The sequence below is a fragment of the Luteimonas sp. AC640a genome (assembly GCF_979256585.1).
Genome location: NZ_CEEDOV010000007.1, coordinates 716928 through 771406, shown reverse-complemented (window position 1 = coordinate 771406; position 54479 = coordinate 716928). Strand labels below are relative to the sequence as shown.

At 67.1% G+C, this 54479-nt stretch carries 56 protein-coding genes and 1 tRNA gene (2 of these 57 cut by a window edge); 26 read left to right on the top strand and 31 right to left on the bottom strand.

The window, feature by feature from the left end; translation table 11 throughout:
• A protein-coding gene (locus tag ACZ9YD_RS07775) for an MBL fold metallo-hydrolase (protein ID WP_465074550.1) crosses the window boundary here: on the bottom strand, positions 1–899 show its 5' portion. Its footprint begins 106 nt before the window's first position; the window shows 899 of its 1005 coding nt (coding positions 1–899); the start codon lies at positions 897–899; its stop codon lies beyond the left edge, outside the window.
• Positions 900–1188: 289 nt separating this feature from the next.
• On the opposite strand from ACZ9YD_RS07775, the gene ACZ9YD_RS07770 reads away from it, so the two are divergent.
• On the top strand, positions 1189–2256 hold the full coding sequence (locus tag ACZ9YD_RS07770) for a D-hexose-6-phosphate mutarotase (RefSeq protein ID WP_465074549.1): 1068 nt from the start codon (positions 1189–1191) through the stop codon (positions 2254–2256).
• 180 nt (positions 2257–2436) lie between these two features.
• On the top strand, positions 2437–4566 hold the full coding sequence (locus ACZ9YD_RS07765; RefSeq protein ID WP_465074548.1) for a M13 family metallopeptidase: 2130 nt from the start codon (positions 2437–2439) through the stop codon (positions 4564–4566).
• A gap of 133 nt (positions 4567–4699) precedes the next feature.
• Here the strand turns inward: ACZ9YD_RS07765 and ACZ9YD_RS07760 are convergent, their stop codons facing one another.
• The 4 genes from ACZ9YD_RS07760 to ACZ9YD_RS07745 all read right to left on the bottom strand — a co-directional run bounded on the left by ACZ9YD_RS07760 (position 4700) and on the right by ACZ9YD_RS07745 (position 9550).
• Positions 4700–6301, bottom strand: coding sequence for an AbgT family transporter (locus ACZ9YD_RS07760; protein WP_465074547.1), 1602 nt, complete (start codon positions 6299–6301; stop codon positions 4700–4702).
• 99 nt (positions 6302–6400) lie between these two features.
• Positions 6401–8233 carry a DUF885 domain-containing protein gene (locus ACZ9YD_RS07755; protein ID WP_465074546.1) on the bottom strand — a complete coding sequence of 611 codons (1833 nt, stop codon included), beginning with the start codon at positions 8231–8233 and terminating at the stop codon, positions 6401–6403.
• Positions 8234–8305: 72 nt separating this feature from the next.
• Positions 8306–8905, bottom strand: coding sequence for a nitroreductase family protein (locus ACZ9YD_RS07750; RefSeq protein WP_465074545.1), 600 nt, complete (start codon positions 8903–8905; stop codon positions 8306–8308).
• Between the two features lie 138 nt (positions 8906–9043).
• Complete coding sequence (locus tag ACZ9YD_RS07745) at positions 9044–9550, bottom strand: M48 metallopeptidase family protein (protein ID WP_465074544.1); 507 nt, start codon at positions 9548–9550, stop codon at positions 9044–9046.
• A gap of 74 nt (positions 9551–9624) precedes the next feature.
• Between ACZ9YD_RS07745 and ACZ9YD_RS07740 the strand changes: the two genes are divergently transcribed.
• The gene (locus ACZ9YD_RS07740) at positions 9625–10161 is read left to right on the top strand and encodes a DUF2058 domain-containing protein (protein ID WP_465074543.1); all 537 of its coding nucleotides are present in this window, start codon (positions 9625–9627) and stop codon (positions 10159–10161) included.
• 76 nt (positions 10162–10237) lie between these two features.
• Here ACZ9YD_RS07740 and ACZ9YD_RS07735 read toward each other — a convergent pair whose 3' ends face one another.
• The 5 genes from ACZ9YD_RS07735 to ACZ9YD_RS07715 all read right to left on the bottom strand — a co-directional run bounded on the left by ACZ9YD_RS07735 (position 10238) and on the right by ACZ9YD_RS07715 (position 12831).
• The gene (locus tag ACZ9YD_RS07735) at positions 10238–10603 is read right to left on the bottom strand and encodes a glycine zipper 2TM domain-containing protein (RefSeq protein WP_465074542.1); all 366 of its coding nucleotides are present in this window, start codon (positions 10601–10603) and stop codon (positions 10238–10240) included.
• Positions 10604–10722: 119 nt separating this feature from the next.
• A complete protein-coding gene (locus ACZ9YD_RS07730; protein WP_465074541.1) occupies positions 10723–11523 on the bottom strand; it encodes an SDR family oxidoreductase in 801 nt (266 codons plus the stop codon).
• A gap of 81 nt (positions 11524–11604) precedes the next feature.
• Entirely contained in the window at positions 11605–11850 is a 246-nt protein-coding gene (locus tag ACZ9YD_RS07725) for a hypothetical protein (RefSeq protein ID WP_465074540.1), read from the bottom strand.
• A gap of 13 nt (positions 11851–11863) precedes the next feature.
• Positions 11864–12166 carry a YkgJ family cysteine cluster protein gene (locus tag ACZ9YD_RS07720; protein ID WP_465074539.1) on the bottom strand — a complete coding sequence of 101 codons (303 nt, stop codon included), beginning with the start codon at positions 12164–12166 and terminating at the stop codon, positions 11864–11866.
• Positions 12163–12831, bottom strand: coding sequence for a class I SAM-dependent methyltransferase (locus ACZ9YD_RS07715; RefSeq protein WP_465074538.1), 669 nt, complete (start codon positions 12829–12831; stop codon positions 12163–12165). The genes ACZ9YD_RS07720 and ACZ9YD_RS07715 overlap by 4 nt, the downstream gene beginning before the upstream one ends.
• A 477-nt stretch (positions 12832–13308) precedes the next feature.
• On the opposite strand from ACZ9YD_RS07715, the gene ACZ9YD_RS07710 reads away from it, so the two are divergent.
• The 4 genes from ACZ9YD_RS07710 to ACZ9YD_RS07695 all read left to right on the top strand — a co-directional run bounded on the left by ACZ9YD_RS07710 (position 13309) and on the right by ACZ9YD_RS07695 (position 15965).
• Positions 13309–13935 carry a DUF998 domain-containing protein gene (locus ACZ9YD_RS07710; protein WP_465074537.1) on the top strand — a complete coding sequence of 209 codons (627 nt, stop codon included), beginning with the start codon at positions 13309–13311 and terminating at the stop codon, positions 13933–13935.
• Between the two features lie 99 nt (positions 13936–14034).
• Positions 14035–14211 (top strand): DUF1328 domain-containing protein, encoded by a 177-nt coding sequence (locus tag ACZ9YD_RS07705; RefSeq protein ID WP_465074536.1) that lies wholly within the window; start codon positions 14035–14037, stop codon positions 14209–14211.
• A 141-nt stretch (positions 14212–14352) separates the two neighbouring features.
• Positions 14353–14598 (top strand): DUF2789 domain-containing protein, encoded by a 246-nt coding sequence (locus tag ACZ9YD_RS07700; protein ID WP_465074535.1) that lies wholly within the window; start codon positions 14353–14355, stop codon positions 14596–14598.
• Positions 14595–15965: an amidohydrolase family protein gene (locus ACZ9YD_RS07695; RefSeq protein WP_465074534.1), complete on the top strand. Its 1371-nt coding sequence runs from the start codon at positions 14595–14597 to the stop codon at positions 15963–15965. The genes ACZ9YD_RS07700 and ACZ9YD_RS07695 overlap by 4 nt, the downstream gene beginning before the upstream one ends.
• Before the next feature lie 48 nt (positions 15966–16013).
• Here ACZ9YD_RS07695 and ACZ9YD_RS07690 read toward each other — a convergent pair whose 3' ends face one another.
• The 5 genes from ACZ9YD_RS07690 to ACZ9YD_RS07670 form a co-directional block, all read right to left on the bottom strand.
• Complete coding sequence (locus tag ACZ9YD_RS07690; protein ID WP_465074533.1) at positions 16014–17318, bottom strand: short-chain fatty acid transporter; 1305 nt, start codon at positions 17316–17318, stop codon at positions 16014–16016.
• A 175-nt stretch (positions 17319–17493) separates the two neighbouring features.
• On the bottom strand, positions 17494–17907 hold the full coding sequence (locus ACZ9YD_RS07685) for an MliC family protein (RefSeq protein ID WP_465074532.1): 414 nt from the start codon (positions 17905–17907) through the stop codon (positions 17494–17496).
• Positions 17908–18011: 104 nt separating this feature from the next.
• Complete coding sequence (locus tag ACZ9YD_RS07680) at positions 18012–18362, bottom strand: MliC family protein (protein WP_465074531.1); 351 nt, start codon at positions 18360–18362, stop codon at positions 18012–18014.
• A gap of 510 nt (positions 18363–18872) precedes the next feature.
• Positions 18873–21215 carry a glucosylglycerol-phosphate synthase gene (ggpS, locus tag ACZ9YD_RS07675; protein WP_465074530.1) on the bottom strand — a complete coding sequence of 781 codons (2343 nt, stop codon included), beginning with the start codon at positions 21213–21215 and terminating at the stop codon, positions 18873–18875.
• Complete coding sequence (locus ACZ9YD_RS07670) at positions 21212–22480, bottom strand: MFS transporter (RefSeq protein WP_465074706.1); 1269 nt, start codon at positions 22478–22480, stop codon at positions 21212–21214. The genes ggpS and ACZ9YD_RS07670 overlap by 4 nt, the downstream gene beginning before the upstream one ends.
• 213 nt (positions 22481–22693) lie before the next feature.
• On the opposite strand from ACZ9YD_RS07670, the gene ACZ9YD_RS07665 reads away from it, so the two are divergent.
• Positions 22694–23452 (top strand): hypothetical protein, encoded by a 759-nt coding sequence (locus ACZ9YD_RS07665; protein ID WP_465074529.1) that lies wholly within the window; start codon positions 22694–22696, stop codon positions 23450–23452.
• Between the two features lie 62 nt (positions 23453–23514).
• Here ACZ9YD_RS07665 and ACZ9YD_RS07660 read toward each other — a convergent pair whose 3' ends face one another.
• Positions 23515–23802, bottom strand: a complete 288-nt coding sequence (locus tag ACZ9YD_RS07660) for a DUF3247 family protein (RefSeq protein ID WP_465074528.1) — start codon at positions 23800–23802, stop codon at positions 23515–23517.
• 108 nt (positions 23803–23910) lie between these two features.
• On the bottom strand, positions 23911–24633 hold the full coding sequence (locus ACZ9YD_RS07655) for a Crp/Fnr family transcriptional regulator (protein WP_465074527.1): 723 nt from the start codon (positions 24631–24633) through the stop codon (positions 23911–23913).
• 199 nt (positions 24634–24832) lie between these two features.
• On the opposite strand from ACZ9YD_RS07655, the gene ACZ9YD_RS07650 reads away from it, so the two are divergent.
• Complete coding sequence (locus ACZ9YD_RS07650; RefSeq protein ID WP_465074526.1) at positions 24833–25039, top strand: hypothetical protein; 207 nt, start codon at positions 24833–24835, stop codon at positions 25037–25039.
• Between the two features lie 7 nt (positions 25040–25046).
• Here ACZ9YD_RS07650 and ACZ9YD_RS07645 read toward each other — a convergent pair whose 3' ends face one another.
• Complete coding sequence (locus ACZ9YD_RS07645) at positions 25047–25226, bottom strand: CPXCG motif-containing cysteine-rich protein (RefSeq protein WP_159681730.1); 180 nt, start codon at positions 25224–25226, stop codon at positions 25047–25049.
• A 107-nt stretch (positions 25227–25333) separates the two neighbouring features.
• Here ACZ9YD_RS07645 and ACZ9YD_RS07640 point away from each other — a divergent pair, with 107 nt between their 5' ends.
• From ACZ9YD_RS07640 to ACZ9YD_RS07630, 3 genes are all read left to right on the top strand, one after another.
• A complete protein-coding gene (locus tag ACZ9YD_RS07640; RefSeq protein ID WP_465074525.1) occupies positions 25334–27664 on the top strand; it encodes an FdhF/YdeP family oxidoreductase in 2331 nt (776 codons plus the stop codon).
• Between the two features lie 119 nt (positions 27665–27783).
• Positions 27784–29013: an MFS transporter gene (locus ACZ9YD_RS07635; RefSeq protein ID WP_465074523.1), complete on the top strand. Its 1230-nt coding sequence runs from the start codon at positions 27784–27786 to the stop codon at positions 29011–29013.
• A 4-nt stretch (positions 29014–29017) separates the two neighbouring features.
• Positions 29018–29398, top strand: coding sequence for a VOC family protein (locus tag ACZ9YD_RS07630; RefSeq protein ID WP_465074522.1), 381 nt, complete (start codon positions 29018–29020; stop codon positions 29396–29398).
• A gap of 15 nt (positions 29399–29413) precedes the next feature.
• Here the strand turns inward: ACZ9YD_RS07630 and ACZ9YD_RS07625 are convergent, their stop codons facing one another.
• From ACZ9YD_RS07625 to ACZ9YD_RS07615, 3 genes are read right to left on the bottom strand one after another with little or no spacing between them, the layout of a single operon-like run.
• Positions 29414–30478: an ATP-grasp domain-containing protein gene (locus ACZ9YD_RS07625; RefSeq protein ID WP_465074521.1), complete on the bottom strand. Its 1065-nt coding sequence runs from the start codon at positions 30476–30478 to the stop codon at positions 29414–29416.
• Positions 30475–31689, bottom strand: coding sequence for a flavohemoglobin expression-modulating QEGLA motif protein (locus ACZ9YD_RS07620; protein WP_465074520.1), 1215 nt, complete (start codon positions 31687–31689; stop codon positions 30475–30477). The genes ACZ9YD_RS07625 and ACZ9YD_RS07620 overlap by 4 nt, the downstream gene beginning before the upstream one ends.
• Positions 31686–32534, bottom strand: coding sequence for an N-formylglutamate amidohydrolase (locus tag ACZ9YD_RS07615; protein ID WP_465074519.1), 849 nt, complete (start codon positions 32532–32534; stop codon positions 31686–31688). Before ACZ9YD_RS07615 ends, ACZ9YD_RS07620 begins: the two co-directional genes overlap by 4 nt.
• A 108-nt stretch (positions 32535–32642) precedes the next feature.
• Here ACZ9YD_RS07615 and ACZ9YD_RS07610 point away from each other — a divergent pair, with 108 nt between their 5' ends.
• From ACZ9YD_RS07610 to ACZ9YD_RS07595, 4 genes are all read left to right on the top strand, one after another.
• The gene (locus ACZ9YD_RS07610; protein ID WP_465074518.1) at positions 32643–33194 is read left to right on the top strand and encodes a YaeQ family protein; all 552 of its coding nucleotides are present in this window, start codon (positions 32643–32645) and stop codon (positions 33192–33194) included.
• Between the two features lie 322 nt (positions 33195–33516).
• On the top strand, positions 33517–35670 hold the full coding sequence (locus ACZ9YD_RS07605; protein ID WP_465074517.1) for a S46 family peptidase: 2154 nt from the start codon (positions 33517–33519) through the stop codon (positions 35668–35670).
• Between the two features lie 85 nt (positions 35671–35755).
• Entirely contained in the window at positions 35756–36613 is an 858-nt protein-coding gene (locus tag ACZ9YD_RS07600; protein ID WP_465074516.1) for a PA4780 family RIO1-like protein kinase, read from the top strand.
• Between the two features lie 15 nt (positions 36614–36628).
• Positions 36629–37528 (top strand): pseudouridine synthase, encoded by a 900-nt coding sequence (locus ACZ9YD_RS07595; RefSeq protein WP_465074515.1) that lies wholly within the window; start codon positions 36629–36631, stop codon positions 37526–37528.
• A 179-nt stretch (positions 37529–37707) separates the two neighbouring features.
• Here the strand turns inward: ACZ9YD_RS07595 and ACZ9YD_RS07590 are convergent, their stop codons facing one another.
• Positions 37708–38958, bottom strand: coding sequence for a TIGR03862 family flavoprotein (locus ACZ9YD_RS07590; protein ID WP_465074514.1), 1251 nt, complete (start codon positions 38956–38958; stop codon positions 37708–37710).
• 1 nt (position 38959) lies between these two features.
• Complete coding sequence (locus ACZ9YD_RS07585) at positions 38960–39298, bottom strand: VOC family protein (RefSeq protein ID WP_465074513.1); 339 nt, start codon at positions 39296–39298, stop codon at positions 38960–38962.
• 115 nt (positions 39299–39413) lie between these two features.
• Between ACZ9YD_RS07585 and ACZ9YD_RS07580 the strand changes: the two genes are divergently transcribed.
• From ACZ9YD_RS07580 to ACZ9YD_RS07570, 3 genes are all read left to right on the top strand, one after another.
• A complete protein-coding gene (locus tag ACZ9YD_RS07580) occupies positions 39414–39677 on the top strand; it encodes a DksA/TraR family C4-type zinc finger protein (protein WP_465074512.1) in 264 nt (87 codons plus the stop codon).
• A gap of 80 nt (positions 39678–39757) precedes the next feature.
• Complete coding sequence (locus tag ACZ9YD_RS07575; protein WP_465074511.1) at positions 39758–40798, top strand: AI-2E family transporter; 1041 nt, start codon at positions 39758–39760, stop codon at positions 40796–40798.
• A 73-nt stretch (positions 40799–40871) separates the two neighbouring features.
• Positions 40872–41219: a RidA family protein gene (locus tag ACZ9YD_RS07570; RefSeq protein ID WP_465074510.1), complete on the top strand. Its 348-nt coding sequence runs from the start codon at positions 40872–40874 to the stop codon at positions 41217–41219.
• A 158-nt stretch (positions 41220–41377) separates the two neighbouring features.
• On the opposite strand, the gene ACZ9YD_RS07565 is transcribed toward ACZ9YD_RS07570, so the two are convergent.
• Positions 41378–41986 carry a mechanosensitive ion channel domain-containing protein gene (locus ACZ9YD_RS07565; protein WP_465074509.1) on the bottom strand — a complete coding sequence of 203 codons (609 nt, stop codon included), beginning with the start codon at positions 41984–41986 and terminating at the stop codon, positions 41378–41380.
• 158 nt (positions 41987–42144) lie between these two features.
• Between ACZ9YD_RS07565 and ACZ9YD_RS07560 the strand changes: the two genes are divergently transcribed.
• Entirely contained in the window at positions 42145–42531 is a 387-nt protein-coding gene (locus ACZ9YD_RS07560; protein ID WP_465074508.1) for a DUF6165 family protein, read from the top strand.
• A gap of 72 nt (positions 42532–42603) precedes the next feature.
• Here ACZ9YD_RS07560 and ACZ9YD_RS07555 read toward each other — a convergent pair.
• Positions 42604–42679: transfer RNA gene (locus ACZ9YD_RS07555), tRNA-Ala, on the bottom strand.
• A 16-nt stretch (positions 42680–42695) separates the two neighbouring features.
• Positions 42696–43823: a ribonuclease D gene (gene rnd / locus ACZ9YD_RS07550; RefSeq protein ID WP_465074507.1), complete on the bottom strand. Its 1128-nt coding sequence runs from the start codon at positions 43821–43823 to the stop codon at positions 42696–42698.
• 109 nt (positions 43824–43932) lie between these two features.
• Here rnd and ACZ9YD_RS07545 point away from each other — a divergent pair, with 109 nt between their 5' ends.
• Positions 43933–45750 carry a formylglycine-generating enzyme family protein gene (locus ACZ9YD_RS07545; protein WP_465074506.1) on the top strand — a complete coding sequence of 606 codons (1818 nt, stop codon included), beginning with the start codon at positions 43933–43935 and terminating at the stop codon, positions 45748–45750.
• 34 nt (positions 45751–45784) lie between these two features.
• Positions 45785–46717 carry a M48 family metallopeptidase gene (locus ACZ9YD_RS07540; protein ID WP_465074504.1) on the top strand — a complete coding sequence of 311 codons (933 nt, stop codon included), beginning with the start codon at positions 45785–45787 and terminating at the stop codon, positions 46715–46717.
• On the opposite strand, the gene phbB (ACZ9YD_RS07535) is transcribed toward ACZ9YD_RS07540, so the two are convergent.
• The 4 genes from phbB (ACZ9YD_RS07535) to gluQRS all read right to left on the bottom strand — a co-directional run bounded on the left by phbB (ACZ9YD_RS07535) (position 46704) and on the right by gluQRS (position 49892).
• Positions 46704–47450: an acetoacetyl-CoA reductase gene (gene phbB / locus ACZ9YD_RS07535; protein WP_465074503.1), complete on the bottom strand. Its 747-nt coding sequence runs from the start codon at positions 47448–47450 to the stop codon at positions 46704–46706. The genes ACZ9YD_RS07540 and phbB (ACZ9YD_RS07535) overlap by 14 nt on opposite strands.
• Positions 47451–47517: 67 nt before the next feature.
• Positions 47518–48009, bottom strand: a complete 492-nt coding sequence (gene phaR, locus ACZ9YD_RS07530; protein ID WP_465074502.1) for a polyhydroxyalkanoate synthesis repressor PhaR — start codon at positions 48007–48009, stop codon at positions 47518–47520.
• Between the two features lie 155 nt (positions 48010–48164).
• Positions 48165–48905, bottom strand: coding sequence for an acetoacetyl-CoA reductase (gene phbB, locus ACZ9YD_RS07525; protein WP_465074501.1), 741 nt, complete (start codon positions 48903–48905; stop codon positions 48165–48167).
• Positions 48906–48956: 51 nt separating this feature from the next.
• Positions 48957–49892 carry a tRNA glutamyl-Q(34) synthetase GluQRS gene (gene gluQRS / locus ACZ9YD_RS07520; protein ID WP_465074500.1) on the bottom strand — a complete coding sequence of 312 codons (936 nt, stop codon included), beginning with the start codon at positions 49890–49892 and terminating at the stop codon, positions 48957–48959.
• Between the two features lie 119 nt (positions 49893–50011).
• Between gluQRS and htpX the strand changes: the two genes are divergently transcribed.
• A complete protein-coding gene (htpX, locus tag ACZ9YD_RS07515; protein ID WP_465074499.1) occupies positions 50012–50917 on the top strand; it encodes a protease HtpX in 906 nt (301 codons plus the stop codon).
• Between the two features lie 258 nt (positions 50918–51175).
• Here htpX and ACZ9YD_RS07510 read toward each other — a convergent pair whose 3' ends face one another.
• A complete protein-coding gene (locus ACZ9YD_RS07510) occupies positions 51176–51502 on the bottom strand; it encodes a DUF1244 domain-containing protein (RefSeq protein ID WP_465074498.1) in 327 nt (108 codons plus the stop codon).
• A 193-nt stretch (positions 51503–51695) separates the two neighbouring features.
• Here ACZ9YD_RS07510 and folD point away from each other — a divergent pair, with 193 nt between their 5' ends.
• From folD to guaB, 3 genes are all read left to right on the top strand, one after another.
• A complete protein-coding gene (gene folD / locus ACZ9YD_RS07505; RefSeq protein ID WP_465074497.1) occupies positions 51696–52571 on the top strand; it encodes a bifunctional methylenetetrahydrofolate dehydrogenase/methenyltetrahydrofolate cyclohydrolase FolD in 876 nt (291 codons plus the stop codon).
• 134 nt (positions 52572–52705) lie between these two features.
• Positions 52706–53326, top strand: coding sequence for a hypothetical protein (locus ACZ9YD_RS07500; protein WP_465074496.1), 621 nt, complete (start codon positions 52706–52708; stop codon positions 53324–53326).
• 119 nt (positions 53327–53445) lie between these two features.
• On the top strand, positions 53446–54479 hold the 5' portion of the coding sequence (gene guaB, locus ACZ9YD_RS07495; RefSeq protein ID WP_465074495.1) for an IMP dehydrogenase. Its footprint extends 424 nt past the window's final position; 1034 of the gene's 1458 nt are visible here — the first part of the coding sequence; the start codon lies at positions 53446–53448; its stop codon lies beyond the right edge, outside the window.

Genomic DNA, 54479 nt, shown 5'->3' with positions numbered 1-54479 from the left:
TCGGGACCCGTGGCGGTGTCGAGCACCAGCGTCGCGCCCAGGCCGGCATACAGATAGCGATCGCCATAGGCGCGCTGCAGGGCGGCGAACGTCGCCTCGCCGGTGCAGTGACCGGGTGCGATGAAGTCGATTTCATACGGCGCCAATGCCTCGATGACGCCGGCAATCGCCGCGTCATCGGCATTGACGTAGTGGAAGCCGCCGATGACGAGGTGGATGTCCGGATCGAGCTTCGCCGCTTCGGCGACGATCACCGGCAGCCCCGGATGCGAGCAGCCGACGACCAGCAACAGGCCTTCGGGCGTGCGCACGGCCAGCGACAGTTCGCGCAGTTCGCGCGTTCCGGGTACATCGGATACGGTCGCGATCGCCCAGACGCCCGGCGCGATTTCCGTGGTCTGCGCGACGGATTGCAGCTTGGCGCCGGACCAGGCACTGCCGAACTGCAGCGTTTCCGGCGGCGCGCCGTCGAAGTAGCGCATGCGCGCGGGCAGGGCGGCGTCCTTGCGATAGAAGCTCGATGGCAGCGAGGAGCCGTAGATGCCGAAACCTTCCTGCGGCGCATGGATCACGACATCGGGATTCGCTTCGAGCACCACCGACAGACCGGCCATGTGGTCGGCGTGGCGATGCGACATCACCACCATGTCGAGGTCGGCCAGATCCACGCGCTTCGCCGCGACGTTGCGGCGGAACGTCTCCGCATCGTTGCCGGTGTCGAACAGGATGCGCTGGCCGTCGACCTCGATCAGCGCGGCGAATCCCCAGTCCTTCTCGAGCGCAGGGTCATCGCCGAATGCGTCGTAGAGCACGGTGATCTTCGGCGCGTCGTCCTTCGCGAAGGCAGGCAGGGCGAGGAACAGCAGCAGGCTCAACAGCAGCACGGGGCGCAGTGTCATGACGGTGGCTCGACGGGACCGGACCTGCAGCTTAGAACCTATTCAATGTCCTGCTGCGCTTGCCAGCTGGCGCGCGTGCGGTGCTCGGAATGCTCACGTACCAGCCGTACGCTGCGCTTCCTGCGCTCCACCACGCGCCATCTGCCGGCGCTCGCGACGGACCTTGAACAGTTTCTGAGGTCGCGCACACGCCATTCCACGCATCGATTCCGGCACACCGTGTTGCCGCATCCGCGATGCTGGCCGCGCGTCGTGCGTTACCCTGCGCCGGTTTCCCATGAGCCCTGCCATGCACCGTGCCGTCCGCCTGCTGCTGCCCTGCCTGACTGCCGCGCTCGTAGGCTGTGCTGCGGGCCTGCCGAACACCACGCTTCCGAAGACCGATGCCATGACCGAATCCGCAGCCTTCACCGAAACCCGTTTCACCACACCCGCCCGCTACGAGGACGAGGTCACCGCTGCCGGCGCGCCGGTTGCAGCGACTGCTGCGCCGGACGTGGACGGCGTGAGGATCGGCATATTCGCCGGCTATCCGGCGGTGCTGGTCGAAACGGCCGATGCGCGTGCGGCGATCGCGCTGCACGGCGGGCATCTGCTGTCGTACGTACCGAGCGGCGGCGAGGACCTGCTGTGGCTGTCGCCGCGCCTGGCCGATGCGCCTGCGGCGATCCGCGGTGGCGTGCCGGTGGTGTGGCCATTCTTCGGCCGTCAGGGCCAGAGCAACGACGTGCCGTCGCACGGCTTCGTGCGCACGGTGCGCTGGCAGCTCGTCGAGGCCACGCGCGACGCCGACGGGAGCGTGTCGCTGACGCTCGCGCCGCCGCGTTACGGCGATCTTGGCCTTGACTTGCGCATGCATCTGCGCATCGGCAAGACGCTCGAGCAGACGCTCGAAACCACGAATACCGGTGACGCCCCGGTCGCGTTCACCCAGGCGCTGCACAGCTATTTCCACGTGTCCGATGTCGCCGACGTGCGCATCGAAGGTCTCGATGGGCTGCGTTTCCTCGACAAGAACGACGGCTACGCCGCGCATGCGCAGACCGGCGACTGGGTGCTGGACGATGCGCGCGATCCGGGCCGCAGCGATTACATCTACGCCGATGCCGGCGGGCGCTATCTGCTGGACGATCCCGCTCTCGACCGCCGCATCGAACTCGAGACCTCGGGGAGCCGCGCGCTCGTGGTGTGGAATCCGGGCGAGGCCGCCGCTGAGCGCAGCGGCGACATGAACGACGGCGCTTGGCGCGGGTTTCTCTGTCTGGAAGCCGCGAATGCGGGTCCGGACATCGTCCGTCTCGCACCCGGACAGACGCATGTCCTGACGCAGCGTGTCCGCGTGCTGCCGCGCGACTGAGTCACCGGTCATTCGCCTCGGCTTCCGGAATTCGCGCGTTTCTTCCGCGATTTCCAACACCGCGAGTGCCATTCGTTGGGTCCGGATCAGGACGGCGTGCACGCCCGGGCCGGTATGCTGGGTGACCGGTTTCGCGTGCAACCGCGAGGCCGGACCCGAACGAATTCCCGGAGATCGACTTTGAAGAAGACCCTGCTGTCCGCGGCCACGGCCGTCGCGCTGACGATGGCGGCCTCGTCCGCCATCGCCCACGACCACGAGCACGCCTGCCTCGACGACCTGTGCCAGCTGCAGTCGCTGTTCCAGGCCGACACCTCCGCCGCCGGCAGCGCCGAAGCGACGGTCGCCGCCAAGCGCATGGGCACCTGGGGCATCGACACCGCTGGCATGGACACCAGCGTGCGTCCGGGCGAAGACTTCTTCCGCTACGTCAGCGGCAACTGGGCCCAGAACACCGAGATCCCATCCGACAAGTCGAGCTACGGCGCGTTCCTCGTGCTGCGCGATCTGTCCGAAGCGCGCGTACGCCAGCTGGTCGAAGGCTATCCGACCGGCGATCCCGCCACCGACGGCGACCAGGCCAAGGTCGCCGCGCTGTATGCCGGCTTCATGGACGAGGCGGCGATCGAAGCGCTTGGCGCCAAGCCGCTCGAGCCGAAGCTGGCCGCGATCCGCGCCGCCGACAGCCGTGAGGCGCTCGCGACCCTGATGGGCGAGAGCCTGGGCGACTTCGGTCGCAGCTTCTTCGGTCTGGGCGTGTCCGACGACCAGCGCGATCCCGATCGCTACACCCTGTACATGAGCCAGTCGGGCCTGGGCCTCGGCGATCGCGAAATGTACCTGCGCGAGAACTTCGCACCGCAGCGCGAGCGCTACCAGGCCTACATCGCGCAGATGCTCGAGCTCGGCGGCTGGGACAACCCGCAGCAGAACGCCGAAGCCATCCTCGCGCTGGAAACGAAGATCGCCGAAGCGCACTGGACCCGCGCCGAGAGCCGCGACCGCGACAAGACCTACAACCCGGTCGAGCTGTCCGCGTTCGAGACCACCGCGCCGGGCTTCCCGTGGGCCACGTATTTCGCCGCAGCCGGCGTGCCGCAGGCGCCGCGCGCCGTCGTGCGCCAGAGCACCGCGATTCCGAAGCTGGCCGCGATCTTCGGTGAGACCGATATCGCCACGCTGCAGGCCTGGCAGGCCTTCGGCACGATCGACAGCGCGTCGACGCTGCTGTCGAAGGCGTTCTCCGATGCCCGCTTCGAATTCCGCAACAAGTTCCTGTCGGGCCAGCCCGAGGAACAGGAACGCTGGAAGCGCGGCGTGTCGTTCGCCGAGAACACGATGGGTGAAGCGATCGGCCGTGACTACGTGCAGCTGTATTTCCCGGCCGATTCCAAGGCCAAGATGGACGCGCTGGTCGCCAACGTGAAGGTGGCGATGGGCGCGCGTCTCGACCAGCTCGACTGGATGGGCGCGCAGACCAAGGCCGAGGCGCACAAGAAGCTGCAAGGATTCGGCCTGAAAATCGGTCACCCGGACACCTGGCGCGACTACAGCGGCCTGCAGGTCGCGCGCGGTGATGTGTTCGGCAATGCCGAGCGCTCGATGGCGTTCGAGTGGGATTACCGCCGCAACCGTCTTGGCCAGCAGGTCGACAAGGGCGAGTGGGGCATGACCCCGCAGACCGTCAACGCCTACTACAACTCGGTCAAGAACGAGATCGTATTCCCGGCCGCGATCCTGCAGCCGCCGTTCTTCGATCCCGATGCCGATCCGGCGGTCAATTACGGCGCCATCGGCGGCGTGATCGGCCACGAGATCATCCACGGTTTCGACGACCAGGGCCGCAAGTCCGACGGTGAAGGCGTGCTGCGCGACTGGTGGACGGCCGAGGACGCGGCGAAGTTCGAAGTCCAGGCGGCCAAGCTCGGCGCCCAGTACGAGGCCTATGAATTCCCGCAGCTGCCGGGCATGCACATCAACGGCAAGGTGGCGATGGGCGAGAACATCGGCGACCTCGGCGGCATCACGATTGCGCTGGAAGCCTATCGCCGTTCGCTCGACGGCAAGCCGGCGCCGGAAATCGACGGCTTCAGCGGCGAGCAGCGTCTGTTCATGGGCTGGGGGCAGGTGTGGCGCACGCTGTGGCGCGACGATGCGCTGCGTCAGCAGCTGGTCAACGGCACGCATTCGCCGGGCCACATCCGCGCGTTCGCGCCGCTGCGCAACGTCGACGCGTGGTACGACGCGTTCGACATCACCGCGCAGGACGCGCTGTGGATCGCACCGGAAGATCGCGTCCGCATCTGGTGATCCTCGCGGATCGCTGATCGACGAAAGGGCCGGGATTTCCCGGCCCTTTTTCGTTTCTCTGCGAAGGCCAATGCGAGGGCGCTCGCGATCACGCGTAGGCTCGCAGATGGCGGCGGTATATCGCCGCGCCGGATCAGCCTGGCGTGTAGTACGTCGGCGCGCCTGGCCCCACCGGCAGCCCCAGCGCGAACACCCACACGAAGAACAGCGCCGTCCAGCCGATGAAGAACACGATCGAGTAAGGCAGCATCATCGCGATCAGCGTGCCCACGCCGAGGTCGCGTTTGTAGCGCGCGGCGAACGCCATGATCAGACCGAAGTAACTCATCATCGGGGTGATCAGGTTGGTCACCGAATCCCCGATCCGGTACGCCGCCTGGATCACCTCCGGGCTGTAGCCGACCAGCATCAGCATCGGCACGAAGATCGGCGCGGTCACCGCCCACTGCGCGGACGCCGAGCCCAGCGACAGGTTGATCAGTCCGCACAGTGCGATGAAGGCCAGGAACACCAGCGGGCCCGTCAGCCCGATCGTCTGCAGCAGGTTCGAACCCAGTACCGCCATCACCTGGCCCAGCTGCGTCCAGTTGAAGAACGCGACAAACTGCGCGGCGAAGAACACCAGCACGACGTACAGGCTCAGCGTGCCCATCGATTTCGCCATCGCGTCGATGACATCGCGGTCGTTGCGGATCGATCCGGTTAACGCGCCGTAGACGATACCCGCCACGGCGAAGAACACCGCCACCAGCACCACGATGCCGATCAGGAATGGACGCAGGCTGCCCAGCGTGTCCTCGACACCCGGCAGGCGCAGCGCGCCATTCGACGGGACGACCAGCGCAGCGATAGCGCCCGCCACCAGCAGTGCGGCGATACCGGCCCACATCAGCGCGCGCCGTTCGCCGGCCGCCAGCGGATCCATGTTGACCGGCTCGGCATCCGGGTCGAGATCCCTTGGATCGAAAGCGCCCAGCTTGGGTTCGACGATATAGGTCGTGACGAACCAGCCCAGCGCGGTCACGACGAAGGTGCTGGCGATCATGAAGTACCAGTTGACCGCCGCGTGCACCTCGTAGGCAGGGTCGATCAGGCGCGCGGCTTCCTGGGTGATGCCGGCCAGCAGCGGGTCCACGGTGCCGATCAGCAGATTCGCGCTGTAGCCACCGGAGACGCCCGCGAACGCGGCGGCCAGTCCTGCAAGTGGATGGCGTCCCAGGGCATGGAAGATCGCCGCGGCGAGCGGAATCACCACCACATAGCCCATTTCCGATGCGGTGTTCGACAGGATCGCCGCGAACACGATGACCACGGTCACGAGATTCTTCGGCGCGCCGAGCACCAGCTGTTTGATCGCGGCCGTCAGCAGGCCGGATCGCTCGGCGATGCCGACGCCCAGCATCGCGACCAGCACCGTGCCCAGCGGCACGAAGTTCGTGAAGTTGGTGACCAGACCGGTGACGATGCGGCGCAGTCCTTCGGCATCGAGCAGGCTGATGACGCGAATGATGCCGTCTTCAGCACGCCCCGCCGAACCCGCCGGACGTGGATCCGGGACCGAGACACCATAGGCGCCGAGGATGCCCGACAGCAGCACGATCAGCAGCGCGAGCAATGCAAACAAGGTGACCGGATGCGGCAGCAGATTGCCGAGGAACTCGACGCCATTGAGCAGGCGCGTGATGGCGCCGCGTGGAGGAGGGGACGAGGGACCTGCCGCCTTGGATGGGGTCATCATGCCTGCCGTGTCGAGTGACCGGGCAGTCTAACAAGTGGCACGGACGCGTCTGCGCAACGCGCGGGACGCGTCCGTCCAGGATTCAATCCGCAGACCTCAACCCGCGCTGGCGGCCGCTGTCGCGATGAAATCATCCACCTCACGCTCCAGCAATTCGAGCGGCACCACGCCGGTCAGCAGCACGCGGTTATGGAAGGCGCGCGGATCGAAACGCTCGCCCAGCGCATCACGCGCCTTGTCGCGCAGGCGCACGATTTCGAGCTGGCCGATCATGTACGACGTCGCCTGCCCGGGCATGACGACATAGCGGTCCACTTCGGATGCCGGGATGCCGTAATCGATCGCCTGCTGGCGGGTCCAGCGCATCGCGTGCAGGCCGGTGTCGACGACCAGGCGGCGGGCGCGGAACAGTTCGGCATCGAGCTGACCCAGGCGGCCTTCCGGATCACCGTCATACCAACCCTCTTCCGCAGCGAGGCGCTCGGCGTACAGCGCCCAGCCTTCGCTGAAAGCGGAAATGCCACCGAGCGCGCGGGTCTGGCGGAACTTCGGCAGCGCGGCGTTCTCCACCGACAGCGCGACCTGGAAATGATGGCCGGGCACGGTCTCGTGGTAGACCAGCGTGCGCAGACCAAAGCGGGTCAGGCGGTCCTTGCGTAGGGGCATCTGGTAGACACCCGGGCGCGAGCCGTCGAGCGGCGGCGCGGTGTAGCTCGCCGCGGCGCTGTCCCAGCGGTATTCCGGATAGGGCTGCGCGATCACCGCCGAGCGCGGGCGGATGTCGAACAACGCATCGCTGCGGCGCTCGGCGTCGCGCATCATCGTGTCGATGTCGGCCATGATCGCGGCGCGACCGGCATCGTCATCCGGGTAGGCGAGATCGACACGCAGTTGCTTGAGTCGCGCTTCGACGCTGCCGTCGCCGCGGCCGATCGAACGCAGGATGGTGTCCATCTCGGTTTCGATACGCGCCACTTCGCGCAGGCCGATCGCGTGGATTTCCTCGGCGCTGAGCGAAGTCGAGGTGAAGCGACGCAGCTGGTAGGCATACGCATCAGCACCATCGTCGAAGCGCCACAGGCCCGCATCGGCGGTGGTGCGCGGCAGCTGGCGTTCGAGTTCCGCGATTGCGCGCGACCACGCCGGATAGACACCGCTGTCGACCAGCTGCGTCGCCTTGGCGACGAGCGCGGCACGCGTCGACGCATCGATCGAGTCCACGGTCTGCAGGCGCGTGTCGAACGTCGCCACCAGCGGATTGCGCGCAGGCGCATCGGCGATGAAGCGGCGCATCTGCGCGATCGTCGCCTCGACGATGAAGCGTGGCGGCAGCACGTCGCGCGCGGCGAGTTCGGATGCGCGCGAGGTGGACTCGTCCATGCGCGCTTCGAACTGCGACAGACGCGCGAGATAGCTGTCGGCGTCCGCAGCGGTGCGCAGTGGATGCACGACGGTCATGAGGTTCGGCAGATTGACGTTGGCGCCACTGAACTGCTGCAGCGGGAAGCTGTAGTCGTCATAGCGGTCGCCTTCGATAAGGCTGCGCAGTTGCCAGTCCATCAGCGCGGCGGACACGCGATCGGTGTCGCCCATTGACGCAGGGTCGAGTGCGGACAGTTCGGTCAGGCCGCGCTGTGCGAGCGCGATGGTCTCGCTGCGAAATGCCTGGGCCTGCGGTGTCAGTTCGCGATCCATGCGCGCCTGCTCGGCATCGCCGAAGTAGCGACTTGCGGTCGACGCCGACGGTTGGCGTCGCATCCAGTCATCGGTGAAACGCTCGAAGAAGATCGAGGCCTGCGTCGATGATTCGACGCTGGCGCGCGCGTCAGCCGGAGCCGGTTCGCCGCGCTGCATCGGCGCGCATGCGGTGAGCAGGCAGGCACCAGCGAGTGCAAGTGCGAGAGACGCGGGACGGATCGGCAGGCGCATCGGAACTCCAGACGAAGCAAGGCCCTGCGATTCTACGCAGGGCCTGCCGATGACCGGAATGCGCGGCGCGGATCAACCGTGAACGCGGAACCGGATCGCGTCGTCGATGAAGGTCTTCTCGCCGAAACCGGCTTCGTGCGAACCGAACGGCATCTGCGCGCGCAGGCGCCACGTCGACGGGAGATCCCACTCGGCCGCGGCGGCAGCGTCGGGCAGCGGGTTGTAGTGCTGCAGGCTCGCGCCGATGTCCGCTTCGGCCAGCGCGGTCCACACGGCGTACTGCGCAATGCCGCTCGCATGCTCGGACCACACCGGGAAGTTGTCGGCGTAGAGCGGGAACTTCTCCTGCAGCGCCTGCACCGTCGCGGTGTCCTCGTAGAACAGCACCGTGCCGGCGCCGGCAGCGAAACTGTCCAGCTTGGCCTTGGTGTCGGCGAAGCCATCGGCCGGCACGATCTTGCGCAGCGCGTCCTCGACGAAGCCCCAGAACTTCAGGCTCTGGTCGCCGAACAGGATCACGGCGCGCGAGCTCTGCGAGTTGAACGAGGAGGGCGCCTGGCGCACGGCTTCCTGGATCAACGCGGTGGTGTCAGCTTGCGAGAGCGGCAGGGACTTGCCCAGGGCGTACTGGCTGCGGCGGCGCGTGGCGGCGGCGATGAAGGTGTTGGACATGGTCGAGACTCGTGTTGGACGGATCGATGCCGCGTACCGCGGCCTGTTCACAAGTCTGGCGATGTATCACCAATAGAACGACCCGAAGGATCGGGAAGGATCGTTGCGTATGGCGCAACGATCGGCGTTGGCCACTGCTCAGCCCTGTGCGGCGCTCGATGTGTCCCGGTGCATCAGGTACAGCCGCAGGTCGAACTCCAACTGGTGGTAGTCCGGCGACATGTGGGTGCACAGGTTGTAGAAGGCGCGGTTGTGGTCGCTTTCCTTCAGATGCGCCAGTTCGTGCACGACGATCATCTCGAGGAACGCCGCCGGCGCCTCCCGGAAGACGCTGGCGATACGGATCTCGCGATTCGCCTTCAGCCGACCGCCCTGCACGCGGGACACCGTCGTATGCGTGCCGAGTGCCTGCTTGAGCACCTGCAGTTTGCCGTCGTAGATCGCCTTGTGCAGCGGCGTGGACTGGCGCAGATGCCGGTCCTTGAGCGCCTGCACGTAATCGTAAAGCTGGCGATCGTTGCGGACTGCATGCGGGTCGGGATAGCGCCGGGCGAGGTAGTCGCCCAGACGCCCGTCATCGCGCAGCGCACGTACACGCATCTGGACGTCGGCCGGATAGCCGGCGAGATAGGGCAGTGGATCCATCGCGGCACGATAGCGCCGGAGCGGTAATCGCGCAGCCGGTATCATCGACGTCCGAACACCGTGGACGATGTGGCATGCGCAATCCGCTGCAGGAACAGCTGTTGAAGGCCGGTCTGGTCAAGAAGGGCAAAGTGGCCGAAGTCGCGCGCGAGCAGACGAAAGCGCGTCATGGCAAGAAAGCGACGGTACCCACCGACGCCCAGCGCGAGACCGAACGCCTGCGTCATGAGAAGGCCGAGCGCGATCGCGCGCTCGCACAGACCCGCAACGAGGAAGCGCGCGAACGCGAGCGTCGTGGGCAGGCGCGACAATTGATCGCGGACCACCATGTCGAATCGAACGGCGAACGCGCCTACCGCTTTGATGCTGACGGTGGAATCCGCAGCGTCGTCGTGGATGACCTGCAGGCGCGACAGCTGGCCAGCGGCGCGCTGGTGATTGCACGCCTCGACAGCAGCTTCGTGCTGCTGCCGCGCGCGGCTGTCGCACGCGTCCAGGAACGCGATCCGCACGCCATCGTGCTGGACCATGGTATTGCGTCCGCTTCACAGGGCGCCGATGACGACTACGACGACCCGAAATACGCGGTGCCGGACGACCTAGTCTGGTAACGGCCCAATACGTGAACGGGTCGGCACTTGGCCGACCCGTCCGGATGATCGAGTTGTCAGAGCGGATATCGGGGTGTCAGCGACGCACGCGCTCGCACTGCGTCTCAACAACGCGATTGCCGTTTGCTTCCTGCCGGTTGCCCTGCACGTTGCGACCGATCGCGCCGCCAGCGACGGCGCCGCCCACGGTGGCCAGTTTTCGGCCGTTGCCGCTGCCGATCTGATTGCCGACCAAGCCACCGATGACAGCCCCCGCGGCAGTACCAGCCACGCGGTTCGGATCGGACGTATTGCGTTGCACTTCGACATCGTTGCAGACCACGCGGCTGCCGTCGTTGAAGCGGCGTCCTTCGTCCTGCGGACCATATGTCTGCGCGTGGACAACACTGGTGCCTGCCAGCGACAGCAGGCCAAGGGCGACGAGGGTACGGATCGGCTTCATGGGTGTTCTCCGTGCGGATGACAGGCCCGCATGCTCGCAGTCGTCTGAGCACTCGTAGGTGAAATCAGCGACTGTCGGCGATTGCGGTTCAGCGCCCGGGGTGCAGCGTGACGCCGGCGTCAGGCGTACTGCATCTTCCGCGTCATGCCCCCGTCGACGACGATGTTCTGGCCGGTGATGAATGTCGCCGCGTCAGACAGCAGATGCACTGCGAGCGCACCGATGTCGGCAGGCACGCCCGCACGTCCGGAAGGGTGCTGGGCATGGTCACGCTTCGACAGCTTCGGCGTGCGGCGCGCCGACGGCTTGCGCCAGTCGTCGGTGACGATCCAGCCCGGGCTGATCGCATTGACCCGGACCTGCGGCCCTTCACTGATCGCCAGCGCATGGGTGAATCCCACGACGCCGCCTTTGGCGGATGCATAGGCTTCAGTGTGCGGTTCGGACTGCAGCACCCGGCTGGACGCGATATTGACGATCGCGCCGCGGGCTTCGCGCAGCGCCGGCAATGCGTATTTACTGCACAGGAAGGTACCGGTCAGGTGCGCGTCGATGAAACGTCGCCAGTCGACCAGCGCGAGCGTCGATACGTCATCGATCACCGGATCCGCGGGCCCGGCATTGTTGACGAGACCGTCGATACGTCCAAAGGACGCCATTGCCTGCGCTGCGAATGCACGGACCGATGCTTCGCGTGAGACGTCGAGCGGCAGGAAACGTGCACGCTTGCCGACATCCCATTCCGCAAGGCAGGCCTTGCCCGCATCGCGGTCGAGATCGCCGATCACCACAGATCCACCTGCGCCCAGCACAGCCTGGGCAATGCCGCGCCCGATGCCCTGCGCGCCGCCGGTGACCAGCACCACACGGTCGAGCAGGGGCGTTGCATCAAACGGCTTGATCGGCGGCGTCAGCGGCATGCAGGTAGTACCTGGAGAGGACAGGCCCACACGATAGGGACACGCGAATCGAAGCGCCGTCGTCGAGCGACGGCGCCGGATTCAGCTCGCGCGACGCTTGCGCGGCGCGGCTTCGACCGGCGGCGGCGCCGCAGGTCCATCGATGCGGGTCAGGGTGCGCGTGTTGCCGAGCACTTCGATCTTGCCGCCCGACTTGCGGAACGATGCCAGATCGTCGGCGATGCGGTCGCTGGTCAGCGATGCGCCACGCTCATTGGGTTTGCGCGCACCTGCGAACAGGTGACGCGTGTCGGACTGCGGGGGACTCGGGGTTTTGGTACGGGACATCCGGTGGACTCCGTCAATACATCGCCAGCGGGATGCCGCGACTGCCGCGCTCGAAATAGTCGGCACGGATATCGCGGCAATAGGGACCATCCATGACGAAACGTCGGCAGACGTCAGGACGGCTTTCGTAAATCGAACAACACATGCGGGCGCTGTCGATGGCAACGCACCAGCCTTCTTCATCACGCGCCATGACCAGCAGCCCGGCGTCATTGACCTCGGTAAAACGTTCGGGCACGTCGTCGCCCGATTGCAGCACCACCGTCAGACGGCAGCAGACGGCATCGCAGCGTTCGCAGTCGGCACGCTCGCTCACTGCAACCGTCCCATGGCGCGCCGGTAATGCAGCACGCGACCGCGCGGCAGTGCAGCGGCGTCGCCATCGATGCAGTCGCGCGACTCATGCAACGAAAATCCCTGCGCGTCGAGCAGGCGGCTCAGCGCCGCGCTATTGCCACGGCCCGGGTCGCTGATCACGATCTCCGCACTCGGCTGCGCGTAACGCGCCACCACATCGGCCAGCAACGCGGCATGCGCACGCTCGTAGAGCACGTCCGAGGCGATGATCATGTCGAACCGGCCCAGGGTGGTCATCGCGACGTCCCAGCGCATCTGCCGGTAGTGCACCGCGTCCAACTCATTCAATGCCGCGTTGTAGGCGAGAAAACCTTCCGTGAGCGGATGCATGTCCGACGCGACCACGATCGCGCCGCGACGCTGCAACACCAGGCTTGACAGTCCGATCCCGCAGCCGGTCTCGAGAATGCGCTTGCCCGCCACGTCCGCCCGCTCCATCGTCTGCGCGAGCAGCCGACCCGACGGCCACACTTGGCCGAACAACGACCACTGCGCCGACGAGATCCCCAGATCCGCACCATGGCCATCGGGATCGGCATACTGCTGCAGATCGCCGAGCACGCGCAGGCGGTAGTCATGGCCACCGACCTGGACGGTCACGATACGTGTGGAGTAACCGGGCACGAAGCTTCCTGTGAGCGGAGCCCCGAACGGGGCGGTCACGCGGGAGAGAAAGCGAGGCGGGCGACGGCTCAGGTCGCGCGGAGCGCACGGATCGGGCGCGGCCCGAGGATCGAGCATAGCATCCGGGGGCTATGCTCGGCCCCGGACCTGCCCAAGCGCCCCGGGGCGGTTCAGGCGCGATGGTCGGCGTCGCCAGCGTTACCCGTGCCGGTCCGGAGCGTCCGCACGCCGATGCGTGCTGACGATCGCCCTTCACCGGGGTCTGCGACGCACTCCGGACGAGACGCCTCGTTCTGCAGCAGCAGCCGAGCCCGGCTGCCGACGCGGTCCAGACGCCGGCGCAGCGCGTCGGCCCGCCCGAAATCTCTGCGTCCGCCTCATCGGACAGCGTCGGGATTGTGGCGTGGTCTCTCGTGCGGATGGCGGAACCTGGAGGCTCGGGTAGCATGCGTCGCGATACTTCGACGCCTGTCTTCGATGTCCGCACATCTCCCCGTCGCGCGGTGCCCGGCGATCCGCCGCGCGCACCACATCGCTGCCGCAAGTCTCGTCGTGTTCGTCATGACGGCGATTGCGCTGCATGCGCTGCGTCCCGAGCTCGATCCCATCGCCAGCCAGATGAGTCTGTATCTGATCGGCGCCTGGGGTCCGTTGCTGCAGATCGCCTATGTCGCGCTCGGCGTCGGCATGGTCGCGCTGGGATGGGCCTTGCGCGAAGCACATGCGCCATCGGCGCGCAGCGCGGCGGCGCTGCTGCTGTTCGCGCTCGCGGGCACGTCGCTGTCGATCACGGCGTATGCGTGGATGGACATGCCGGGCGTGGATCGATCGCTGGAAGGGCTGATCCATGGCCTGTCCGCACAGGGCGCCTTTCTGTTCGCGACCACCGGCATGCTGGTGCAGGCGCTCGGCTTCCTGCGCGATCCACACTGGCGGCGCACCGCGCGCTGGGCATTGCCCTTCGCGTTGCTGTGCATTGCGTCGGTGTGGGTGCTTGCTGCGTGGCGCGATGCACCGCGTGGACTCGCTCAGAAGACGGTGATCATGCTGATCCTGCTCTGGATGGTTTGCACACTGCGCGCACTCGCGGTACGGATGCGCTGAGGCGGCGGGGTCCTGCTTCACGCGTTCCGCACCGCAGGCGGCGGAAGATTTCGGCCACTGGCGCCGCGTGATCGCGTCGCCCCGCAAGGAGAATGTTTCATGATCAAGTGGGCCATCATTTTCGCAGTCATCGGCCTTGTCGCCGGCGCGCTCGGTTTTAGCGGCGTTGCCGGTGGTGCGATGGGTATCGCGAAGTTCCTGTTCTGGGCAGCGGTCATCATCGCTGTCGTGCTGTTCGTGCTGGGTCTGACGATCGCCAAGAAAGTCACCAGTTAGCCCGCAACCTTCCGCAAGTACGACCGAGCCGCCCGCTTGCCGGGCGGCTCGCGTTTCCGGCTTCCGGAAATCCGCGATGGCCTGCAGTGGCGTTGGCGCAGGCCACGTTACGCTCGGTGCACGACTTTCTTGGAGTGCACCATGGAACCGACCGTCCACCCATTTTCAGAACTCTTCGCCCAGCTGGGCCTGCCCAACGACGAGGCCTCGATCCGCGCCTTCATTACCGAACACGGTCCGCTACCCGATGACGTGCGCCTTGAAGAGGCGCCGTTCTGGACGGAATCGCAAGCGCAGCTCCTGCGCGAGGAACGCATCGAGGACGCCGACTGGATCGTTGTGATCGACCAGCTCAACGTTGCGCTGCACGCACGTCCGTCCACATGAGGTGGTGGTGCGGTATTGCGGCCACGAGTCTGCTGCTGGCAGGCGCCGCGCAGGCGCAGACGACCACGGACGCCGGCGCCGCCGGCACGTTCGCATTCGTCGATGTCGACGTGCTGCCGATGGACCGCGACGTACGCCTGTCCTCGCAGACGGTCATCGTTCGCGATGGCCGCATTGCCGCGATCGGTCTGCGCGATGACGTCGAGGTGCCGGACGATGCGACGCGCATCGCGGGCGAGGGTCGTGTGTTGATGCCGGGCCTCGCCGAGTTCCACGGTCATGTGCCGGGCGGCGAAGATCCGGTCTACGTGCAGGACACGCTGGATCTGTATCTGGCCAATGGCATCACGCTGGTGCGCAATATGTCGGGCGATGTCTCGCATCCGGAGCTGCGCGCACGCATCGAACGTGGTGAGGTCGATGGTCCGACGATGGTCGTCGCCAGTCCGTGGCTGCGCAGCGAGAGTGCCGACGAAGCCGCACGGGAGGTGCGCGCGCATCACGCCGCCGGGTTCGATCTGGTCAAGATCGGCAGCATTCCGGCCGATGCATATCCGCGCATGGCCGAGACCGCGCACGCGGTCGGCATTCCGTTCGCCGGCCATATTCCCGAAGCCGTACCGCTGGACGTGGCGCTCGATGCGGAGCAGGCCTCGATCGATCACTTCGATCGCTACGTCGAGTTTCTGGTGCCGCCGGGCACCGAGACCGCCGACCGCGAAGCAGGCTGGTTCGGCAGTGGCTGGGTGCAGTGGGCCGATCGCGGCCGCATCGATGAAGCCGTCACCCGCACACAGGCGGCCGGCACCTGGAATGTGCCGACGCTGACCCTCGTCGAGCACATGGCCTCGTCCGAAACGCCGGAAGCCATGCTGCAGTGGCCGGAGATGCGTTACATGCCGGCGTCCGAGCGCGAGCGCTGGCGTCGTGCGAAGCACGAGTACGCGGCGCGCGACACCTTCCAGCCCGATGCTGCGCAGGCGCTTGTCACGCTGCGCCGCGAACTGCTCAAGGCGCTGCATGACGGCGATGCGCCGATCGTGCTCGGCTCTGACGCACCGCAGTTCTTCAACGTGCCGGGCTTCTCGATCCATCGCGAGATGGCGATGATGCAGGCGTCCGGTCTGACGCCGTACGAAGTGCTGGTCACCGGCACCCGCAATGCGGCCCGGGCGTTGGGCACCCCGGATGCGTTCGGCACAGTCGAAGTCGGCCGTCGTGCGGATCTGGTGTTGCTGGCCGGTGATCCGCGCGAAGACCTCTCGCATGCGCAGGCGCCGCTCGGCGTCATGGCACGTGGTCGCTGGTGGTCGCGCGAAGCGCTCGATGCGCGACTGGCGGAGATCGCCGAGCGTCACGCGGAGTGAATCGAAACCCGCCGCGTGTCATGCGCGCGGCGGGTTCTGCAGCTGCGATCAGAGCAGCAGGAACACCAGGCTGATTATCGCGCCGGACGCGAACAGCAGCATCAGGCAGTAGCCCATGATGTCCTTGATCTTGAGTCCGGCGATCGCGAGCAGCGGCAGCGCGAAGAACGGCTGCAGCATGCTGGTCCACGCATCGCCCCAGGCCACGGCCATCACCACGCGCGGCAGATCGGCGCCCAACGCCTGTGCGGCCGGAATCATGACCGGCGCCTGCACCGCCCACTGGCCACCGCCCGACGGCACGAACATGTTGATCAGGCCCGCCGACAGGAACGTCAGCACCGGCAGCGTGTCGGCGCTGGCGAAGGACGCGAACCATCCCGACAGCGTCGCCGCCAGTCCGGAGCCGACCAGGATCGCCATGATGCCGGCGTAGAACGGAAACTGGATCACGATGCCGGCGCCGCCCTTGATCGCTTCCTGCAACGCGGCCAGCAGGCGCGCCGGCGTGCGATGCAGCACGATGCCGAGCATGAGGAAGCCGTAGTTGACGATGTTGAGATTCAGCCCGCCGCCGGCGATGAAGTGATCGGCGAGAAACACCAGACCGGCGACACCGACCGCGACCGAGAGGATCCAGCCATGCTCGAGACGCTCGGCCGGACTCGAGTCCTGGGCGAGGACGGGGGGCTCGGGATCTTGGGGCGGCGTGAACAGCACCGTGTCCTGGTCTGACGGCGTCATCGCTCGATTGATCAGCGGAATGACGACCACCAGCAAGGCGATGATCAGCAGGTTGAACGGCGCGAAGATCGTCTCCGACGCGGGGATCAGACCGATCGCCTCCTGCATGAAGTGACCTTCGGTCGCGATCGTCAACGGGATCGAGCCCGACAGACCGCCGTGCCAGATGACGAAACCCGAGTACGCGCTGGCCACCAGCAGGCGGTAGTCGACCTTCACGAAACGCGCCACTTCGCGCGCGAACAGCGCGCCGATCACCAGACCGAAACCCCAGTTGATCCAGTTCGCGGCCATCGCAACCAGCGTCACGACGACGATCGCGTTCTTCGGTGTGCGACAGCGTGAGGCCATCCACGTCAGGCCACGTTTGACCGGCGGCGTCTTGGCGAGAATGAAGCCGGTCACCAGTACCAGCAGCATCTGCATCGAGAAGCCGAGCAGCTCCCAGAAACCGGTGCCCCAGTAGCGGATGAGTTCGAGCGGTGGCGTCTGTTCGATCGCGAAGGCAGCGATGAAGGCCAGCGCGGTGAAGATCAGGACGAAGACGTAGGCGTCGGGCAGGAACCGTTCGACGAGTCGGACGGACAGGCGCGTGGCGCGCTGGAACATGGCAGATACCGTCGTGGGAAACGACCGGGCAGCTTAGCGGCGCAGGCGCGGCGTGCCTGCTGGACGATGGTCTACGTGCGCCACTGGGCGATCGGGGAATGTGCGCTTGCGCGAGTGCATGCCCGTACTCACCACGAGAAAAAGCGTACGCGCGGGTAGCGCGTACGCAGGCGCCTCAGACCGGCGCGGCGGGTGCGCCGGTGCAGGTGCGGTCGGGATGGTCGGGCCGGGTCAGGAGCGCGTCGTGTCCACCGCGGGTCCACAGCACGATGCCGGCACCGTCGACGTACTTCGTTCCGGACGCGCCGTCTTCGGTGCGCAGCACGTGATTGGCGCCATCCACCGCGATGCTCACCTGTCCGAGGCCGTCGAACGACGCATCCACCGGTGTGCCTTCGCAGTCGTAATGCACGACCTGCAGCTGCGGTGCGGTATCGGCACTGGGCACTTCGCTGTTGGGCGGTGTGTCTTGCGTATTGCCGGCCGCCGGTGGCGCGGGTGCATCGTCGGCGGGGGGTGCCTCGGCCGGCGAACACGCCGCCAGCGACAGGCCGATGGCCACAGTAAACACGGGGGTGAACCAGCGCATGGTCGTCTCCTTGCCTTGAATGGATCGGATCGACGCGAGGGGGCGGGGAGGGCCGGTCGAGCATATCGCCTCCGATTGCCGGAGGCGATGAATGGGCAGGAACTTCAGTAAACGCGTGCGCAGTTGCGCTCGTGCTGACCCTGCAGGGTCAACCGTGCTTCGTCGGTACCGTGGCTCCAGAACACGTTGCCGTCCGCATCGGCGAAGCGATCTCCCTGCGCGGTTTCGGCGCGCGGCAGGTCCAGGGTCACCCCGTCGACGACGAATTGCACGTGGGCGTCATCGCCTTCGCCTTCCTGCGCGAGCGTGATGCGCGTGCCTTCGCAGTCGTAGTCGATGGTGTTCGATGGCTCGGTTTCTGCTTCCCGCGCGGTGAGCGAGCCGGTCGGCGGTGCCTGCTCTGCGGCGGCAGGCGGCGGAGGCGGTGGCGTGTCCGTCGTCGGCGCTGCGGGCATCGGTTCACCGCCGCATGCGGCCAAAGCAAACGTGAGCAGGAGAGCGGTGGCGGGTGCTGCGCGCATGTGGCGTCCTCTTCAAGGCGGGCGCCGGCGTGGTGTGCCGACGTGAGACTGCAGGCTAGGCGAGATGCGGTGAACGGAGGGTGGCGTTGCTGGAAGCGATGTCTGCGCTGTTCGTAACATGCGTAGAGCGCAGCGAAACCCATCGTTGCTGTCGTCCAGCGTGCTTTCAGCCCTGAGAGCTGCGAGCAAGCTCGAGACTTCAAACGTGCGCTGTCATTCCCATTCCCTCACCCGACGTGCGATGCGCGTCGACCCCGGATCAGGTCCGGGGCAGGCTCTCTACCCCGGCGGGCACGTAGTCCCGGAGGGAGAGGTGCTGGATGGATGCGGTTGTTCTGGCACGCGACGCAGATGCAGGAATGTGTTGCCGACCCGACAGCGCGATTCCGATGCAACACACGGAAACGCTTCGCACATGCCTGCACGAAGCGCTCCCGCATCCGGTCAGGCCGCCAGCCCGCGCATCGCATACCGGTGCTGGTCGGCGCCGCTGCCTGCGGTGGCAACGGCTTCGAGGAAGTCGCGACCCCAACGCTCGACGTCGTAGTAGTGGACGATGTCGAACAGCTGGCGCTGACGCCCGACGGCCTCGTGCTCGGGCATCGACAGGGCCTGGCGCAGGCCGGCGACCAGATCGGTCTGGTCGTGCGGATTGGTCAGCACCGCACCCTTGAGTTCGGCAGCGGCGCCGGCGAATTCCGACAGCACCAGCGTGCCCGACGAACCTTCGATGCCCTGCGCGGCGACGAATTCCTTGGCGACCAGATTCAGGCCATCGCGCAGCGGCGTAATCCACATGACATCGGCCGCTGCGTAATGCGCGAGGACTTCCTCGAACGGCAGGCTGCGGGCGAAGAAGCGCACGGGACTCCAGTCGAGCATCGCGTGGCGGCCATTGATCCGGCCGACGGCCTGTTCGATCTGCGTCTGCAGTTCCTGGTAGACGGTCATTTCCTTGGACGCCGGCACGCAGATCATCAGCAGCGTGACCTTGCCGCGGAGGTCGGGCTGTTCACCGAGCAGTCGCTCGAACGCGAGCAGCTTCTCCAGCGTGCCCTTGGTGTAGTCGAGGCGCTCGACCGACAGCACCAGCTTGCGTCCCGAAAATTCGCGACGGATCTGTTCCAGGCGCACGCGCACCTTGGGCTGCGCCAGCCCCTTCTCGATGCGCTTGATGTCGGTGCCGACCGGATGCGCACCGAGGCCGACCACGCGATCGCCGACACGGATGCGGGTCGTGGTTTCATCCAGCCCCACGGCGCACCCGTAGGTCAGGAAGCGCGGCGCGCAACCTTCGCGGGCCAGCGTTTCGGTCGGCATCGCACCGCGCACCACGTCGACGAAGTTCTCGACCTGGCGCGGAATGTGGAAGCCGATGTAGTCGCACTGCAGCAGGCTGCCGAGGATCTCGCGGCGCCACGGCACCACGTTGAACACGTCGGCCGACGGGAAGTAGGTGTGGTGGAAGAACGCGATGCGCACGTCGGGTCGCAGTTCGCGCAGATACGCCGGCACCATCCACAGGTTGTAGTCGTGCAGCCAGACCGTCGCGCCGGGCGCAGCTTCGGCAGCGGTGGCTTCGGCGAACTTGCGGTTCACGCGCAGATAGATCTTCCAGTCGTCCTCGTTGAAGCGCGCGCGTTCCCAGAACGTGTGCAGCATCGGCCAGAAGGCCTCTTTCGAGAATCGCTTGTAGAACGCGTCGACCTCGGTCTGCGTCAGCGGCACACGCGCAACGGTGAGGTCGGGATAGGCATCGGCATCGACCGGCGTGCGCGTTTCGAACTTGCCGAGCTTCGGATCGTCGATGCTCCACGCGACCCAGGACCCTTTCTGCCCGCTGCCGAAGAAACCCAGCAGGCTCGGGATGATGCCGTTGGGCGAGGTCGGGCGCCGGCGCTTGCGCTCGCCGTCCTCCACGTATTCCTCGTACGGCAGGCGGTGATAGACCATGACCAGATCCGAGTGTCCGGTATCGGGCTCGGCCGTCTTGCGCAGGTGCGGATCATCGGACTCGAGCAGGTCGAAATGGGTGATCGCTTCGAGAATGCCGCCGCACCCAGGCGACTGCGCATGGAACACGTTCGACAACTGGTCGGTGGCCTTGACGAGCGCGGGTTCGGATTCGCCCACGCACACGCCCTGGAAGCCGGACGTGTACATCGACAGGTCGTTGAGCGTGTCGCCGGCGACGAGCACGCGCTCGCGCGGCAGCGCAAGGTGATCGGCGAGCGCGGCGAGCGTGCGGCCCTTGTCGGTATCGGGCGGCAGGATGTCGAGATAGCGGTCGGCCGAATACAGCACCGAGCAGCCCAGCTTGCGCGCGGTCGCTTCGATGTCGCCGCGCACGCCGGCCAGCGCTTCGGGTTCGCAGAAATACGAACAACGACGTTCCTGCGGCACGTCCTGGCGCACGAGACCGGGGAAGTCCGCCATCGCATCGGCCACGGCGCGCTCGCCCGGCCAGCGACGATCGATACGCGTCTGCAAGGGCTGGATCGGCTGCAAGGTGTGGCCGTCGACGACGGTGCCGCCGACATCGCAGATCACGTAATCGGGACGCGGCAGGCTGGGGTCGGACAGCAGCGGCATGACGGCTTCGAGGCCGCGACCGGTGACGAAGGTCAGGCGGATCTCGGGATGGCGGTCGACCAGGCGGTAGAGCTGCTGGCGATGCGCGGGCGATCCGGCGAGGAAGGTGCCGTCGAGGTCGGTCGCGAGCATCAGTCGCGGCACGAACGGGGTATTGGCGGGCGTGAGGTCTGTGTTGGTGGATTCCTGAGTCAATGTGGGTCCTTGTGGTGTGGATCGGAAAGATCGGGCCCCTCGGGTGCAGGGCCGGTTTCAGGCAACAGTTCGAGCGCCGATGGCGTGGTGCGCAGCATCGGGTGGAAGCTGGCCGGATGGTCGTTGTCACGCTGGCGCAGCAGGCGGCGACCGGCCGCGATGAGTGCGAGTGCACCGAGAATCACCGCGAACGACGCGGGCAGGGCGGTCGGGCCGAAGCGCGACATCGCGACGCCGACGATGGCCGGTCCGATCGCCGAGCCCACGCCGTTGAGCAGCAGCAGGCTGGAGCAGCCCGACAGCGTGTCCTCTGTGGGCAGGTGATCGAGCAGATGCGCGACGCAGATCGGATAGATCGCGAACGCCACACCCCCGAACAGGAAGAACAGCCCGAACAGTGCGAGTTGCGAACGATCGGCGGCGAACATCATCGCAACGCCGATCAGCGCGGCCGCCGCGCAGATCAGCGCCAGTGTCGTACGCCGGTCTCCGCCATCGGAGAGCCGGCCGATCGGCCACTGGAGCAGGGCGCCGCCGAGGATCGTGGCGCTCATCAGTGAAGCGATTCCCTGCAGATCGAGGCCGAGGCCGGCCGCGTACACCGCGCCCATGCCCCAGAAACCGCCCATCGCCACGCCGGCCAGCAATGCACCCGTGGCCGCGGCTGGCGCAGTCCGCCACAAGGCGGCCAGCGCCAGGCGCGGCACGATCGGCAGTGTCGGCTGGGTCATGCGGCTGGCGACAACCGGCAGCGCTGCCAGACAGATCAGGATGGCCACGACGCTGAAGAGAGCGAACGAGGCGGGATCCTGGAAACCGATCAGCCATTGACCTGCGGCCAGCGCCAGCAGGTTCACCGCCATGTAGACCGCGAAGACCTGGCTGCGTTTCTCCCGCGGCGCCTCCACGTTGAGCCAGCTTTCGATGACCGTGTAGAGGCCGACCAGCGCAATGCCCGTGATCACGCGCAACACAGCCCAGGCCCAGGGATCGATGAGGATCGGATGCAACAGCACGGCGGCCGCGCACAGCGCCGCGTAGAACGCGAATGCGCGGATGTGCCCGATGCGCTGGATCAGGCCCGGCGCAATATAGGTGCCCAGGAAAAACCCGACGAAGTAACCCGACATGATCAGACCCAGGGTCTGATCGCTGAAGCCTTCGAGACCGCCGCGGACAGCCAGCAACGTGCCCAGCAGGCCGCTGCCCATCAACAACAGGGCAACGCCGACGAGCAGTGCGGCGAGATTACGGACGACTGGGATGACAAACCTCCGGCAACATTCAGCGAAGGTTTTGAATTATAACATATTGAAAATTCAGGACATTTTCACCGGATGTCGACGCCGTCCGCGATGCTGCGCTGCAGCGAAAATCACAACGCAATCATGCGCTTGCGTGGGATCGCAGTCGGCGTGACCGAAAATGAACACGTGGCCAGTCATTCTGCGCAGACGTTGTTCCGAGGAAGCCCCGTCATGCGAATCCGCTCCTGCCATCTGCTGTTGCCCGCCGCCTTGCTGCTGGCCGCATGCCAGCCTGACGCTGCAACTGACAGCGCCCCCGCTCCGGTCGCCAACGCGCCCGACGCCGCGGCACCGGTTGCGAGTCGCGATGACGATGTCGTCGTGTCGACCAACGAGCCGTTCTGGCAGGCGCGTGTCGAAGGCGACACGGTGGTCCTGCGTGGCATCGATGCGCCGGAACGCCGCCTCACCGGCGCACGCGCATCCATGACCGCCGATGGCCGGCGTATCGATGCATCGGATGCGGACGGCTCGGTGGTCCTGATCGTGCGCCGGATGCGCTGCGAGGACGACATGTCGGGTGCACGCTTCCCGATGACAGGCCTGCTGACCATCGATGGCCACGGCCCGTTCCGCGGCTGTGCGCGTCCTGCATCGATGCCGGTCCCGACGCCGCCAGGCGAAGCCCCCTCGACGACGATTCCCGAGCGGTTCGTGGGGCGCTGGGATTCGGATGCGGCGGCCTGCACATCCGGCGGCAGCGATATGGCCCTGCGTGTCGAGCCGGGCGCGCTGCGCTTCCACGAAAGCATCGCCACGCCGACGGCAGTGGTGGCAGACAACGACGATGCGGTGCGGGTGACTGCGGATTACGAAGGCGAAGGCCAGACCTGGACGGCCGAGCGCACCCTGCGGCTGGACGGCCCGGATGCGTTGTTCGTCGGCGACGACGCGGGCGAGGGCGTCAATCGCGTGCGCTGCACGGACTGAGCGCGGACTTGACGGTTGCGACGGTCGGAACGGGCACGTGTTGCAACCAGTGCCGATGCGGCTCAGGCCGCGCCGAGCCGCTCGATGGTGCGCACATCCCCCACCCAGAGACGATGCGCGGTCGCCGGGTGTTCGAGGTCGTCGAGTCGCAACCGGGCGTTGTGACCTTCGTCGCCATCAGCGTTGCGGAAGATCTCCAGTGTCGGCCTGGCGGATACGGTGCCCTCGACCACGCTGCCATCATCGAGCGTGACCCGCACCCGGGCCTCGTCGTCGAGCAGCACGATGCGCTGTTCGATCGCGTCGAGATCCTCGCGACGGCTGAAAATGCGTGGGGGCGTCTGGCTCATGGGCGACTCCTTCTAGGGAATGCGCCCATGCTCTCGCGGCAGGTGCAACCTGCCGTGACGACGCGGCCAAGGATCTTGCAGGCGATCGGCGCGAAGCGCCGGCAGGGCTCAGCCTTCGAGCGCCGGACGCAGCAGGCGGTCGTATTCGGTGCGCACGACGCCGTAGCACTCGCAGGAGCGGGCCACCAGACATTCGCGATCCAGCACCTGGATCACGCCGCGGCTGTAGCGGATGCAGCCGTCATCCTGCAGGCGCCGCGCCGCTTCGGTGATGCCTTCGCGACGCACGCCCAGCAGGTGCGCGATCTGTTCCTGGGTCATCTTGATCTCGACCGAACCCACGCGATCGTTGACCAGCAGCAGCCAGCGCGAAAGCTGCTTGTCCACGGTGTGATGACGGTTGCAGACGCCGGTCATCGCGGTCTGGGTCACCAGCGCCTGGAAGTAGCGCAGCAGGATTTCCTGGAACGCGCCGCCGCGCTGGAACTCGCGGATCGCGAACTCGCCGCGCAGGGCCAGCGCTTCGCCGCCGACCTTGACCACGGCGCGCGTCGGCACGCTGCGCGCGCCCGTCAGCAGGCCGATGCCGACCATGCCTTCGTTGCCGACCATCGCGAACTCGCTGGTGTCCCCACTCTCCAGCGCATACATCAGCGACACGATGCCTTCGCGCGGGAAGTAGATCGTCGTCTGGGCCACGTTGGCTTCGTGCAACACCTTGCCAGCCGGCATGTCGACCAGCTGGACCTCATCGCCGACGCGGTCACAGACGTCGTCGGGCAGGTCCTGCAGCAATCCATTGAGCGGCGCCCAGGGCGCTTTCTTCTTCATGCGCTGCGAAAGGTCCATCTGATGAACAAGTCTAGATTTTCCCGTCTGAATGCGGTGTCGTATGTACGGCAGCGCGCATACAGCTGACTGAACTAAGTGCGTCAACGCACAGACCCTGACTGCGCCCCTTTCACATGCTGACGACGTGGTGCGGCCGTCGGATGGCGCCGCATCCGTCCTTCCCAACAAGGAAACCGACGTGAACGCAGACGACGTCGAGTTGTGCCGGATCTATGGACAGATGTCACGGGAGTATCTGCAGGACCGCTCGTGGAGCGAAAGCGAAACGCAGTTGCGCGAAGGCTGGCTGCGGCTGCGACGGAACCCGGACATGAGCTGGGAAGATGCCGCGCCTCTGGTGCGCACGTTCTGGGAACTCACACCTGCGAGCGCCGATCACGCCTGAGGTCGCCTCAGTCCTCACGCCCTGCGTCGAGCCGGATGCCATCGTCGTCGACGGCCAAGTGCATTTCGATGGGCCGGCAGCAGACCGGGCAGTCCTCGACATAGTCCGCATCGCCAACGCTGGCATCGACCAGCGTCTCGAAACGTTCTCCGCACCAGGGACAGCGTAGCTTGGCGACATCCTGCATGCGGCCAGCATGTGGGCGTCTGTGTTTGCGTAATGTGAGCCGGATTTCACGTGTTGGGCAGGCGAGCCGGCGGAGTGTAGTCGGCTCAGTCAACGCCGGAGCCCGCCATGACCGAGTCGCATCCCACGTTCAAGCCCTACGAGGCGCCGGCAGGCGGCTGGGGTTCGGTCCGCTCCCTGCTGCGCTATGGCATTGGCGATGGCGCGCAGACGGTCGAGGGGACGCGGCAGCTCCAGCGGCAGAACAAGATCGACGGCTTCGCCTGCGTCAGCTGCTCCTGGGCCAAGCCGGCCGAGCCGCACACCTTCGAGTTCTGCGAGAACGGCGCCAAGGCGACGATGTGGGAACTCGACACGCGACGCGTCGATGCCGCGTTTTTCGCCGAGCACACCGTCACCGAGTTGCTGACCTGGGCCGATCACGATCTCGAAGCGGCCGGCAGGCTGGTCGAACCGATGCGTTACGACGCCGCCAGCGATCGCTATGTGCCGGTGTCTTGGGACGAGGCCTTCGCCATCGCCGGGGGCGTGCTGCGCGACATGGCACCGGAACGCGCGGTGTTCTACGCGTCCGGACGCGCGTCGCTGGAAACGTCCTACATGTATGGCCTGCTGGCGCGCATGTACGGCAACAACAATCTGCCCGACAGCTCCAACATGTGTCACGAGAGCACATCCGTCGGCCTGCCGCGCAGCATCGGCGTGCCGGTCGGCACCGTGCTGCTGGAAGATTTCGAGCACACCGACTGCATCATTTCGTTCGGGCAGAACGTCGGCGTCAACAGCCCGCGCATGCTGCATCCGCTGCAGGAAGCCGCGCGCCGTGGCGCGGAGATCATCACCTTCAATCCGTTGTACGAACGCGGCTGGGAGCGCTTCACCAATCCACAGGAACCGCTGGCGATGGCCACCGGCGCGTCGACGCGGATCAGCAATGCCTACTTCCCGGTCCGCGCGGGCGGCGATATCGCGCTGATGCAGGGCCTGGCGCGCGCGTTGCTGGATCTCGACGACGCGGCGCAGGCGGACGGCCGCGCGCGCGTGCTCGATGTCGGTTTCATCGAGACCCACACCAACGGCTTCGAAGCATTCGAAGCCTGGCTGCGCGCGGCGGACTGGACCGACATCGAGCGCGAGAGCGGATTGTCGCGTGCCGATATCGAAGGCGTGGCCGGCGTGTACGCGCAGGCCGATTCGTCGATCCTGATCTACGGCATGGGCCTGACCCAGCATCGCCACGGCGTCGACAACGTGCGCATGGTCTGCAACCTCGCGCTGATGCGCGGCAACGTCGGCCGTCCGGGCGCCGGCATCTGCCCGGTACGCGGGCATTCGAACGTGCAGGGGCAGCGCACCGTCGGCATTTCCGAGAAGCCCGAGCTCGTGCCACTCGACAAACTCGCTGCGCAGTACGGCTTCGAGCCGCCGCGCGAGAAGGGACTCGATACGGTCGGCACGGTGGAAGGCATCCTCGACGGCAGCGTCGAAGCTTTCATCGGACTCGGGGGCAATTTCTCCCGCGCCGCGCCCGATACCGGCCGGCTGGAACCTGCCTGGCAGGGGCTTGCCCTGAGTCTGCAGATCGCCACGCACCTCAATCGCAACCACCTGCTGTGTGGGCGCGAGACACTGTTGCTGCCGTGCCTGGGCCGCATCGAAGAAGACGTGCAGGACGGCGTGGCGCAGCGCGTCAGCATCGAAGACAGCACGACCTGCATCCATGCCTCGTTCGGCAACAGTCCGCCGGCCGGTCCGATGCTGCGCTCCGAGCCCGCGATCGTCGCTGCGCTTGCGCAGGCGATCCTGTCGCCGGAACGCGCCGCGTGCGCACCGTGGCAGTCGTGGGTCAGCGACTACGCACGCGTGCGCGATGCGATCGAAGAGACCTATCCCGAGCAGTTCCGCGATTTCAATGCGCGTCTGTACACGCCCGGAGGTTTTCCGCGCCCGGTCGCGGCGCGCGAACGTCGCTGGTCGACCGAAAGCGGCAAGGCCGAGTTCCACGTGCCCGACGTGATCTGCGCGACCGGCTTTTCCGACAAGGCGGGGCGCTATCGACTGCTGACCGTGCGCAGCAACGACCAGTTCAACACCACGGTTTACGGCTACCACGACCGCTTCCGCGGCATCGACGGGACGCGCCGCGTGGTGCTGATGAACGCCGACGACATTGCCGAGCTGGGACTGGACGACGGCGAGCAGATCACACTGGCGGCGGATTTCGACAATGATGCCGAGGTGCGCGAAGTCGGCGGCTTGCGCGCGATTCCGTACCGCATTCCGCGCGGCTGCATCGCGGCCTACTACCCGGAATGCAATCCGCTGATTCCGGTCTCGCATCATGCGATCGACAGTCATGTGCCGGCGGGCAAGTCGGTGCCGGTGCGCGTGGTGCGCGGTGGCAATGCGCCGGTCCCGGCAGGGCCTGCGCCGGGTTGAGGCCGTGCGCCGGTCGTATACGCGTGCGAGCGACCGTGACACACCGATCCATCCCGTTGACTGGCCTGCGTGACCCCGCAGGCCGATACTGACCGCCCACGTCGCTGCACCCGTTCCCGATGTCCGCCACTTCGCCGGCGCCTCTGCGCCCCGGCCGTATCCGCCTCGCGTTGTTCCTCGCCGGCTTCGCCACGTTCTCGCTGCTCTACGGCGTGCAGCCGCTGCTGCCCGAATTCGCACGCGAGTTCGGCGTGGGGCCGGCCGCGAGTTCGCTGCCGCTGTCGCTGGCGACGCTGGGTCTGGCGCTGTCGATCTTCTGCGCAGGCGCGGTGTCGGAAAATCTGGGTCGCCGCGGCCTGATGTTCGTGTCGATGGCCGTCGCCGCCGTGTTGACGATGGTCGCCGCGATGCTGTCGCACTGGCCGAGCCTGGTGGTCGTGCGGGCGCTCGCAGGCGTCGCGCTCGGTGGCGTGCCGGCGGTGGCGATGGTCTATCTCGCCGAGGAATTCCCGGCGCAGCGGCTGGGGTCGGCAGTCGGGCTGTACGTCGCCGGCAATGCCTTCGGCGGGATGATGGGACGGCTGTCGGTGAGCTTCCTGACCGACTGGTTCGAGTGGCGCACCGCGCTCGCGTTGCTCGGCGGCTTCGATCTGCTGGTCGCGATCGCCTTCGTATGGCTGCTGCCGAAATCGCGGCATTTCGTGCGCCAGCGCGGGATCAATCTGCGCTTCCACCTGCGCGCCTGGGGCGGGCATCTGCGCGATCCGCTGCTGCCGTGGCTGTTCGCGATTCCGTTCCTGGTGATGGGCGTGTTCGTCAGCGTCTACAACTATCTCGGCTTCCGGCTCGGCGCGGCGCCGTTCAATCTGGGGCAGGCGCAGATCGGCTGGATCTTCAGCGCCTACGTGTTCGGCATCGTCAGTTCGACGGTGGCCGGCGGCCTGTCGGATCGTTTCGGACGTGGCCCCGTCGTCGTCGCCGGTGTATTGCTGGCCGCCGCCGGCGTGCTGCTGACGCTTGCACCGACGCTGTGGATGATCGTGCCGGGCCTGGTGCTGCTGACGATCGGCTTCTTCATCGCGCATGCCGCGGCGAGTGCGTGGGTCGGCCGGCTCGGCCGCACGCATCGCAGCCATGCGGCGTCGCTGTATCTGCTGTCGTACTACATGGGCTCGAGCCTGATCGGCGCGACCAGCGGCTGGCTGTGGGCGCACGGTGGCTGGCCGGTGCTGGCCGGCGGCGCGCTCGTGCTGCTGGCGCTCGCGTTCGTCGCTGCGCGGCATCTGCAGCGCCACGCCCCGGACACGCCGTCGCCCACGCATCTGTCCACTGCCTCGACAGGAGACTGACCCCATGCACATCGACGCACTCGACCATCTGGTGCTGACCGTCGCAGATATCGACGCGACCTGCGCGTTCTACGGCCGCGTGTTCGGCATGCAGGTCGTGACCTTCGGCGAAGGCCGGCGCGCGCTCGCATTCGGCGTGCAGAAGATCAATCTGCACCAGGCCGGTCACGCGTTCGAACCGAAGGCGTTGCGACCGACGCCCGGATCAGCGGACCCGTGTCTGCTGACGACAACGCCGCTGGATCAGGTGCAGGCCGAACTGCGCACTGCAGGCGTCCACATCGAAGACGGGCCGGTGCCCCGTACGGGGGCGACCGGCCCGATTCTGTCCCTCTATGTCCGCGATCCGGATGGCAACCTCATCAAGATCGCCAACCGGGTCTGACGCGGCACACGTCGCTCAAAGCATCGCCAGCTCGACGTTGCTGAGCGTCTTGCCGTAGTGCTTGCGCAGGCGCAGCTTGCGCTCGAGGTCGTCGAGGATGCGGCCCGAGAAATCGAGGCCGGTGAGTTCTTCGAGCATGTTGATGCCGCCGGGCGTGTCGACGTTCACTTCCATCAGCTTGTCGCCGACGATGTCGAGGCCAACGAAATACATGCCGTCGCGGATCAGCTTCGGCGCAACCAGTTCGGCCAGACGCAGTGCATCGGCATCGGGCTTGGCCATTTCGTACTTGCCGCCGGCGCTGATGTTGCTGCGCGCATCGCCGCTGTCGTTGTAGCGACGGATGCAGGCGTAGGTGCCTTCGACTTCGAGCGGGCGGCCGTTGAGCATCAGCAGGCGCAGATCGCCGTCCTTCGCCTTCGGCAGGTATTCCTGGGCGATCGCGTAGCCGTCGCGCAGCACCGCATCGATCATCTGGTTGAGATTGCCGCCGCTTTCCGGCGTCACCACGAATACGCCCTGGCCGCCCGAACCCTGCAGCGGCTTGATGACGCCGTAGCCTTCGCGTGCTTCGATGAAAGCCTTGATCTCCTCGATGTCGCGGCTGATGCAGGTCACCGGCCGGACTTCCTCGGGGAAATGCTGGAAGTAGGTCTTGTTCGAGGCGTCGGTCAGATGCGTCGGGTCGTTGACCACCAGTGCCCGCTTCAGCGCGCTGAGCTGTGCGAACAGAAGGCCACTGCCCGGCGCCCAGGGACGCTCGACCATCTCGTCGGCGGGGTCGCTGCGCAGCATCAGCACGTCGAGGTCGTCGACGGAAATGCGGTCGGTCGGACATTCGTCAGACTGCAGATCCGCCAGCAGCGCTGCGTCGTCGGCATAGTCCTTGCCGCAGGGCATGTGGGCGCAAGCGCGCACCGTGCCGTCGGCGTCGTAGGTGAAATCGGCGAGACCGATCAGGGCGATCTCATGGCCGCGCGACAGGGCGCGGCGGGCTAGACGGATCGTGGTGTAGTTGTCCTGCTCGGTATCGACGTCGTTGACGACGAAGCCAAAACGCAGGGGATGTCCGTCTGTCATGCAGCATGCTCCGGGGGGCGGTGGGTGTGGAAAAGGCATTCGACCGGCGTGCGCCGGCAAGCGTCGAGTCGGCTGCGGAAATCGTCGCGGGTGACGTAGCGGGGCAGCAGGACCGGCGGCACGATCCAGCCGTCGTCGACCAGGACATCCAGCAGTTCGAGCTGGGGCAATGCGAATTTGCCGAGGAACAGCGCATCGAAGTCGCCGTCCGCTTCCAGATAGGCGAGCAGATCGCGCAGGCCGCGCAGGTACACGGCGTCTTTCGTCAGGCCGCCGCCGCGCCGCGCACGTACGGCGACATCGAACGCGTCGTCGGTCGGCATGTCGTGAGTGTCGTGCAGGCGGGCGAAGATCGCCGGCAGCTGTTCACCGTTGGCGGCCATCGAAGTGGCGACCACGCGCGCGGCGAGGATGCGCAGGCGCTCCCCGGGCAGATAGCCGGCGAGGAATTCGCCGAGCACGCCGAGACCTTCCTGCATCGGGTCGTAATGCGCCAGACCGACTTCCAGCTGGCGCAGCGCCTGCTGGCGGCCGTTATGACGCGTCACCACGTGCGTGCCGATTTCGTGCTGGATCAACGGCTGCACGCGCGCCCGCGGCAGACGGATGTTGCCGTCGATGTAGAACGTGCCATGCGAGACCATCAGCATCGAACTGATGTCGGTGTCGACGACGACATCGATATGAAAGTCGGGCGCCTGCGCCCGGTACCAGGCGATCTCGGCGTCGACCTGGGTGCGCACTTCATCGATGCCGCAGTCGGCGGACAGGGGGTCGCCGATAGCGACCGTCGCCAGGATGCGTTCGGCCAGATCCAGCAACTCCGGCTCCACCGCGCCGAACAGCGCGACGCTGGCCTTGACGAAACCCGGGCGGTCGCGCTGCTCGACCAGATCGATCATGCGACCGAGCTCGAGTTGCTTTTCGGTCAGCAGGGCTTGCAGCGCAGGCGATTCGATCTCCGCGACGGGCAGGGCATCGAGCGCCTGGCGGGTCTGCGCCAGATCGGTGTCGAGATCGACGTAGCGCAAAGCGGGTTCGAGCGTGCGGCCGGACGATTCGAATGCGTTCCACAGGCCGACGCCGTCGAGCGGCGACAGCGCCAGCAGCCAGTCGAGACGCGCATCGAGCGCGGCAAGCGCCTCGTCCACATGCGCGGCCACCGGCGGCAGCGGTCGTGCGACCGGCCGCCGGGCAACGCTTGCGCTCACTTGAGGAACTCCGGACGCACCGCGTCGACCGCATGCGACAGGCCATCGCGCAAGGCGTACAGCGCGGAAATATCGGCCCGGCCGCTCCACTCGTCCATGAAGATCTTCTTGTATTCGGGCGAGATCGTGCAGACCCGTTCACCCCAGTGCGCGTAGATCCACTCGGGGAAATGACCACCGGTCGGGAAGCGCACGTTGCAGCGCACGTCCGGAAGCGCGCCGCGCACGGGGTGTCGGCGCAGCACGTTGGTGAAGCGTTTGGCGGTCTCACCCCAGCGATCGGGATCGAGTGTGGTGATGCCCAGTTCGATATCGGGATTGTCGGCCTGCGCAGCAGGGGCGGCGTCGGGTCCGTCGCGACGATGGTTGTAGCTGTGGATGTCGATCAGCAGCGCGCTGCCCCAGCGCGCCACAGTGCGATCGATGAGTTCGCCGATCATGTCGTAGAACCGGTCGTGCAGCGCCAGCGACGTCTCGCGCTCGGCATCGTCGAGCGGCGTCTTCCAGACATCGAGGCCCCAGGCGGCCTCGGGTCCGGTGTACACCGCCTCTGCGCGGGCGCGATTGAGATCGACTTCGAAGCGCGACTGGCGCACTCGCAGGCGCGTGTCGCCGACCTGGGTCAACAGGCTGGTGAGGGGATCCTCCTCGCGCCATCGCGCGTCGTCATCGAGCGCGACGCGGGCGCGCAATGACGGGCGCAGCGCGTGGCCGTCATGGATCGCGGTCGCGATGACCGGGCCGTCGGCAACAGCGAGATCCCAGGCGTCGACGCGCTCGAGCAGCGCGGGCGGCGTGGTGTCGGAGAAGAGGGCGGCGGGGGCGGAACGTCGTAAATCAGGCATGGCGCGCATGCTCGCAGCCCGGGAATGATGTGGTCGTGACCACATCCGCGCCCGGCGTTGACACCTGTTTAACCTACAATCGCGCCTCTCTCGCGCAGGCTCGTCCTCATGGCGCCCAAGGCCACCGTCTACAAAGCCGAACTCCAGGTCACCGACATGGACCGGCATTACTACGCTTCGCACGACCTCGTGCTGGCGCAGCACCCGTCGGAAACCGAAGCGCGGCTGATGGTGCGGCTGATCACCTTCGCGCTGTTCGCGGACGAACGCCTCGAATTCGGTCGCGGCCTCAGCAACGAGGAAGAACCCGACCTGTGGCGTCGCGATTACACCGGCGACATCGAACAGTGGATCGACCTCGGCCAGCCGGAGGAGAGCCGCATTCGCAAGGCCAGTGGACGCGCGCGCCAGGTCGTGGTGGTCAACTACAGCGGCAACGCCGCGCAGATCTGGTGGGATCGGATCGCGAATTCGCTGACCCGCCTGAAGAATCTCACCGTCGTCGATCTCGACCCGGCGAAGATCGAGGAGGCGGTCGGCCTGCTGCAGCGGAGCATGCGCCTGACCGCGATGATCCAGGACGGCGAACTGCAGCTGATGAGCGAGTCCGAAACCGTCACGATGACACCGGTCTGGCGGGTGCGTCCGGCGGAGAACTGATTCGCATCTTTTCCAGCCGTCGCGATGCCACCACCTCTCCCTCTGGGAGAGGTCGACGCGCAAAGCGCGTCGGGTGAGGGCAGGGCTTTACAGGTAAAGCCCCAAGGCACCCTCATCCGCCCCCCGCCTTCGCGGGGGCAGGCCCTCCGGGCACCCCGTATCAAGTACGGGGCAGGCTCTTCCCCCAGAGGGGAAGAGAAAATCCAAGCTCAACTCAAACCCTTCGCAAACTGAAGTCCGCCCCTCCATGAGCTCCGACCGTTGCCCTGGCCGCGACCGCTGGCTAAGGTCGCGGCTCGTCAGGTTCTTTCGGATGTCCCGCATGCCGCTCCGCCGTCCCGCCACCGCCGCGCTTGCCGCCGGCCTCGCGCTGTCCGCCGTGACCGCACACGCCGATGAAGGCATGTGGATGCCGACCCAGCTGCCCGACATCGCCAAGCCGATGCGCGAGGCGGGCTTCCGCGGTCGCGCCGATGCGCTGGCCGATGTCACCGCGCCGCCGCTCAGCGCGGTGGTCAAGGTGGGCGGCGGCACCGGCGCCTTCGTCTCCGATGAAGGCCTGCTGCTGACCAACCACCACGTCGCCTACGGCGTGATCCAGTACAACAGCAGCGCCGAGCGCAACATCATCGACGGCGGCTTCATCGCCGAAGGGCGCGGCGACGAACGACCTTCAAATCCCGACTTCCGCGTGCTGGTGACGGTCGGCTTCGACAAGGTCACCGACGAGGTACTGGCCGAGGCCCGCGGCAAGACCGGGCGCGCGTACTTCGATGCGGTGGACGCCGCCGGTAAGCGCGTCGTCGCCGCGTGCGAAGCGTCGCGCGAGGTGCGCTGCAGCGTCGCCAACATGTATTACGGCACCGATTTCTATCGCATCCGCCAGCTGGAGCTGCGCGACGTGCGTCTGGTCTATGCGCCGCCGCGCGCAATCGGCAATTACGGCGACGAGATCGACAACTTCATGTGGCCGCGCCACACCGGCGATTTCACCCTGCTGCGCGCCTACGTGGGCCGCGACGGCAAGCCGGCCGACTACAGCGCCGACAACGTGCCGTATGCGCCGCCGGCGCACCTGCAGATCGCCCGTGGCGGCCTGCACGCGGGCGACTACGCGATGCTCGCCGGCTATCCGGGCACGACCTTCCGCCATCGCACCGCGGCCGAGTTCGATGCCCAGGTCGCGCGCGTGCTGCCGCAGCGTGTGGCGGTGTTCGATGCGCTGATCGATGCGGTCGAGACCGCCGGCGCCGATGACGCCGACATCCGCACGCGCTATGCGTCACAGCTGCAGTCGCTGAAGAACAACCGCAAGCGCGCCGCCGGTGAGCTCGAAGGCCTGCTGCGCAGCGACGCGGTGCGCCTGCGTGGCGACGACGAGGCGGCGATGCTGGCCGCGACCACCGGTGAGGACGCGACCGACATCGCTGCGTTGCAGGCGGTTCTCGGCCAGGCCGATGCCGCCGGCGCACGCGATCTGCTGATGACGCTCGTCGCCAGCCAGACCCAGCTGCTGCGCTCGGCGTTGCTGCTCGAGCGCCTGCGCATCGAGTCGGCAAAGGCCGACGATGCCGCGCGCGAGACCGGCTACCAGCAGCGCGATCACGCGCTGATCGAAGGCGTGCTGCGCCAGGCCCAGCGTCGCTACGCGCCGTCTGCGGAGAAGGCACTGCTGTCGGTGCTGGTCGGCCGTTACCAGCAGTTGCCGGACGCGCAGCGCCTGCCGGCCTTCGATGCCGCGTTCGGCCGCACGCCGGAATCCTTGAAGACCGCGCTGGACACCGTCTACGCGCGCACGACGCTGGGCGAAGAGGCGCAGCGCCTGTCGCGCTTCGCCGATGCCCGCGCCGGCCGCCCGCTGGCCGACGATCCGCTGCTCGCACTCGCCGCGCAGCTGGTCGCCGCGCAGCTCGATGCCGAGGACGCGCGCAAGACCCGCGAAGGCGAACAGCTGCGGCTGCGCCCGGCCTATATGCGCGCCCTGTTCGCATGGCGCGCGCAGCAGGGTCGCGCGGTGTACCCGGACGCCAACGGCACGCTGCGCGTGAGCTACGGCAAGGTCGAAGCGCTGGCGCCGCGCGACGCAGTGGCGTTTTCGCCGGTGACCACCGTTGCCGGCATCGTCGAAAAGAACACGGGGCAGGTGCCGTTCGACGCGCCGCAGCCGCTGCTCGATGCGATCGCCAAGGGCGATTTCGCGGGCACCGCCGAAGCCTCGCTCGGCACCCAGCCAGTGAACTTCCTGACCAACCTCGACACCACGGGCGGCAACTCCGGCTCGCCGGTGCTCAATGCGCGCGGCGAACTGGTCGGTCTGAATTTCGACAGCAACTGGGAGTCGGTCAGCGCCAGCTGGTGGTTCGACCCGCGCACCAAGCGCGCGATCCACGTCGACATGCGCTACATGCGCTGGCTGATGGCCAAGGTCTATCCGGCGCCGGCACTGCTCGAGGAGATGGGGCTTCCGGCACGTTGATGCGATGCGTCGGTCGGGTGCCGTTCGGGCGCAAGGCCGGCGCAGGCCGCACAATGTCAGGCCAATCCGGAAAGCCCATCGCACCATGAAGATCCCGCAGGGACTGCAGCCACTGATCGAGGACGGCATCATCGATGCCGTGCTGCGACCGCTCAAGAGCGGCAAAGAGGCTTCGGTGTACGTCGTCCAGGTCGGCGACGAGGTGCGTTGCGCGAAGGTCTACAAGGACATGGCGCAGCGCAGTTTCCAGGCGCGCGTGCAGTACCAGGAAGGCCGCAAGGTCCGTGGCAGCCGCGAACAGCGTGCGATGGGCAAGGCGACCAAGTTCGGCCGCCGTGAGCAGGAGGCCGCATGGAAGACCACCGAGGTCGACGCGCTCTACGCCCTGGCCGACGCCGGCGTGCGCGTGCCGCAGCCCTACGGCTTCTTCCACGGCGTGCTGCTGATGGATCTGGTGACCGACGCCGACGGTTTCAGTGCGCCCCGTCTGGCCGAAGTGGATCTCGAACCCGACCAGGCCCGCGAGTGGCATCTGATGCTGGTGCGCGACATCGTGCGGATGCTGGTGCTGGGCATGGTCCACGGCGATCTGTCCGAGTACAACGTGCTGGCCACGCCCGACGGCCCGGTGCTGATCGATTTCCCGCAGGTCGTCAGCGCGGCCGGCAACAATGCCGCGCGCGACATGCTGCTGCGCGACGTGCACAACGTCCGCGACACGCTCGCGCGCTTCGCGCCGGAACTCGCCGACACGCATTACGGCGAGGAGATGTGGGCGCTCTACGAGGCGGGTGACCTGAAGGCCGATTCGCCGCTGACCGGCACGTTCGTGTTCGATACGCGCAAGGCCGACACCGGTGCGATCCTGTGGTCGATCGAGGACGCGCGCCAGGAAGCGGTGATCCGCCAGCAGGGCCGCGAAGAGGCTGATGAAACCGACTGACGCCGCGTTTCCGGCATGAGCCGCCCGCGGTTTCCGCCGCGGGATGGCGTGCCGGCGAGCCGGCTGCAACTGCCGCCGGGTCCGTGGGCCACCGTATTCGATGCCCTGGTCGCGCATTTTCCGCAGGTCGACGCATCAATCTGGCGGGATCGCGTAAAGCGGGGCAGGGTGCTCGATGCGCAGGGCGCTCCGGTCACGCTGCAGACGCCGTACCGCGTCGGCGCCGAGATCGGCTATTACCGCGAAGTGATCGATGAGCTGGTGATCAACGCCGTCGAGCGCATCCTGCATGTCGATGATCAGCTCGTGGTCGCCGACAAGCCGCATGGCCTGCCGGTCGCGCCGACCGGCGCCTTCGTCACCCAGACCCTGCTGACGCGGCTGGTGGCGACGCTCGGCAATCCGGATCTCGTCCCGTTGCACCGGATCGATCGCGGCACGGCTGGGCTTGTGTTGTTCTCGGCGAATCCGGCCAGCCGCGCGTGCTATCAGGCGCTGTTCCGCGAGTCACGCATCGCCAAGACCTACGAGGCACTGGCGCCGCCATTGCCGGACCTCGTCTTTCCGTTGACGCGCCGCAGCCGCGTCGAACGCGGAGACCCGTTCTTCCGCATGTGCGAGACCGACGGCCCGCCGAACAGCGAAACCCATATCGACGTGCTCGAACGCGGCAGGAGGCGATGGCGCTACGCGTTGTCACCGGTCAGCGGACGCAAGCACCAGCTGCGCGTGCACCTGGCCGCACTCGGCGCCCCGATCCTGCACGACCCCTGGTATCCGACGCTGCAGGAAGAGGCTGACGAAACTCTCCCCGCGCTGCAGCTGCTGGCCCGCACGCTCGCGTTTGACGATCCGCTCGATGGACGTCCGCGTGTCTTCGAATCGGAATTCCGGCTTTCGGATTCGCTGGACTAGCAGTGCGTCCCGTCTGCTGCGACGCCATTGGCTCGCGACGCAGATCGCTGGCCTTTGCGGGAGGTTTCGCGGCCAAGGCCGCTCCTACAAAAAGGGGTGCGTCTGCGGTTGTAGGAGCGCGCTCGCGCGCGAACGGCTTCGCGCGCGGACCCCAAGACCTGCCGCACGCCGAACTCCACTCAGTCAGCGCCGACGTCGCGGCTCACCCACGCCAGCACCCCATCCACCGCGACCGCGGCACTCGCCCAGCACGCGGTCAGCAGATACCCGCCGGTCGGCGCCTCCCAGTCCAGCATTTCGCCGGCAACGAACACGCCGGGCAGGGCATCAAGCATCAAGGCGTCGCCAGTTGCTTCAAGGCGCACGCCGCCGCCGCTGCTGATCGCCTCGGCGATCGGCCGCGGTGCCTGCAGCCGCAGCGGCAGGCGCTTGATCGCAGCTGCGACCCGTGCCGGATCATCGAGTGCGGCGCGATCGAGCAGTTCGAACAGCAAACCCGTCTTCGCGGCATCGAGCCCGGTCGCCCGGCGCAGATGTTCGCCGACGCTGCGGCGGCCGCGCGGACGCGCCAGGTCGGTCTGCAGGCGCTCGAGATCGCGCCCCGGCGCCAGATCCAGGTTCAGCACTGCGCTGCCATCGCGAGCGATCGTGTCGCGCAAGGTTCCGGAGATCGCATAGATCGCGCTGCCCTCGATGCCGGTCGTCGTCAGCACGCACTCGCCCTGCAGCGCGTGCGGCGTGCCGTCGAGACCGGTCCAGTGCAGCACCACCGGTTTCAGCGGCGCACCGGCATGACGCTCGGCGAGATGGGCGCTCCAGCCGATGTCGAACCCACAGTTCGCCGGCACCAGGGGCGCCACGTCGACGCCGCGTGCTGACAGCACCGGCTGCCAGCGACCATCGGATCCGAGCTCCGGCCAGCTGGCGCCGCCCATCGCGAGCAGCGTGGCATCGGCGACGTGGCGCACGCTGCCATCCGGCGTCTCGAACACCAGCGCGCCGCTGTCGTCCCAGCCGGTCCAGCGATGCTGCACATGGAAGCGCACGCCATCCTCGCGCAACTGCCGCACCCAGCCGCGCAGCAGCGGCGCGGCCTTCAGATCCTCGGGGAATACGCGCCCGGAACTGCCGACGAAGGTGGGCACGCCACGCGCCGCGGCCCAGTCGCGCAGCGCCTGCGCATCGAAGCGATCGAGCCAGCCACCGACCGCCGCATCGCGCGCGCCGTAGCGCGCATCGAAGCCGGGGCGCGGCTCGGAATGGGTGAGGTTCAAGCCGCCCTTGCCGGCGATCAGGAACTTGCGCCCGACGGAGCCCTTCGCCTCGAACAGATCGACATCCAGTCCCGCCGCGCGTGCGCGTTCGGCGGCGAACAGGCCGGCCGGCCCGCCACCGACGATGGCGAGCCGCGGCGTACGCACATCAGGCATTTCAGGCGCCTTGCTGGAACGCCAGGATGTAGCCGTTGCAGTCGACGATGCCGAACTCGCGGGCGCCGTAGGGCATGTCCTGCAGCGTCCACGCGAGCTGCGCACGGCCTTGCACCTGCGCGAAACAGGCGTCGATGTCGGCGACAGTGAAGTACAGCGTGCCGGTCAGCGTGGGCGCGCGGTGCCACAGATCGGCGGCAGTGAACACCACGCGTGCACCGTGACCGGTGACTGTCAGCGTGTCGCCATCGGAAACGGCGACGGTGAAGCCGGGCAGGGCGGTGTAGAACGCGCGCGTGCGTTCGAGATCGGTACAGCGCAGCAGCAGGGTCAGGGCCATGTCGGTCCTCCAGCGGAATCGACGCCATTATGACCGGGGCGGCCGCTCATCCCGAGTCAACGCGGCGCCTGCTAGCGTCTATGCCTCGTCAACATGCGACATGCAGGAGGCCGTCATGGCCACTGGTTGGGCTGGCGATGGCGCGGTGCAGGATCAGATCGACGCCACCGTGAAAGATGCGATCGAACGTGCCCGCAGCCAGCTGCGGAGCGGGCCGGGTCTGACGCACTGCGAAGAGTGCGACGCGCCGATTCCCGAAGCGCGTCGCCAGGCTGTGCCCGGCGTGCGTCTGTGCGTCGCGTGCCAGGCGGCACATGATGCGGACGACACGCAGGGGGGATTCAACCGACGCGGCAGCAAGGACAGTCAGCTGCGCTGAGCGCTCCACCGTATTTGCACGTGCGCTATGGCAAAAAGGGCGCCGCGTTATGACGCGGCCCCTTTTTTATTGGATCGACCATGCCCGCGTCGCAGGATCTCGCGTTGTTTTCCCGTCAAGTTCTGATCGTGCTCGCACTGCTCGCCGTGCTGGTGCTGTTCTGGGCGCTCACGCCTGTCCTGATGCTCGTATTCGGCGCGATCGTGGTCGCGGCGCTGCTGCTGTCGCTATCCGGGTTGCTGCGCCGCTTTGTGCCGATTCCCCACGGTGTCGCGTTGGCGATCGTGCTGGTCGTCCTGATCGGCGGTCTGTGCATGCTGCTGTGGATGTTCGGCGCGCAGGCCACGCGCGAACTCGCCACGCTCACCGACACGCTGCCGGCCGCGTACGCGCAGTTCCAAAACTGGCTCGGCGAGACCAGCGTCGGCAGTCTGGTGCAGGAGCAGCTGGACACCATCGGCGACAACATGGGCCGCATCGCCAGCGGTGCCGGCGCGATCGCGATGACGGTCTCCAGCGGCACGATCGACATGTTCCTCGTGCTGGTCGGCGCGATCTACATCGCCGCGCAGCCGGAGATGTATCGCAACGGCCTGCTGCATCTGGTGCCGCAATCGGCCAAGTCGGCCGCGGCCGATGCGCTCGATTCCAGTGGCCGTGCGCTACGCCTGTGGCTGGGTGGCCAGCTGGTCGCGATGCTAGTCGTGGGCATCATGACCGGCATCGGTCTGTGGCTGCTCGGCGTGCCGGCCGCGTTCGCGCTGGCGCTGATTGCGTTCCTGCTCGACTTCGTGCCGATCATCGGGCCTATCGTCGCCGCCATTCCCGGCATCCTGTTGGCATTCACCGTCAGCCCGCAGGTCGGCTTCGCGACGATCGCGCTGTACGTGGTGCTGCAGCAGATCGAGAGCAACGTGCTGCAGCCGCTGATCCAGCAACGCGCCGTCGAGCTGCCTCCCGCGCTGCTGCTGTTCTCGCTGGTGATCTTTGGCAGCCTGCAGGGCGCCGCTGGTCTGCTGCTCGCGGCGCCATTGACCGTGGTCGTCTACGTGCTGGTCAAGCGGCTTTACGTGCGCGAACTGCTGGGCGGCGATACCGCGGTGCCGGGCGAGCGCGCGTGATGCGAACGTGCGTCGGCTTGTCGGCGACGTGCGCGGCGTCCAGCATGAGCGCCCCACATCTCAAGGCAGTCCCATGATCCAGCGCATCGACGCCGGCCCGCGCATGTCCGAGGCCACGATCCACCACAACACCGTCTATTGCGCCGGGCAGGTACCCGAGACCACGGGCGCGGACATCGGCACGCAGACGCGTGAAGTTCTCGAGGCCATCGACGCGCTGCTCGCCCAGGCCGGCAGCGACAAGACGCGCATCCTGCAGGCGCAGGTCGTGCTCGCCGACATCGCTGATTTCGCCGGCATGAACGCCGAATGGGACCGCTGGGTGGTGGCGGGTCAAGGTCCGGCGCGCGCAACGATCGAAGGCAGGCTCGCCGATCCGGGCTGGCGCATCGAGATCATCGTGACCGCGGCGCTGGCCTGAGGAAGACCGCGGACCAGAACCTGTTCACGATCTGTCGCGAGCGCAGCCCGATGGTGCGTGGCGAAGCACAGAAAGCGCAATGTATGTGCGGGTAAGTGAGCATTTCGAGCACCGCACGCGCGCCACCCGGCAAGCGCAGCAAGATCGTGGACAGGTTCTCAGACGTCCAGCGGATCGCCTGCGGCCGTGCCACCACGCGCCGCAGGCAGCGCGCCGCCACGCCAGCGGCGCAGCGCACGCTGGAAGAAGAGGCTGTTGGGAATCTGCAGACTGGTGCCCGCGCCATCGCCATCATCGGTCTCGCGCAAGGTGGTGTAGACGAGATTGATATCGACCACCTGGCCGCGCAGGCCGGGCTTCTCGCCGTTTTCCAGTAGCTCGACGTGGTCGTAAAGCCGAAATGGGCGCGTGGTCAGAATCAGCATCGTGCAGAAGATGTTCGACAGCACGCTCCATGCCGCGAAGAACGCGACCGCCGCTACGGCGGCGAAACCGGTGAACGCCGTCCACAGCACCGTGCCGGATACACCCATGCGCTCGAGGATCAGCAGCAGCGCCGCCGCATAGACCAGGAACGACGTCACGCGGCGTCCGCCGACGACGGCTTCGGCCGGCAGCGTGTAGCGGTGTCCGACGCGTTCGATGATCCGGCGCACCAGCAGCCGCAGCAGCCAGGCGATGATCAGGATCAGCAGGATCTGGCCGATCGGCAGCACGATATCGAGCCAGTCGTGCAGCCACACGGGCAGGCGGTCCTTGAAACGCACGGCAGCTCCACACACATGGCGCCGATCGCGCCGGCACACAGTTTACGTCGCGATGCAGCACGCTCTTCGGCGACGCGGCGTTCGAACACATCACCGGCGAAGCCTCTTCAGCGCCGCGTTACCATTGACACCCACGACATGCGCGAAGAGGACAATCCGTGAGCACTTTGATGGCCCCGGTGTCGATCGGCGAACTCGCCGACAAGATCACCATCCTCGAGATCAAGGCCGAGCGCATCGGCGACGCGCAGAAGCTGGCCAATGTCCGCACCGAACTCGACGGCCTGCTGCCGCTATGGGCACCGCTGGCGGACAAGCAGCCCGAAATGGCCGAACTCAAGACAGCATTGCGCGAAGCCAATACGCGCATGTGGGACGTGCAGGACGCGCTGCGCGCGAAGGAAGCCGCGCAGGATTTCGGCGACGAGTTCGTCGAGCTTGCACGCGCGGTCGCGCGCCACAACGGCGACCGCGTCGAGGTCAAGAACACCATCAACCGGCTGGCCGGTTCGCGCTTCGTCGAAGAGAAGCAGTACCGCGCCTGAGCGCGCGGAATTCTCCGGACTCCGGAAGCAGAAAAGCCAGGACCTGGGTCCTGGCTTTCCGGCGGTATCGAGTGGTGGAGCCAAGGAGGATCGAACTCCTGACCTCGTCGATGCGAACGACGCGCTCTCCCAGCTGAGCTATGGCCCCACATGATGCGTGTCGATTATACGGTCCCCGCTGCGGGCTCGCCAGCCCTGTCGAGCAAGGGCGCCAGCGACGGTTCCAGCTGACCGCGACGCCAGCCCGACAGCGCGCCCGGCCAGTCCGCGCCTTCGACCAGCGCTTCGAGCCATTTGCGTGACGCGAGCACGCCGTCCGGCAGGCCGATTTCGGCGCTGCGCGCGGCCACCGCCTGCTGCAGGCGCTTGAGCTGCTTGCGGTCGGGTTCTTCGCCGCGCGAGAGCGGCATCTCGGCCTCGTCCGGCAGCTCGGTGGTCAGCGCCTGCCAGATCACCTGGGTCAACTTGCGCGGCGCCTTGGGATGCGCGTCGAGCCGCTGCTGCAGCGCCGTCGTGTCCGCAGGCGGATCGCGGGCGAGCAGGGTGGCGAGCTCGTTGTCGAGGATCCAGCTGCGCGGCCGGTCGGTGGCGCGCGCATACGTCTCGCGCCAGCGCAGGAGGCGGGCGAGGCGGCGCTGCGCATCGGCATCGAGGAACAGGCCGGCGCGACCGCCGAGCTGCGGCCAGCGATCGCCGTCCATGTTGCCGGCGGTCGCGACGAGCCGCGCGCAGTCCTCGACCAGCCAGTCCGCGCGATCCAACGCCTCGAGCTTGCCGGCGAGCACGTCGTGCAGCGCGAACAGATGCGCGACATCGTCGACGGCGTACTCGAGCTGCGTCGCCGACAGTGGACGGCGCAGCCAGTCCGAACGCGTCTCGCCCTTGGCCAGCGCGATGTCCAGCGTCTCCTGCACCAGGCGCTGATACCCCATGCCCGCGCCCGTGCCCGACAGCGCGGCGGCGATCTGGGTGTCGAACAGCGGCGCCGGCACCGCGCCACACGCGTGACCGAAAGCCACGAGATCCTCGCTGGCGCTGTGCATGATCTTGAGAATCGCGGGATCGGCGAGCAGAGGTCGTAGCGCTTCAGCAATGCCGGGCGCCAGCGGATCGACCAGCAATACCTCGATCCCGTCGGCGCCTTCGAATGCGATCTGCACCAGGGCGAGCTGCGGCCAGAAGGTGCGTTCGCGGATGAACTCGGTATCCAGACCGAGGCGGGTCGGGGCGTCGGGCAGACGGGCCCGCAGGATCGCCGGATCGTCGATCCAGGAGGAATTGGGAGATGACATGCGCGGAAGCCTAGCGGCGCGGGCCGATGGCGGCAATCGTCGGCGCTGTCGCATCGCCGCCACGGCTGCGATGGCTTAATCTGACGCGATGCGGTCCAGGGAGCCCGGTTTGCGCAGTTTCTTCGTTCTCTGCCTGTCGGGCGTGCTCATGCTGGCGGGCTGCAAGGCCGACACCGACGCCGCACCCGAAGATGGCAGCGTGACCATCAGCGGCGACGACGCGGTGGTGCCCGAGCTCAACTGGACGCCCCCGCGCGTGGTCATCGCCGTGGACGGCGAAGCGCAGGCGCTGGCGCAGGCCGACACCGCGCTGGCCGAAGACGATCTCTACGCCACGCCGACCTCGGCGATCCCGCTGTATCTCGCCTTGGCCCGGCTGCCCGACAGCGAACGCGCCGCGCGCAGCGGACTGCAACGTGCGCAGACCCGCTTGCTCGCACTCGGCGCGCAGGCGCTGGTGGAGGCCGACGAACTGGATTCGATTGCAGGCCTGCGCGCCGCGCACGATTTCGCCGCCGTTGCGCGGTATCTCGCGGCCGGCGACGAGACGGTGGTGCGCTATCTCGAACGCGTCGACGACAGCGACCGGCTGTGGGACCTCAACCGCGCCGCCGAACGTGCGCTGCAGGCCGGCGAACTGGGCGAGGGCGGCGGTGGCGCGCTCGCACTGTTTCGCGAGGCCGCTGCGCTACGTCCCGGCCAGCCGCGTGCACTGCAGGGTATGGCCGCGGTCGAAAGCGCGATGATCCGCCGCGCCGAGCTGGCCGCAGAGGACGCCAACTACAGCGGCGCCTCGCGCTGGCTGGCCCATGCGACGACGATCCGGCCGGGCTTTCCGACCGTCGGCGATGCCGAACGGCGCCTGCAGAGCCTGCGTGCCGCGCATATCCGCCGGCTGCGCGACGAGGGCGTTGATGCATTGCCCGAGATCAACGGCGTGGCCATCGCACGCGCGCGGCTGGCGCAGATCATCGGCATCGCCGAGCCGGGGGATCCGGTCGTCAACGATCTGCGCGAGCGTATTGACCGCACCGTGCACTACGGCGATGTCCGTCCCGGCCAGGTGTTCACCGACGCACTGGACGGTGGCGCGCGCGGCCCGCAGGTCGTGGTGCTGCCGCATGGCGGCTTCATGATGGGCGCGCTGCCCGGGGACCGCGACGCCGAGGACAACGAGTCGCCGCGACATGCTGTGCGCTTCGAACGCGGCTTCGCGATGGGCGTGCGCGAAGTGTCGGTCGGCGAATTCCGGCGCTTCGTCGATGCCACCGGCTACCAGTCGCGCGCGGTGCGCCGCGGCTTCTCGCTGGCCTACGACGAGCGCACCGGCAATTTCCTTCGCCGCAGCAATGTCGACTGGCGTTCGGATTACGTCGGCCGGCCGGCTGGCGACACGATGCCGGTGCTGCACGTCAGCGCCAAGGACGCGCAGGCCTATGTCGACTGGCTGTCGGCGCAGAGTGGCCGCCGGTACCGGCTGCCGAGCGAGGCCGAGTTCGAATACGCGTATCGCAACGGTGCTGCCGAACGCTATCCGTGGGGCGAGGACACGCCGCCCGACGGCGCCGGCAACATGACCGGCGCGCTGGACCGCTCGCCGGGCGGTCGCGCCTGGGGCAACGCGTTTCCAGGCTACGAAGACGGTTACTGGGGCCCGGCGCCGGTTGGCAGCTTCGAGCCCAATCCCTGGGGCGTGCACGACCTCGCCGGCAACGTCAGCGAGTGGATGGCTGACTGCTGGCATGCGACCTACCGGCGCGCGCCGGGCGACGGTTCGGCGTGGGTGAATCCCGGCTGCCGCGACCAGGTGATCCGCGGCGGCTCCTGGGCCAGCTCGCCGGCGCAGACCCGCACCAGTTGGCGGGCACTTGCGCAGGTTGACACGACAAATGCGAGACTCGGCTTCCGCGTGGTACGCGAACTTTGACGGTGTGCCGGGTGACCGGACTTGGGGAAATGAGATGAGACAGAATCCTTTCGGCGGCGGTGACCGTCGGCAGTCCGGTCGCGCACCGCGTCGCCGTTTCGGCATGCGCTTCGTCGTGCTGCTGCTGTTCGCGGGCTACGGCGCCTATTACTACTTCTCCAACCAGAGCGTCGACCCGGTCACCGGCGAGACCGTGCTGATCGATCGTGGCCTCGACGTGACGCAGGAAAAAGCGCTCGGGCTGGAGGCCTACCAGGAAATCCTGGGCCAGGAACGCCCCGTCGATCCCGACAGCGAGATCTCCAAGGACGTCCGCCTGATCGCCGAACGTCTGATCGCCAAGGTCGACGTGGTCGAGGCCGAACTCGCGCGCGAACACGGGCTGGAGCCGACCCGCTTCTCGGAGACCTTCGAGTGGGAGGTCAACGTGCTGGAGTCCGACCAGGCCAATGCGTTCTGCCTGCCGGGCGGCAAGATGGCGGTCTATACGGGCCTGATTCCGGTGGCGAAGAATGCCGACGCGCTGGCCGTGGTCATGGGCCACGAAATCGCCCACGCATTGCTGCGGCACGGCGCCCAGCGCATGGCCCAACAGAAGCTCACCCAGGTCGGCCAGATGGCCGGCGCAATGAGCGGCATGGACCCGCAGCAACAGCAGATGGCCATGGCCGCGATGGGCTACGGCTACCTGCTGCCGTATGCGCGCAAGCACGAGACCGAGGCCGACAACATCGGTTTGATGCTCGCCGCCGCCGCGTGCTTCGATCCGCGCGAAGCGGTGCCGCTGTGGGAACGCATGTCCGAGGCGAGCGGCGGCCAGGCGCAGCCGGAATTCGCATCCACCCATCCCAATCCCGGCACCCGCATCCAGACCCTGGAATCGCTGATGCCCAAGGCGCTCGAGTACCGCGCGAAGTTCTGCGAGGACGCACAGGGCGAGACGACCGCCGCGCTCAGAACCCCATGAGCAGACCGCCGTTGACCGGCAGGTTGATGCCGGTGATGTAACCGGCATCGTCGGCGGTCAGAAACACCACCGCGCGGGCGATGTCGTCGGGTTGACCGACGCGGCCGACCGGCACGCTGGCGACGGTGCGCGCAAGCACTTCTGGCGGCATCTTCGCGGTCATCGGTGTTTCGACATAGCCCGGCGACAGGCTGTTGACGGTGATGCCCTTGGCCGCGACTTCGCGGGCCAGTGACATCGTCAAGCCGTGCAGGCCGGCTTTGGCCGCGGCGTAGTTGGTCTGGCCGAAGTTGCCGATCTGGCCGCTGACCGAGCTGATGTTGACGATGCGGCCGAAACCGCGCGCGACCATGCCCTCGACCGCGGCGCGGCACAGGTGAAACGCGCTGTCGAGATTGATGCGCAGCACGTCGTCCCACTGCGCGGTCGCCATCTTGCGCAGCGTCGCGTCGCGGGTGATGCCCGCAGCGTTGACCAGGATGTCGATCCGGCCGTGGCGGGCTTCGACATCGGCGATCGCAGCCGCGCAGGCATCGGCGTCACCGACGTCGACGGCGAGCGTGGTCACCGGCAGGCCGGCCATGTCGGCAACGAACGCATCGAGGCGCGCGGCATCGGCCGGCAGATCAGCCGCGACGACATGGACGCCGCGTTCGGCGAGCTGTTTACAGATGGCGCGGCCGATGCCGCCGAGGCCACCGGTGACGATGGCGACGCGTGGTGTCTGGGTCATATGCGGTTTCCGGAAAGCGGACACGAAAACGGCGCGGTATCCGCGCCGTGTCGGTATTGCGGGAGAATCAGCGGCCGCGCTTGGGCGGATCGCGATCGGCCGGCTTGGCGCTCGGTGCAACGCCGCCGACCATCGTCTTCTGGAATTCCTTCCACAGGTCGAGGTTGCGCTCGGTCAGCTGGTTCATCATCGTCCACGGCGTCTGGCCGACCAATCCGCCCATCTGCTGGCGGAACTGTTGCTGCTGGTCGAGGAACGTCTGCATCGACCGCTCGAGATAGTTGCCCATGAAGCCCTGCATCGAATCGCCGTAGAAGCGGATGATCTGGCTCAACAGCTGGGTCGAGAGCACCGGCTCGCCGTCGGACTCGTGTTCGGAGATGATCTGCAACAGCACCGAACGGGTGATGTCGTTTCCGCTCTTGGCGTCGCGGACTTCGAAGTCCTCGCCGTCGACGATCAGCTGGCGGACGTCTTCGATGGTGATGTAGCTGGAGATTTCCGTATCGTAGAGGCGACGGTTCGGGTACTTCTTGATGATGCGCACGGCACTACTCATGAAGCCAACACTCTGATCCTTTGATGCTGCGCAGCATGGCGCAGCGGATTGGGGCGCGCAACTGGACGAACGGGCTGAACAGGGCGATGCGCGTCGCAGCGCGGACCGTCCGCGCAGGTATGGCATGGACGATCCGCGTGCGATGCGCAGACGCGTCACCAGCCCATGTGGTGGCCGCCGTTGATGTCGAGGTTCGAGCCGGTGATCCACGCGGCTTCGTCGGCGACCAGGAAGTTCACCGCGTAGGCGATTTCTTCCGGGCGACCCAGCCGACCGGTCGGAATGTCGGCCGCGATCTTCGCGCGCACTTCTTCGGGCACCGCCATCACCATGTCGGTGGCGACGTAGCCGGGCGACACCGTGTTGACGGTGATGCCGAGCTTGGCGTTCTCGCGCGCCAGCGAAATCGTGAAGCCGTGCATGCCGGCCTTCGCCGCGGCGTAGTTCGCCTGGCCGTACTGGCCCTTGAGGCCGTTGATCGAACTGATCTGGATGATCCGGCCCCACTTGCGCTCGCGCATGCCCTCGATCACCGGGCGCGTGACGTTGTAGACCGAATTGAGATTCGTGTTGATGACGTCCTGCCACTGCAGTGCGTGCATCTTGTGGAATGTGCCGTCGCGGGTGATGCCGGCGTTGTTGATCAGAATATCGATCGGGCCGAGTTGCGACTCGACGTCGCGCACCATTTTTTCGGCGTCTTCGTGATCGGAGACATCGCCCGGCGCGATCGCGATGTCATAGCCGGCCTCGTGCATCTGCGCCTGCCAGGCCTGCGCCTTTTCCAGGTTGCGATAGTTGGTGGCAACGCGATAGCCGTTGTCGACCAGTCGTTTCACGATTGCGGTGCCGATGCCACCGGTTCCGCCGGTCACCAGTGCTACGCGTCCTCTCATGCCATCCTCGCCTGTGTGGGGCGCTGCCGTTGCAGCAGCGGGTTTTGCAGTCTATGCACCGTGGGTGACAGCAGTGTTGTGCGATGCAGCAATCATGATGTCCTGCGTCGGCACGTGCGCAACCTCGAAGCGTTCGATGGCGCACGCGAGAAATGCAGGGGGCGTTTGTGATGCGATCGGTGGCTGTCCCAGCGCCTGCCACGCGAAGTGCAAGGCAGGCATCGGATCGCGCGCGTCGACGGCAATCGACTGTTCCGACTTCGACAGCTTGCGGCCATCGGCATCGAGCAGCAGCGGCAGATGCGCGTAATGCGGTGTCGGCAACGCCAGGATGCGTTGCAGCAGGATCTGCCGCGCAGTCGAATCGAGCAGGTCGGCGCCACGCACCACGTCGGTGATGCCCTGATCGCCATCGTCGACGACCACCGCGAGTTGATACGCCCAGAAGCCATCGGCGCGGCGCAACACGAAATCGCCCACCTCGATATCGACACGCTGCATCTGCGGTCCGCGAATCGCATCGACGAATTCGATCGTCGTGCCGGGTTCGACGCGCAGTCGGATTGCAGGATCCGGGCGCGTGCCGCTCGCGCGACAGGCGCCGAGGTGGCGTCCACCGGCCGCTGCAAGATCGGCGCGGCTGCAATGGCAGACGAAGGCCTGCCCGCGTGCGAGCAATTCGCCGACGACGGCGGCATAGCGCGCGCCGCGTGTGCTCTGCACCAGGACAGGCCCATCGTGCTGCAGGCCGAACGCCTGCAAGGTCGCCAGTTGCCCCTGCGCCGCCCCGGCCACTTCGCGCAACCGGTCGACGTCCTCGACGCGGATCGACCAGTGGCCCTGCGCCTGTCGCGCGAGTACCCAGCTGCCCAGCGCCGCCAGCAGAGAACCGGCATGCAGTGGCCCGGTGGGCGAGGGCGCATAGCGCCCGTGGTAGCCGGGCACATCCGGACATGGCCTCAAACTGTCTGGCATATGAACTGTCATGGGGTCGCCACTCTGCCTCGCGCGATCGCGAATTGAAATTGCGCGTTCGTGCACGCAAATTGTCGCGTCACGTTGTCATCTCCGCCTGGCGCAGGCGTCATCCGGATTCAAGGTACCCAATGTTCAAGCGTTTCGGTCTTCTCATCGCCACCAACCTCGCCGTGCTCGCGCTCGTCAGCATCGTCATGGCGATCTTCGGCATCAACCCGTCCACCTACGGTGGCCTGTTCGTGTTCGCGGCCCTGTTCGGGTTTGGCGGCGCGTTCTTCACCCTGGCGATTTCCAAGTGGTCGGCCAAGCGCGCGACCGGTGCCTACGTCATCAAGGACCCGCGCGACGAATCCGAGCGCTGGCTGGTCAACACCGTGCGTCGCCAGGCCGAGCAAGCCGGCATCGGCATGCCCGAGGTCGCGATCTACGACGCGCCCGAGATCAACGCCTTCGCCACCGGCGCCAACCGCAACAACGCGCTGGTCGCGGTGTCGACGGGCCTGCTGCGTTCGATGACGCGCGATGAAGCCGAAGCCGTGCTGGGCCACGAAGTCGCCCACGTCGCCAATGGCGACATGGTGACGATGACCCTGCTGCAGGGCGTGCTCAACACCTTCGTGATCTTCCTGGCCCGCGTGGTCGGTCGCGCCATCGACGGCTACCTCAACGGCGGCCGCGACAACGGCGGTGGCGGTATCGCGTACTTCGCCATCGTGTTCGTGCTGGACATGATCTTCGGCCTGTTCGCATCGATGATCGCGATGTGGTTCTCGCGCTATCGCGAGTTCCGCGCAGACGAAGGCGGCGCCGCACTGGCCGGCCGCGAGAAGATGATCGCCGCCCTCGAGCGCCTGGCCCAGACCTACGGCCAGAGCACGATGCCCAAGACCATTGCGGCGTTCGGCATCAGCGGTGGCGTCGGCCACGGCCTGAAGAAGCTGATGATGAGCCACCCGCCGCTGGAAGAGCGCATCGCCTCGCTGCGCAACGCGCCGCCGAGCCGCGACTCGGTGCGTCAGGGGATTGTGGCTTGATCCACTGATTGCGGATCCACGTAGTACGCAAGAGCCCGCCGATTGGCGGGCTTTTGTTTTGAGCCCTCCCCCGCGAGCGGGGGAGGGTTGGGTGGGGGCGAGTCGTCAGGTCGAGCGCGCCCAAAACTCGGGCGTCGTGTTTAGCAAGACCTCAGTGGCTCGAGTGGGCTAACCGTTTGCCCCCATCCCAGCCTTCCACCCGTAAAGGGCGCAAGGCCCCGCAGGCGGGGGAAGGGGCGGATCACGGCGAGTTCCGGATCAGCTGGCGTGCGTCTTCTGCGCCATCTCGAACGCCGCCAGCTGTTCCGGCGTCGCATCCTTCTGGTGCTGCGCCTTCCAATCCGCAAAAGGCATCCCATAGACCGCCTCGCGTGCGGCGGCCTTGTCCAGCGCCGCGCCCTCGGCATTCGCCGCGTCGCGATACCAGTCCGCCAGGCAGTTGCGACAGAAGCCGGCGAGGATCATCAGATCGATGTTCTGCACGTCCGGACGCGCGTCGTTGAGATGCGACAGCAGACGGCGGAACGCGGCAGCTTCGACACGGGTGCGGGCGTCGTCGGACAGGGTGGGGGTGGCATCGGCCATGGGGGAAACTCCAGCGTCGGGAAGTCCAACAGGATCGGCGTGTCGCGACGCCCCCGCAAGCAACAACGCGCCCTGTAGGAGCGCGCTCGCGCGCGATTGGCATTCCCATAGACCCGCATCGCGCGCGAGCGCGCTCCTACAAGGGGCAGCCGAATCGGCGACAATAGCCGCCCCCACGCCGCACGACGTCCGCATGACCGCCGCTGATCCCGCCCCGGCCCGCATCCTCGACGGCAAGCGCATTGCCGACACCTTGCTCGACCAGCTGCGCGTGCGCGTGGATGCGCGCGTCGCGGCCGGCGGCTCGCGCCCGGGGCTGGCCGTGGTGCTGGTCGGTGGCGATCCGGCGTCGCAGTCCTACGTGCGCAACAAGCGCCGGGCCGCGGAGAAGGTCGGCATCCAGGCCTTCGATTTCGATCTGCCCGTCGGCACCAGCGAAGATGAACTCATCGCGCTGATCGACCGGCTCAATGCCGATCCGGCCGTGCACGGCATCCTCGTGCAGCTGCCGCTGCCGGGCATTCCCGACGCGACCCACATCATCCATCGCATCGATCCGCGCAAGGACGTCGACGGCTTCCATCCCGAAAACGTCGGCCGCCTCGCGTTGCGCCAGTTCGGCCTGCGCCCGTGCACGCCGCGCGGCATCACCACGTTGCTGGCCTACACCGATCGCCCGGTGCGCGGTGCCAGCGCGACCATCGTCGGCGTGAGCAACCACGTCGGCCGGCCGATGGCGCTGGAACTGATGATCGCCGGCTGCACCGTGACCACCTGCCATCGCTTCACGCCGCCGGACGTGTTGCGCCGACACGTGGGCGAGGCCGACATCCTGGTCGTCGCGGTCGGGCGCCCGTCGCTGATTCCCGGCGACTGGGTGAAGCAGGGCGCAGTGGTGATCGATGTCGGCATCAACCGCATTGAGGACGGCCGTCTGGTCGGTGACGTCGGCTTCGACGCCGCTGCACAACGCGCAAGCTGGATCACGCCGGTGCCGGGCGGCGTGGGGCCGATGACCGTCGCCACGCTGATGCAGAACACGCTGGAAGCGGCAGACGCCGCCGGCTGACGCGTCGCCCTGCGGCCGGTTTGCGCCGCTACGACGTTCTCCGGAAAGAGAGTCATCACCGGAGCGTCGCCATGCAGTCCCATGCCTACCGTGCCCAAGCCGTCTGTTGCCTGGCCCTGCTGTTTGGTGCCGGAATGTCCGCGGCCGTCAGCGCGCAGGTGCCTGGCGGGTGCGAGACGCCCGTCGACCAGCGACAGGGCGAGATCGGCTGCTACCTGCTCGACGCCCGCGTCGTGCCGGACCTGCCAGCGCAACCGCTCTACTGGCATCTCTACGCATTTCCCACGCTGGTCGAGGCCCGGGCCGCGGTCACGGGACCGCGCCAGCAGGCATTGATGGCGCAGGGCAGGGCGTGGCTGTTCGCGATCGAACCGCAGACCTGGAAGGCCGGCTCGGGTCAGCGCACGGCGGTGATCGGGCCGCTTCCGGTCACGCCGGGCCTGTCGTATACGGCGCGCTACATGGAGTCGAGCACGCCCCGGGGCATGCACGCGGTGGTGCACGCGCATTCGGGCGCCGAAGCGTTCCATGTGCTCGAGGGCGCCCAGTGCGTGCAGACGCAGGCCGGCGCGAAAGTGATCAGCGCCGGCGAAAACGGGATCACCGAAGCGGAGACGCCGATGACGTTGTCCGGCATGGACACGACCATGCGCCGCGCACTGGTGCTGGTGCTGCATGACAGCGCGCGTCCGTGGATGACGATGTCCGACTGGGCGCCGCCCGCAGGCGCCTGCAACACCGAAGCCGCGCACTGATCCGGGCCGCGCCGTGCCTGGCGACCGCGCCCAGAAGCACGCCCCCGCACCGCTGTGTTGCCAGCGTGAACGGGCCAAACGCGCTAGAATGGCGCGCTTCCTCCTCCCCGGCACCCCGCATGCTGCGCATCCAGGCCGAAGCACTCACGTACGACGACGTATCGCTCGTTCCCGCCCACTCCTTGATTCTGCCCAAGGATGTCCGGCTCGCCACCCGCCTGACGCGCGACCTGCGCCTGAACCTGCCGATCGTCTCCGCGGCGATGGATACCGTCACCGAAGCCCGCCTCGCCATCGCGATGGCCCAGCTCGGCGGCATCGGCATCCTGCACAAGAATCTCAGCGTCGAGCGTCAGGCCGCCGAGGTCTCGAAGGTCAAGAATTTCGAAGCCGGCGTGATCCGTGAACCGTTCACCGTCGGCCCGGACACCACCATCGGTGAAGTCCTGCGCCTGACCCGCGCGCGCAACATCTCCGGCGTGCCGGTGGTCGACGGCACACGGCTGGTCGGCATCGTCACCGGGCGCGACCTGCGCTTCGAGACCAAGCTCGACGATCCGGTCCGCAACGTGATGACCAAGCAGGATCGCCTGATCACCGTGCGCGAAGGCGCCAGTGACACCGAAGTGCTGGCGCTGCTGCACAAGCACCGCATCGAGAAGATCCTGGTCGTCAACGACGATTTCGCGCTGCGTGGCCTGATCACGGTCAAGGACATCCAGAAGGCGCACGACAACCCCAACGCCGCCAAGGATGCCGACGAGCAGTTGCTGGTAGGCGCCGCAGTGGGCGTGGGCGGCGATACCGAAGCGCGCGTCGAAGCGCTGGTCGCGGCCGGCGTCGACGTGATCATCGTCGACACCGCGCACGGTCATTCGCAGGGCGTGCTCGACCGCGTCAACTGGGTCAAGAAGACCTATCCGCAGGTGCAGGTGATCGGCGGCAACATCGTCACCGGCGAAGCGGCCAAGGCGCTCGAAGACGCCGGCGCGGATGCGGTCAAGGTCGGCGTGGGTCCGGGCTCGATCTGCACCACGCGCGTCGTCGCGGGTGTGGGCGTGCCGCAGGTCACCGCGATCGACATGGTCGCCGAGGCCCTGCAGGACCGCATCCCGCTGATCGCCGACGGCGGCATCCGCTACTCGGGCGACAT

Excerpts from the sequence above, each read along its gene's own strand:
- ACZ9YD_RS07770 (WP_465074549.1), top strand. The coding sequence starts at position 1,189 with ATGCACCGTGCCGTCCGCCTGCTGCTGCCCTGCCTGACTGCCGCGCTC.
- ACZ9YD_RS07760 (WP_465074547.1), bottom strand. The coding sequence starts at position 6,301 with ATGACCCCATCCAAGGCGGCAGGTCCCTCGTCCCCTCCTCCACGCGGC.
- ACZ9YD_RS07755 (WP_465074546.1), bottom strand. The coding sequence starts at position 8,233 with ATGCGCCTGCCGATCCGTCCCGCGTCTCTCGCACTTGCACTCGCTGGT.
- ACZ9YD_RS07750 (WP_465074545.1), bottom strand. The coding sequence starts at position 8,905 with ATGTCCAACACCTTCATCGCCGCCGCCACGCGCCGCCGCAGCCAGTAC.
- ACZ9YD_RS07745 (WP_465074544.1), bottom strand. The coding sequence starts at position 9,550 with ATGGATCCACTGCCCTATCTCGCCGGCTATCCGGCCGACGTCCAGATG.
- ACZ9YD_RS07740 (WP_465074543.1), top strand. The coding sequence starts at position 9,625 with ATGCGCAATCCGCTGCAGGAACAGCTGTTGAAGGCCGGTCTGGTCAAG.
- ACZ9YD_RS07735 (WP_465074542.1), bottom strand. The coding sequence starts at position 10,603 with ATGAAGCCGATCCGTACCCTCGTCGCCCTTGGCCTGCTGTCGCTGGCA.
- ACZ9YD_RS07730 (WP_465074541.1), bottom strand. The coding sequence starts at position 11,523 with ATGCCGCTGACGCCGCCGATCAAGCCGTTTGATGCAACGCCCCTGCTC.
- ACZ9YD_RS07725 (WP_465074540.1), bottom strand. The coding sequence starts at position 11,850 with ATGTCCCGTACCAAAACCCCGAGTCCCCCGCAGTCCGACACGCGTCAC.
- ACZ9YD_RS07710 (WP_465074537.1), top strand. The coding sequence starts at position 13,309 with ATGTCCGCACATCTCCCCGTCGCGCGGTGCCCGGCGATCCGCCGCGCG.
- ACZ9YD_RS07705 (WP_465074536.1), top strand. The coding sequence starts at position 14,035 with ATGATCAAGTGGGCCATCATTTTCGCAGTCATCGGCCTTGTCGCCGGC.
- ACZ9YD_RS07700 (WP_465074535.1), top strand. The coding sequence starts at position 14,353 with ATGGAACCGACCGTCCACCCATTTTCAGAACTCTTCGCCCAGCTGGGC.
- ACZ9YD_RS07695 (WP_465074534.1), top strand. The coding sequence starts at position 14,595 with ATGAGGTGGTGGTGCGGTATTGCGGCCACGAGTCTGCTGCTGGCAGGC.
- ACZ9YD_RS07690 (WP_465074533.1), bottom strand. The coding sequence starts at position 17,318 with ATGTTCCAGCGCGCCACGCGCCTGTCCGTCCGACTCGTCGAACGGTTC.
- ACZ9YD_RS07685 (WP_465074532.1), bottom strand. The coding sequence starts at position 17,907 with ATGCGCTGGTTCACCCCCGTGTTTACTGTGGCCATCGGCCTGTCGCTG.
- ACZ9YD_RS07680 (WP_465074531.1), bottom strand. The coding sequence starts at position 18,362 with ATGCCCGCAGCGCCGACGACGGACACGCCACCGCCTCCGCCGCCTGCC.
- ACZ9YD_RS07665 (WP_465074529.1), top strand. The coding sequence starts at position 22,694 with ATGCGAATCCGCTCCTGCCATCTGCTGTTGCCCGCCGCCTTGCTGCTG.
- ACZ9YD_RS07660 (WP_465074528.1), bottom strand. The coding sequence starts at position 23,802 with ATGAGCCAGACGCCCCCACGCATTTTCAGCCGTCGCGAGGATCTCGAC.
- ACZ9YD_RS07655 (WP_465074527.1), bottom strand. The coding sequence starts at position 24,633 with ATGAAGAAGAAAGCGCCCTGGGCGCCGCTCAATGGATTGCTGCAGGAC.
- ACZ9YD_RS07645 (WP_159681730.1), bottom strand. The coding sequence starts at position 25,226 with ATGCAGGATGTCGCCAAGCTACGCTGTCCCTGGTGCGGAGAACGTTTC.
- ACZ9YD_RS07640 (WP_465074525.1), top strand. The coding sequence starts at position 25,334 with ATGACCGAGTCGCATCCCACGTTCAAGCCCTACGAGGCGCCGGCAGGC.
- ACZ9YD_RS07635 (WP_465074523.1), top strand. The coding sequence starts at position 27,784 with ATGTCCGCCACTTCGCCGGCGCCTCTGCGCCCCGGCCGTATCCGCCTC.
- ACZ9YD_RS07630 (WP_465074522.1), top strand. The coding sequence starts at position 29,018 with ATGCACATCGACGCACTCGACCATCTGGTGCTGACCGTCGCAGATATC.
- ACZ9YD_RS07625 (WP_465074521.1), bottom strand. The coding sequence starts at position 30,478 with ATGACAGACGGACATCCCCTGCGTTTTGGCTTCGTCGTCAACGACGTC.
- ACZ9YD_RS07615 (WP_465074519.1), bottom strand. The coding sequence starts at position 32,534 with ATGCCTGATTTACGACGTTCCGCCCCCGCCGCCCTCTTCTCCGACACC.
- ACZ9YD_RS07610 (WP_465074518.1), top strand. The coding sequence starts at position 32,643 with ATGGCGCCCAAGGCCACCGTCTACAAAGCCGAACTCCAGGTCACCGAC.
- ACZ9YD_RS07605 (WP_465074517.1), top strand. The coding sequence starts at position 33,517 with ATGCCGCTCCGCCGTCCCGCCACCGCCGCGCTTGCCGCCGGCCTCGCG.
- ACZ9YD_RS07600 (WP_465074516.1), top strand. The coding sequence starts at position 35,756 with ATGAAGATCCCGCAGGGACTGCAGCCACTGATCGAGGACGGCATCATC.
- ACZ9YD_RS07595 (WP_465074515.1), top strand. The coding sequence starts at position 36,629 with ATGAGCCGCCCGCGGTTTCCGCCGCGGGATGGCGTGCCGGCGAGCCGG.
- ACZ9YD_RS07590 (WP_465074514.1), bottom strand. The coding sequence starts at position 38,958 with ATGCCTGATGTGCGTACGCCGCGGCTCGCCATCGTCGGTGGCGGGCCG.
- ACZ9YD_RS07585 (WP_465074513.1), bottom strand. The coding sequence starts at position 39,298 with ATGGCCCTGACCCTGCTGCTGCGCTGTACCGATCTCGAACGCACGCGC.
- ACZ9YD_RS07580 (WP_465074512.1), top strand. The coding sequence starts at position 39,414 with ATGGCCACTGGTTGGGCTGGCGATGGCGCGGTGCAGGATCAGATCGAC.
- ACZ9YD_RS07575 (WP_465074511.1), top strand. The coding sequence starts at position 39,758 with ATGCCCGCGTCGCAGGATCTCGCGTTGTTTTCCCGTCAAGTTCTGATC.
- ACZ9YD_RS07570 (WP_465074510.1), top strand. The coding sequence starts at position 40,872 with ATGATCCAGCGCATCGACGCCGGCCCGCGCATGTCCGAGGCCACGATC.
- rnd (WP_465074507.1), bottom strand. The coding sequence starts at position 43,823 with ATGTCATCTCCCAATTCCTCCTGGATCGACGATCCGGCGATCCTGCGG.
- ACZ9YD_RS07540 (WP_465074504.1), top strand. The coding sequence starts at position 45,785 with ATGAGACAGAATCCTTTCGGCGGCGGTGACCGTCGGCAGTCCGGTCGC.
- phbB (WP_465074503.1), bottom strand. The coding sequence starts at position 47,450 with ATGACCCAGACACCACGCGTCGCCATCGTCACCGGTGGCCTCGGCGGC.
- phaR (WP_465074502.1), bottom strand. The coding sequence starts at position 48,009 with ATGAGTAGTGCCGTGCGCATCATCAAGAAGTACCCGAACCGTCGCCTC.
- phbB (WP_465074501.1), bottom strand. The coding sequence starts at position 48,905 with ATGAGAGGACGCGTAGCACTGGTGACCGGCGGAACCGGTGGCATCGGC.
- gluQRS (WP_465074500.1), bottom strand. The coding sequence starts at position 49,892 with ATGACAGTTCATATGCCAGACAGTTTGAGGCCATGTCCGGATGTGCCC.
- htpX (WP_465074499.1), top strand. The coding sequence starts at position 50,012 with ATGTTCAAGCGTTTCGGTCTTCTCATCGCCACCAACCTCGCCGTGCTC.
- ACZ9YD_RS07510 (WP_465074498.1), bottom strand. The coding sequence starts at position 51,502 with ATGGCCGATGCCACCCCCACCCTGTCCGACGACGCCCGCACCCGTGTC.
- folD (WP_465074497.1), top strand. The coding sequence starts at position 51,696 with ATGACCGCCGCTGATCCCGCCCCGGCCCGCATCCTCGACGGCAAGCGC.
- ACZ9YD_RS07500 (WP_465074496.1), top strand. The coding sequence starts at position 52,706 with ATGTCCGCGGCCGTCAGCGCGCAGGTGCCTGGCGGGTGCGAGACGCCC.